This is a genomic window from Gordonia lacunae, from assembly GCF_002149015.1.
Taxonomy (GTDB): Bacteria; Actinomycetota; Actinomycetes; order Mycobacteriales; family Mycobacteriaceae; genus Gordonia; species Gordonia lacunae.
Genome location: NZ_NGFO01000034.1, coordinates 1 through 57,096 on the forward strand (window position 1 = coordinate 1; position 57,096 = coordinate 57,096).

Here is a 57,096-nt window from a genome sequence, read left to right on the forward strand (position 1 = left end):
GGTGGGGGCCGCGTCGGACTCGGGGGCGCCCTTCGTGGCTCGCTGCGCTCGCACCTCAGGGAGCGGGGGTGGAATCTCGCCGGAGCCGGGGTTGGTCTCGTCGGTGGTGGTCATTCGGCGTCGACCTCCGCAGTCGGAATCGGTTCGGTGAAGGTCAGGTCGGGCACTTCGATGGCGTGGTCGTCGCCGATGAGGGACCGGAAGCGGACGGTGGTCATCGGTACCTTCTCCCCTGCCGCTTGCTGTTTCGAGGCCCACGACCACAGGACGATGACGTGCGCGAGGTACGGCTCCTCGAGTCCGCCGATGACGTCGGCGAGGGCGACCGGCCCCGCGGCGACCGCAGCATTCACGGTGTCGGTGAGTTCGGTCGTGTCGACCTGACCGGACAGCGACGCGAACGAGGTGAGATCGGCGTCGACGGCGGCCGGGAGCGCCGGTGCGGGTGGGACGTGTTCGCGGATCTCGAAGGCGAGTCGGCCGATCGAGTTCACCGTCGGCGCGGCCAGAGGTAGCTCGTAGCCGATGCGACGGTCCGCGAGGGACGTCTTGAGTAGCTCGTTGGCGGTGGCCAGGGCGTCGTTGAGCTGTCGGGCGAGACCGCGGCTCTGCTCCAGCGTCCCGGACGCGACGAAGCGTCGGATACGGCGTGCACACCGCTGCCGGGTGCGGCCGACCTCGGCCATCTGCTGGGTCACGAGGCCGAAGAAGTTGTCCATCACCGACCGCAGGCCCGCGTCCATGGTCGGGAAGCTGGCGATGATCGTCTCGATGTCGGACTTCAGGCGGGCGCGACGCTCTGGATCCTGGATCAGGTGCGAGAACGCCTGGTACGACGCGGACTGCGGCGAGTCGAGGAGCGCCTCGTAGTCGTCGAAGAGCTGGCGCTGGCGGTCGCGGTAGGCGAGGTCGGAGTCGCCGGGGTCGTCGAGCAGCGCGGTGGTGATGCGGTCCAGCATCGTGCCGTACTGGCCGATGTCGGAGATGATCTGCTCCATCTGGTAACCGATGGTCCGGGCGGCGTCCTCGGCGACGCGCAGGTCGACCGGGGGTCGTCGGCCGGCGTCGAGGTCGGCGAGCTCGGCGTCGAGGTCGGACATCTGCGCCTCGATCTCCGAACGGATCTGGTCGGGATCGTTGCTGACCTGACCAGCGACGCGTCGGAGCTCGGCGGCGATACCGGTGATGGAGCCGCCGGTGGCGATCGAATCCTCGCGACGCTGCCGCCGCATGAAGTCCAGGACCGACCGCGCCTCGCTGGTCAGGTGGCACAGGTTGGGGGCGTGCGGGTCGGTCGTGTCGGTGACGCGGTGCAGCCAGCCCTGCCGAGCCCAGAGTTTGACCAGTTCGAGGCCGGTTGCCTGATCGGTGAGGTCGAGGTCGGCGAGGTCGCGGTCCAGGCGCACCGTCAGCTCGGTCTCGGACAGTTTGGCGCCGTAGTCGAGGTGCCGCTCCATCAAGGTGACGTAGAGAGCCGAGTTGGTGGCCGCGAAGAGTCGGCCCACCGCCGATTTCTGGATCGAGCGGTTCGATTCCCACGCGTCGGCCAGCGTGAGCTGCACGGACTCGGCGCCGCTCGATGCGCCGGGGGCCTCGACCGGAGCCGGGAAGGCTGAGAACTCCATCGCCGCCTCACGGGGATCTCGGGGACTAGAGGACCCGGGTAGTCTGCCACGCCTGGCAGCTGCCGCCCCACCCGGTGGGTCGCGTGTCCAGCCGCGTGAGACGCGCGTCGCTACCCTGAGGCGCATGGTGATGGCTGATCGTCCGGAGGTCCAGACCGCGTCGGCGCCGGTGACCGCGCTGACCGTCGTCGGACTCGCGCAGAGCATGATCAACGGGCTCGCGCGGGTGCCGTTCCGCAAGCCGTGGTCGGGTCCGTCCGGGCTGCTCGACAACCTCGGCCAGTCGGTCACCCGCCAGACCATCCGCGCGTTCATGGGCTACTCGATGGGACTGCCGATCGAGGAGTTCCGGTCGATGGAGAAAATGCTCGACGACGTGTGCCGCGTCGTGATGCCGCCCTTCGTCGAACTGACCGACGGCGTCGAACTCACCGACGACATCGTCGGCGGCGTGCCCGGACTGTGGTGTCGCGCCAAGGCCAGCTCCGACGCCTACGTTGACGACGACGAGGACAAGGAAGAAATCGGCGCGACGATCCTCTACCTGCACGGCGGCGGATACATCGGCACCTCGCCGATGATGTACTCGGCCTTCGCGTCGTCGCTCGTGCGCATCTCGGGGCACGAGGTGTTCATCGCCGACTATCGGATGGCTCCCGAATTCCCCTTCCCCGCAGGTGTTCACGACGCCGCCGATGTCTACCGCGGGTTGTTGGGACGCGGCGTCGACCCCGACCACATCATCGTCGCCGGCGACTCCGGTGGCGGTGGGCTCGCGGCGTCGCTGGTGGCCTACCTTCGCGACCACGACCTGCCGCGTCCCGGCGCGCTCGCACTGTTCTCCCCCGAGATCGACCTCGATCTCGACCACCCGTCGGTCACCGAGAACGCCCCGTACGACATCCTGCCCTGGAGCATCCCGGTGACGCCGTATCTGCACGGCGTCCAACCGAACGACGCGCGGGTGTCGCCGGTCAACGCCGAGCCCGACCCGTCCTGGTTCCCGCCGACGTTCGTGTGCTGGGGCGGCAGCGAGATGTTCCGCGACGGCATACGCGACTTCGCGGCACGGCTCGAGGCGTCGGACGTGACGACGCATGCCATCGAAGAACCCGGCATGTTCCACGTGTTCCCCATCCTCATGCCGTGGGCCGAGGCGTCGAAGCGGGTGTTCCGGGCGTTGTCCGAGTTGGCGGACGGGCACGTCGAAAGTGATCCGGAGGCTGTGCAGACGCACTGAGGGTCGTGGCGCGCCCTTCGTGGCTCGTCGCTTTCGCTCCTCGCACCTCAGGGAGCAAGGGGGGTTGCGGGGACCCTTCGTGACGGCCCTCCGCAAGCTCCGGGCCTCCTCAGGGAGCGGTGGGAGCTCGGCCTTCGCAAGCTCCGGGCCTCCTCAGGGAGCGGTGGGAGCTCGGCCTCCGCAAGCTCCGGGCCTCCTCAGGGAGCAGATGACGCGGTCAGCCGAGGACGAACGCGAGCAGGAAACCTGCTGCGGTCGCGAGGCCGACCCACCAACCGCCCTCGCGGTAGGCCTCCGGCATCAGGGAGTTGGCGAGCACGCCCAACGTCGCGCCGCCGGCGAACGCCTGGACGACGCTGATCGCGGTCGATGGGATGGCGTCGGCCATCGCGTAACCGCCCACCGTGACGGCAACCAGGACAACGGCGGTGAACGTCCACATCGCCAGCGCCGAGCGGCCCGAGGCGTCGTGCTCGCGGCGCATCAACGACGCGCCGCTCACCGCTTCCGGGACGTTGCCGACCGCGATCGCCACCACCAGCACGAGCGAACCACCCGCGGTCAGCGAGACGCCGAGCGCGGTGTTCTCCGGCACGCCGTCGAGGAAGACGCCGATCATCAGTGCGGGACCGATCGCCGACGACCCGAGCTTGGTTTCGACGAGACGATCGGCGACGACGTAGACCGCGGTCCCGGAGAACAGCGCGAGGGCCGCCACGCCGGTGCCGGCCTGGGTGAAGGCGGGTTCGAATAGTTCGGTCGACACAGCCGCGATCATCGTGCCCGCGCCGAACGCCATCAGCGTCGCCAGGATCGGATTCGGCAGGTCCCACCGCAGACCGATCGCCGCACCGACCGCGATCGGAATGGCGGTCGCGAGGCCGTACAGAACTGCAGTCAGCATGACGACAAGGTTGCCCCGTGTCGCGGGTGATGGCGAGTGCGGCGCGCACAGGTGTAGTCGCTGGTTGCGGAGACCCTTCGTGACGGCCCTCCGCAAGCTCCGGACCTCCTCAGGGAACAGGGGTGCATGGCCCTCCGCAAGCTCCGGGCCTCCTCAGGGAGCAGGGGGGTGCACGGGACTCCGCTGGCTCCGGACCTCCTCAGGGAGCAGGGGGTGCACGGCCTCCGCAAGCTCCGGACCTCCTCAGGGAGCAGGGGGGTCGCCTTCGCTCGTCGCGCCTCAGGGCTGCGAGTGGTGGTTGCTCGCACCTCACGGAGCGAGAGCCGATCAAGGATCCGCAATCCAACAGGTCACGGAATTGCGGATACCTCGATGGACCGTGCTGTGGGGTGAGGGATACACTGGACCACGTCCGACGAACCGGTCAGACCCCCGACCCGACCGGTTCGTCGGATATTTTTGTGTCCGGCTTCGCGCGTGTCGGTCGACCGACCAGGGTCGTGTTACGCGAATCCGTGGTTTCTTTATTCCGCCGGAAACCATTCGGTAATCGACGGCGAGTGAACTGTGTGTTGTAGCAAGCACTAGCTACTCGATGAAACCGGATCTCCGGTCGAACCACTCAGGGCAATGATGCCCGACCCACCCTCGCACGTCGAGCCGCCATGCGGCCGAACACTCAGAGACACCGTCTCGTCTCGCCATCCCAGGAGTTCTTGTGTCTTCTTTCGACGAAACCATCACCGAGAACATCGCCGCGTCGCTGGCGGAGATCCCGCACCCCTCACTTCCCAAGGGCTCCAACATCTATGGCGGCACCAAGATCTTCCCCGACTACCAGGCGGAGAACGGTGAATCGTACTTCACGCTCGTGCACGGCATCGCGCACGAGTCGTCGGTGTCGTTCGTCGCTGTCCTACAGGCCACCCGCGCGCTGCGCAAGGGCTTCGAGTCGGCGATGTACTTCTACGGGCCCGGAGCCATCAATTGCCTTGCCACACGGGGATTCCCGACAACCGGCGACTCCGGATTCCCGGGCGAGCAGAACATCAACAACTCGCTCGAGACCTTCATCTCCGAGGGCGGCACCGTGTTCTGCTGTCGCTTCGGTCTCGCCCTGCACGGCGGACGCGAGGAGGACCTGATCGAAGGCGTCATCCCGGCGCACCCGCTCGACGTCCAGGACGCACTCATCCACTACGCCCGCAAGGGCGCGATCATCAACTCGACCTACATGGTCTGAGTTCGCGCCAGATTTGTTGTCTGGGAGTGGTTTCGACACGGCTCGTCGCTATCGCTCCTCACCTGCTCAACCAGCAGGGGTTGATCAACCATCAAACCATCACCGACTCCGGGAAGCACATGATCACCATCGGAACCGTCGCGGCGAACTTCACCCGCGATCTCGAGCAGAACTACGCGACGATCGAACAGTACGTCGCCGAGGCACGAACGCAGGGCGTCGACTTCCTGGTGTTCCCGGAGGCGGCGATCGGCGGATACCTGTCGTCGTTGGGCAACCACGGCGACACCCAGAAGAACAGCACCCGGTCGTTGCCGCCGGCGATTTCCCTCGACGGGCCCGAGATCGCTCGGGTGCAGTCCATCGTCGGAGACCTGGTGGTGGCGATCGGATTCTGCGAACTCGGCGAGGACGGCGAGACCCGCTACAACACGGCCGCCGTCCTCGACGGGAACCGCATCTACGGCAGCTACCGCAAGGTCCATCAGCCGCTGGGCGAGAACATGTCGTACTCGTCGGGCACCGGTTACGACGTCTTCGACACTCCCGTCGGCCGGATCGGCCTCCAGATCTGTTACGACAAGGCCTTTCCCGAGGCGGCCCGGATCATGGCGCTCAAGGGCGCCGAGATCATCGCCAGTCTGTCCGCGTGGCCCGCGGCGCGCACCGCGACCGCAGAGAATCTGCAGGACGACCGTTGGACGTACCGGTTCAACCTCTTCGACACCGCGCGTGCCCTGGAGAATCAGGTGTTCTGGGTTGCGGCCAACCAGAGCGGCACTTTCGGGTCCTTGCGCTATGTAGGTAATGCCAAGATCGTCGATCCCGGTGGGAACATCCTCGACACAACGCTTCTCGGGAGCGGCATGGCCGTCGCCGAGGTGGACATCGCGGAGAGCTTCACCGCCATGCGCGCCGGCATGTTCCATCTGCGGGACCGGCGGCCCGAGGTGTACGGGATGCTCGTCGAGGCCGACACCGACCCCGACACCAGTGCTGACTTCGCCTGGCGGGACCTCGCCCATGCCTGAGATGACCGTCCAGGTGCGCTGGCCCGACGGCCTGTCGCGTCACTACTACTCCCCCAGCCTCGTGCTGCATGACCATCTCGCGCCGGGAATGTATCGCGTCGACGACTTCCGGTCGCGGGCCACCACGGCACTCGACGAGGCCAGTGCACGGGTCCGCGCCAAGTACGGATTCGCCTGCACATCGGCCGCGGCGTCGGCGGAGGAGATCGCCGTCGACGCTGCTCGACATCCCGATTCCGCTGAGGTCGAGGTGGTGTCGATGTACCCGCCGTTGCCGGTTGCGGAGGTGGCTTCGATACGGGCCGTCGCTTCGCTCCGGCCCGGATCATCCAGCAGTGAGGAGCTCTCATGAAGTCACACGTGCCGGTCGTCGTCATCGGCGGCGGACAAGCCGGGCTCTCGGTCAGCTGGTACCTCGGGCGGGCGGGCGTCGAGCACCTCGTCGTCGAAGCGGACACCGCGGTTCATGCGTGGGCCGACAAGCGCTGGGACAATTTCACTCTCGTGACGCCCAACTGGCACTGCAAGCTTCCCGGGTACACCTACGACGGCCCCGATCCGGACGGGTTCATGACGCGCGACCAGGTCGTCGAGTGGCTGCACGGGTGGCTGGAGACCTTCGAACCGCCGCTCGTCGAACACACGAAGGTCACGCGGTTGCAGCGGCTGTCCGGTGATCGGTTCGAGCTGACACTCGACGGCCCCGACGGAATGCGGTCGGTCACCTGCGATCAGGCCGTCATCGCGACCGGTGGATATCCGCTGCCGGTGGTGCCACCGTTCGCGTCGTCGCTGGATCCGGCTGTGCACCAGGTGCACTCCGAGGAGTACTTCAACCCCGAGCAACTGCCCGACGGTTCGGTGCTGGTCGTCGGGTCGGGGCAGTCGGGCACGCAGATCGCCGAGGACCTCCACCTCGCGGGCCGGCAGGTGCACCTCGCGATCGGCAACGCGCCGAGGGTCGCCCGGTTCTACCGCGGGCGCGACTGCATGACATGGCTTTCCGACATGGGTCTCTACGACACCCCGACCCAGGAGTACCCCGGCGGCCGGGCGGCGCAGGAGAAGACGAATCACTACGTCACCGGCCGCGACGGTGGTCGCGACATCGACCTCCGACGATTCGCGACCGAGGGGATGAAGCTCTACGGCGTCCTCACCGACGGGAAGGATGCGGAGCTGCGGTTCGCGCCGACACTGACCGCTGCGCTCGACCGGGCCGACGCGGTGTACAACTCCATCTGCGGTGACATCGACCGTCACATCGAGAAGCTGGGCATCGAGGCGCCGGAAGCGTCCCGGTATGAACCGGTGTGGGCGCCCGAGGTCGATCCGACCGAACTCGACCTTGCCGCCGAAGGCGTCACCTCCATCATCTGGGCGATCGGCTACCGGCCCGACTACCGGTGGATCGAGGCCAGCGCGTTCGACGGCGGTGGCCGGCCCATGCAGACGCGCGGGATCACCGAGGTGCCCGGGCTCAGCTTCATCGGGCTGCCGTGGATGCACACCTGGGGCTCCGGGCGGTTCCTCGGTATCGACCGCGACGCGCGGTATGTGGCGGAGCATGTGGTCGAGTCGGTTTGTGATGGACGCGCGCGGTTGGTTGTTGCGCAGTAGGTGTGGGACTTGTGTGAGCGCCGGGATTGCGTTGTCGAGGGTGGGTCACCAGCTGGCTTCGACTCGACGCCTCGCTTCGCTCGGAGTCGGCTCAACCAGCGGGGGTTGCGTCGGGACCCTTCGAGGCTCGTCGCTAGCGCTCCTCGCACCTCAGGGAGCAGAAAGTGGTCGTCGCTATCGCTCCTCGCACCTCAGGGAGCAAACAGATCGTCGCTAGCGCTCCTCGCACCTCAGGGAGCAGAAAGTTCATCGCTTTCGCTCGCCGCACCTCAGGGAGCAGATGGCGTCGCGCTCACCGTCGAGCAAATAGTTCATTCTTCTAAGGAGTACCCATGACGGTATCGACCCGAGTCGACCTGGCGTTGCTCGGAATTCGCGGTGATCCGCCGGTGCAGCGCAGCGGCGGTGCGGGGCCCAGCGATGACGGGCACCTGATGGTCGACGGGCTGCATGCCGCGATCCCCCGGAACCCACAGAGTCCGTTCGTCTTCGACGGCGATCGTGTGCTGTACGACGGGGTCGACATCGGCGTCGAGGTCAGCGCAATCGGCCGGCCCCGGTTCTACGACCTGCGAACCCTGGACGGGGTGAGCTACGAGAAGATCGCCCGCCTGCACGGCCGGAATGTGCTGGCGACCACCGTTCTGCAGACCTGCATCCGTTACGCCGAAGACCAGCGATGCCGATTCTGCTCGATCGAGGAGTCCCTGACGTCCGGCTCGACGATTGCGGTGAAGAAGCCCGAGCAACTCGCCGAAGTCGCCCGTGCGGCCGTCGATCTCGACGGCGTCACCAACATGGTCATGACGACCGGCACCAGCGGCGGACGCGACCGCGGGGCCCGTCATCTCGCCCGGTGCGTCCGGGCGGTCAAGGCGGCAGTGCCCGAACTGCCGATCCAGGTCCAGTGCGAGCCGCCCGCTGATCTCGCCGTCCTGACCGAGCTCCGTGACGCCGGAGCGGACGCCATCGGCATCCACGTCGAATCCCTCGACGACGACGTGCGGCGTCGCTGGATGCCCGGCAAGTCGACGGTCCCGATGTCGGAGTACCGGGCGGCCTGGGCCGAGGCGGTCCGGGTGTTCGGCCGCAATCAGGTGTCGACCTACCTGCTGGTCGGGCTCGGCGAGGACACCGACGAGATGATCGCCGGCGCCAAGGAACTGGCCGACACGGGCGTGTATCCCTTCATCGTCCCGTTCCGGCGCCACGCCGGGACTCTCGCCGTCGACGTCGACAACGCCCCCGCACCCGACCCGGCGATCGTCGAGAAGATCAGCCGCGAAGTCGCCGGTCATCTGAGCTTCATCGGGATGTCCGGGTCGGAACAGCGCGCGGGGTGCGCGGCCTGCGGTGCCTGCAGCGTGCTGCCGACGGTCGGAGGCTGACGTGTTGTCACGAGGCGAACTGTCGATTCTCTCCGGGCTGCCGCGAACGACGGCGCGGTCGGACTTCCTGATCACCGTTGCCGACAGCCCGCGGGACCACACGGCATACCGCGCGCTGCGACACCGCGAATTCGTCGAACGGCAAGCGCTGTTCGAGCACACGGATCTCGACGACACCGACGAGGACCCGCGCACCACCGTCCTCGTCGCGACCCTGCCCGACGGGACGATCGCGGGTGGAGTGCGGATCGCACCCACTCCGTGGGCGGGATCGACATACGCCGACATCGGCTGGTGGTTCGGCTCGCGGCTCGTCGTCGCCGACCCGGGGCTGGCCGCCGGGATCGGCCCGGCACTCGTGCGAGCGGCGTGCGCGCACGTCGAACAGCTGGGCGCCCTGCGGTTCGACGCGACGGTCCAGGATCGTTACGCACCGATGTTCGCCCGGCTCGGCTGGCTGGACCGCGGTCCCGGCCCGCGGATCGAAGGCCGGTCGCACCGGAAGATGCGGTACCCAGTCGACAGAATCCAACGCACGGTCGACGGGACGAAAGCGGTTCTCGCCGAGGCGCTCGCGCCGTTCGCCGACATGCCCGGTGGCCTCGGAGCCGCCGGATTCCGCGGCGACGACGGCGTTCCACTGCCCGGCACCGACGTGATCGCCGCCTGCGACGCCATCATCCCGTCGATGATCGAACGCGATCCCGAGTGGGCCGGTTGGTGTTCGGTGCTCGTCAACCTCAACGACCTCAGCGCGATGGGGGCTCGTCCGCTCGGTCTGCTCGATGCCGTCGGAGCGCCCACGACGTCGCACCTGACGCGCATCATCCGCGGGATCTCCTCGGCGGCAGGCGCGTGGCGCACCCCCGTTCTCGGTGGGCACACGCAGGTCGGCGTGCCGTCGGCGCTGGCAGTGACCGCGCTGGGGACCACGCCCAGTCCACTGCCCGCGGGCGGTGGCCGAGTCGGCGACACCGTGACCCTCCACGCCGACCTCGGCGGCTCGTGGCGACCCGGATATCACGACCGACAGTGGGACTCGACGAGTTCACGCAGCAGTGACGAACTCTGCGCCATGGCGTCCCACCTCGCGACCGTCGGTCCCGCGTCGGCCAAGGACGTCAGCATGGCCGGGATCGCCGGCACGCTGGGCATGCTCGCCGAAGCGTCCGGAACCGGCGCCGAGCTTGATGTGATGGCAGTACCGCGTCCCGGCGACGCGTCGATGGGCGCGTGGCTCACCTGTTTCCCGGGGTACGCGATGCTCAGCACCGACCGCACCGGCGCCCGACGCACAGGCCCCACACCTGCTCCGGTCACAACCGTCGACTGCGGCCGATTGATCGCGGAACCCGGCGTGCGATTGCGGTGGCCCGACGGTGAGACGACCGTCGCCGTCGCATCCACCGTCACCGGGCTGGGTGCCGCGTGAATCCCGAGCGAGCGGCCGTAGCGGCGGATCCGACCGGTACAGTTCGCCCATGAGGTCGGTCACCCTCGGGGCCCTCGCCGCGCACTTCGGGCGCGACGTGGAACGCGGTGTCGCGAAAGCGGTCGGCATCGTCGAATCCGCCGCACGCGACGGCGTCGACCTCCTCGTCTTCCCCGACGCCTCGCTCGGCGGTTATCTCGGCGATCTCCGTCAGCCTGATCCGGCCGAACTGCCACCCGCCTTGGACCCCGACGGCCCGGAACTCGCCGCGATCACCGCCGCCGCCGGCGACATGACCGTGTGCATCGGGTACACCGAAGCCGTCGGCGAGCAGCGGTTCAACACCGCGGTGTGTGTCTCGGGCGACGGCGTCCTCGGCACCCACCGCAAGGTTCATCAGCCCGCAGGCGAATCGCTCGCCTACGCGGCCGGAGATCAGTTCGGCTCGTTCGACACCCCGGTCGGCCGACTGGGCATGCTGATCGACTACGACAAGACCTTTCCGGAGTCGGCACGCACGCTCGCGCTCGACGGCGCGCGGATCATCGCGGCGTTGTCCGCGTGGCCGGCCAGCGTCACCGACCGTGCTGCCCGCCTGCCCGCCGATCGACAGTCCCGGCTGTTCGACCTCTACGACTGTGCCCGTGCCGCGGAGAACCAGGTGTTCGTCGTGTCGTCGAACCAGACCGGGGTCATGGGGTCATTGCGTTTCCTCGGACAGGCGAAGGTCGTCGGGCCGGGTGGCGACATCCTGGCGACGACTCGATCGAAAGGCGGGATGGCCACGGTGACTGCCGATGTCGACGCCGAGGTCGACCGGGCGCGGCGCGTCCTGAGTCACCTTGCCGAACTACGGCCGGACACCTACCGGTCGACGACGCCGGCGGATCAGCGGTGACCGGCACGAACACTTCGCCACTCCGGGTGGCGCTGCTCACCTACTCGACGAAACCCCGTGGCGGCGTCGTTCATACGCTGAACCTGGCCGAGGCGATGGCTCGGCACGGCGCCGACGTCACGGTGTGGTCGCTCGCCCGCGGTGGCGACGAGGGTTTCTTCCGGGACGTGGATCCGGCCGTGACAGTGCGGCTCGTACCATTCCCAGACCGGGAGAACGAGACGATCACCGAACGCATCGTGCGGTCCATCGACACCCTCCGCAGCGCCTTCGACGCCGGTGCCCATGACATCGTGCACGCCCAGGACTGCATCAGCGCCAACGCCGTCGGGACGTGCATCCGCACAATTCACCATCTCGACCAGTTCACGACCCCGATCCTCGTCGACTGCCACGAGAAGGCGGTGGTCAATCCGTATGCGCGGATCTGTGTGTCGCGCGCAGTCGCCGACGAGGTCGAGCAGGGCTGGGGACTGACCCCGACGGTGATCCCGAATGGCGTTGCGTACGAACGCTTCGCCGGCGCGGCGTCGGACTCCCCCGAGTCGGTCGAGGCGCGACGGCGCTGGTCGGACCAGTTGGGCGACTACGTGCTCGCCGTCGGCGGAATCGAGCCGCGCAAGGGCAGCATCGACCTCCTGGATGCGTATGGTGCACTGCGGGAGCGTCATCCGGAACTGCAGCTCGTCTTCGCGGGCGGCGAGACCCTCTTCGACTACCGCGACTACCGCGCCGATTTCGACCGTCGGCGTGCCGAACTCGACGTCGAACCGATCGTGCTCGGCAATGTGCCCGACGACGACCTGCCGTCGCTGGTCGCCGCCTGCCGTGTCTTCGCGTTCCCGTCGGTGAAAGAGGGCTTCGGTCTGGCGGCGATGGAGGCCCTCGCCGCGGGGCGCCCGGTCGTCGCGCGAGACCTTCCCATCCTGCGCGAGGTGTTCGGCGACACCGTCGCCTACGCCTCGACCGTCGCGGAACTGACCGATGCCCTCGACGCGTCGCTCGCGTCCGACCCGGAACGCAGTCGGTCCGGCCGTTCTCTGGCCGCTTCGCTGACGTGGGACGACGCGGCCCGTCGGCACCTCAAGTTCTATGCCCGGCACCCGTACCCGGGGCCACCGGTCGGCACCCGCGGATGAGCGAGTCCCGCCGGGCCGAGCGCGCCGGCATGCTGGCGGTGGCGCTCACCGCCATCCTGTGGGGCACGTCGGGAACTGCGGCCGCGATGGCGCCCGAATTGAGCGCCGTGACCGTCGGCGCGATCGCCATGTGCGGCGGTGGGCTTCTGCAGGCGGCGGTGAACGCCCGCGCCATCCGTGCGGCGTGGATGGCGCCGGGAGCGGAGCGAGCGGGCCGAATGACACCGTCGTTGATCGGGCAGTGGCCGGTCGCGCTATTCGGCGGTATCTGCGTGCTCATCTACCCGCTCTGCTTCTTCGGGTCGATGCGCGTCGGCGGCGTCGCGCTCGGGACCGTCGTGTCACTGGCGTCGGCGCCGCTGGTCTCCGCGGTCATCGAACGGATCGCCGACGGCCGGCGACTCACCACGCGGTGGACCGTCGCCTGTCTGCTCGGGATCGTCGGCAGTGGCGCACTGGCGCTGTCGCGGAGTGAGTCGTCGCACGGGGATGCCCTCTCCGGTAACCATTCGGCCGCTGTGGGTGTGGGGCTCGGGCTGCTGGCCGGCGTCACGTACGCCGGGCTGTCGTGGGCGATGCGTCGCCTGATGAACAGGTCCGTGCCACGCGGCGCGGCGGCCGGAACCGTCATGGGTCTGGGCGGGGTGTTCCTCCTGCCGATCGTCGCGATCGGCATACCCGCGGTCATCACGCACCCCGGGACGCTGGGCGTTCTCGCCTACCTCGTCCTCGTTCCGCAGTTCCTCGGCTACGTGCTGTTCAGTCGCGGACTCGGTCGGATCGACAGTTCGACCGCCACCACCATCACCCTGATCGAACCCGCCGTGGCGACTGCGCTGGCCGTCGGCGTGCTCGCGGAACCGATCACCGCGATCGGGTGGGTGGGCATCGCTGTGCTGGCGGCGGCCTTGCTCGTACTCCTGGCTCCTCGCCTTCCGCCATCAGCCGGATCGGCATCCACTAGCGTCGAAGCAGAATCATCGACAGGGAGGTCGACACATGAAGCAGTTCCGAGAAGCCGTCGAGGCGCGTGATGAGCAGGCGATGAGGGCGTTGCTCGCCGACGATGTGGTCTTCACCAGTCCGGTCGCATTCAAGCCGTATCCGGGCAAGGCGATCACGTCGGCCATCCTGCGTGGCGTGCTGCGGGTCTTCGAGGACTTCCGCTACATCCGCGAGATCAACGACGCCGGCGGGCACGACTCGGCGCTCGTCTTCGAAGCCGTGGTCGGCGGCAAGAAGATCACCGGTTGCGACTTCATCCACGTCAACGACGACGGCAAGATCGACGACCTCATGGTCATGGTCCGCCCGCTGTCGGGCGCACAGGCCGTCGCTGCGGCGATGGGCGCGCAGTTCGACCAGATCGCCGCCGAGGCCGCAGCGGAGTCCGAGGGGGTCAGCCAGTGAAACTCGGCCTGCAACTGGGCTACTGGGGTGCGCAACCGCCGACCCATCACGCCGAGATCGTCGCCGCGGCCGAGGCCTCCGGCTTCGACAGCATCTTCACCGCCGAGGCCTGGGGATCCGACGCCTACACCCCGCTGGCCTGGCTCGGGTCGTCGACCGAACGTGTCCGGCTCGGGACATCGGTGCTGCAACTCTCGGCCCGCACACCGACCGCGTGCGCGATGGCCGCGCTGACCCTCGACCACCTGTCCGGCGGTCGGCACATCGTCGGGCTGGGTGTCTCGGGACCGCAGGTCGTCGAAGGCTGGTACGGGCAGAAGTTCGCCAAGCCCCTGGCCCGGACCCGCGAGTACATCGACATCATGCGGCAGGTCTGGGCCCGGGAGGCTCCGGTCAGCAGCGCCGGGCCCCACTACCCGCTGCCGTTCGACGGTCCGGGTGCGTCGGGATTGGGCAAGACGCTCAAGCCGATCACTCACCCCCTGCGCAGCGACATCCCGGTGATGCTCGGTGCGGAGGGGCCGAAGAACGTCGCGCTCGCCGCCGAGATCGCCGACGGCTGGCTGCCGCTGTTCTACACGCCGCGGATGGCCGACACCTACAACGAGTGGCTCGACGAAGGATTCGCTCGGCCGGGTGCCCGGCGCAGTCGCGAGGACTTCGAGGTGTGCGCGACCGCGCAGATCGTCGTCACCGACGACCGCGAGGGCACCTACGCCGCGATCAAACCGTTCCTGGCCCTCTACATGGGCGGGATGGGCAGCGAGGACACCAACTTCCACGCCGAGGTCTACCGGCGGATGGGCTACTCCGACGTCGTCGACGAGGTGACCGCGCTCTTCCGGAACAACCGCAAAGACGAAGCGGCCCAGATCATCCCCGATGCCGTCGTGGACGACTCGGCGATCGTCGGCGATCTCGACCACGTGCGCGAACAGATCAAGGTCTGGGAAGCGTGCGGGGTGACGATGATGCTCGTATCGCCGGGAAGCGTCGCCGAGGTAGAGCAACTCGCCGAGCTGATCCGCTGATGCTCTCCCCCGCCCGCGTCACCCTCATCGACACCGTGGTGCCGTTCGATGCGCCGCTCGACGTCACCTTCGACTACCTCGCGGACCCCGCGAATCGACCGGAGTGGCAGTCGAGTCTGCGTCAGGTCGACGACCTCCGGCCGATCGGTGACCGGGCCGGTGACGTCGGCACCAGCTGGACCGACGTCACGGTCGTCCCCGGGGTGTCCCCGCGGATGGAGGTGACCGCCTGTGAATCTCGCCGCATGTGGCAGGAGATCGGACGGTGGCGGTCGGTCGACGCGGTGCTGACGCTGACGTTTTCCGACCGGGACGGGGGCGATCCGGACGGGGGCGATCGGGACGGGGGCACCGACGTCCATGCCGAGGCTGTGCTGACGGTCCCCGCCGTCAGCGGGTTCGTGCTGACCGCGACGCGATGGCCCGCCGCGCGCGCTGTGCGGGCCGATCTCGAGCGGGCTGCCCGTCTTCTGGGTCGTCGCGGCTCTCGGTGAGGGATCCCTCCTCGGGTAGCGTTCCCAGGGTGAACATCAAGAACGCGACACTCGTCCTCGGCACCGCGCTCGTCCTGGCCGTCGCCGGTTGCAGCTCCGATTCCGACTCCGGTTCGGACACAACGGAAACCACTGCGACTGCGACGACCGGCGGCGCCGAGACCCCGGCAGCGGGAGCGGAGAGCTGCCCGAGCGCACCCGCGAACGCCGACGCCACACCGCAGTGGACCGAGAAGGGCACCACCGGCGCATTGCAGATGGTCGCGTCCACCGCGACCGAGGCTCCGGACATCACCGTCGAGAACCCGTTCAGCGTCGACGCCACCCAGGTCAAGGTCCTCGTCGAGGGTGACGGCGCGGTTGTCCCGGAGACCGCGACGGTGTCGGTCTGCTACGTCGGCGTCAACGGGCGCACCGGCGAGACCTTCGACAGCGCCTACGCAAACGGCTCACCCGCAACCTTTCCCCTCAACGGCGTGATCCCCGGCTTCAGCAAGGCCATCGCGAATCAGAAGGTCGGATCCAAGGTGGGCGTCGCCATGACGTCGGCCGACGGCTACGCCTCCGGTAACCCCCAGGCGGGCATCGAGGTCGGCGACACCCTCGTCTTCGAGATCAGCATTCTCGGAGCGTCGTAGGGCGGTAGCTCCCGCAAACTGTGAGCGGGCAGCCACCCCCTGCTCCCTGAGGTGCGAGCGCAGCGAGCCACGAAGGTCCTACCGTGAGATCGGTTAGGAACCTTCGTGGTTCGTCGCTATCGCTCCTCGCACCTCAGGGAGCAGGGGGCGGCGCGTGCGGGGCTCGAACCTCAGTTTCTGCGGCCTGGCGGCCGTCGTGGACTGCGAGCGGACTCTGCTCCCTGACGTGCGAGCTTGCAAGCGTCACGAAGGGTCTCGCAACCTCGGTCGGCATACCCTTCGTGACGCGCCCTCCGCAAGCTCCGGGCGCTCCTCAGGGAGCAGGGGGTAGCGCTCAGATCTTGCGGTGCCGCAGGTTGATCGGCAGGCCGTCGGCGGGGGTCGGGCCGGTTCCGTAGGTCAATTCCGGGCGGTAGTCGGCCGGGACGTCCCACTCGAAGCGCTGCAGCATCTGGTGCAGGATCGACTTCACTTCCATCCCACCGAAATACAGGCCGATGCACTTGTGTGCGCCGCCGCCGAAGGGCGCCCATGCGAACCGGTGGACCTTGTCCTCGCGGCGTTCGGCCGAGAAGCGCTCGGGGTCGAAGTGGGTCGGGTTGGGCCACCATTCCTTGCGGAGCATCGTCGCCCACGGGTGGATGGCGAGCAGCGTGCCCTTCGGGATGTAGTGCCCGCAGATCTCGGTGTCCTCGATCGCCATCCGGAAGAGCATCCCGACGGGGGCGTTGAGGCGCAACGTCTCCTTGAAGGCCAATTCCATGCTGGGGAGCTTGTCGACGTCGTCGTAGTCGATCGTCGGCTTGTCGAGTGCAAGGGATTCCTCGCGCAGCCGCTCCTGCCACTCGGGGTGCCGGCCGAGGAAGTAGGTCAGCATCGACAACGCGATGGTGCTGGTGTCGTGCGCGGCCATCATCACGAAGATCATGTGGTTGACGATGTCCTCGTCGGAGAACGTCTCGCCTTCGTCGCTCTCGGCGTTGCAGAGAACGCTGAACAGGTCATCGGCGTCGTTCCCGCGACGCAGCGGAATCTCGGACCGGAAGTACTCCTGCAGCGCCTCGCGGCCGCGGAGTCCCTGCGCCCAGGTCCAGTTGCCGACGTCCTTGCGCACGATCGCCTGACCACCCCGGACAGCGGCCTCGAACGCGTGCTCCAGTCGGTGGGCCTCGGACTCGCTGACGTGGGCTCCCATGAAGACCTCGGTCGCCAGCGACAGCGTGAGGTCCTTGGTGCGGGAGTACATCTTGAACCCGTTGCCCACCTCCCAGTTGGCGAGGGTCTTCTCGATGTGCGGGGTCATGATGTCGAGGTAGCCGGTGAGGCGGGGCCGACTGAACGCCTGCTGCATGATGCGCCGGTGCTGCATGTGCTCGTCGAAGTCCATCAGCATGACGCCGCGGCGGAAGAACGGGCCGATCATCGGTTCCCAGCCGAGTTCGCTGGAGAACGCCTTCTTGCGGTTCATCCAGACCGCTTCGATGGCATCCGGACCGACGAGGGTGACCATGTTCATGCCCAGCGCGCCGGACCATGAGACCTGGCCGTAGCGCTCGAATCGCTCCATCGCGGACTTGAGGGGGTCGACCAGCGCCTCGAGGGTGTTGCCGAGGTACGGAATCCCGGGATCACCCATGACCGGCTTGAGATCCGACCCGGCGGGTGGCTCGGCCAGCGGGCGTTCCGAGCTCGGATACATGCTGCTCGCCTTCGCCAGCACGCCTTGGATCTGTTTCTTCCGACTCGTCATGTACCTGCCACTCCCCATTGTTCCGTTGTGCGTTACATCACTATGCACCATTGGAACGGATTTTAGCGGTTGTTTCAAGGGGGGCGTTCGCGGAGGGTGTTCATGCAGGTTGCGCGAGCGTGTCGGACGCACGTCCCGAGGCAAGCGCCCGGGGACCGGAGACCCCCAGCGAGATCAGCACGGCCAGGCCCCACAGCAGGTACGACGACCCGACGACGTGCTGCCACCAGGCCCACGACAGCTCGGCGTCGTACCGCTGAGGGATGCGCTGATGCGGCGCGGCAGCGAAGATGACCAGCCCCGAGCCGAGAAGCCACCACCAGATCGCCGACGCCGCGGGGCGCGTCGCGACGTAGGTCAGCAGGATCAGCACCGGGACCACCCAGACCCAGCTGTGATCCCACGCGACCGGCGAGCAGTACAGCGCGGCGAACGCGACGGCGATGAGGGCCGCGACGTCGCGCGGAGTCATCGTCCGTGGGTCTGCCTGCGCCGGTGACAGCAGGCGCCACGCCACCCACGCCACGAACACTCCGACAACGAGCGAGACGAGGAACCACGCCGCGTCGGACTCCACGCCCAAGCGCCCCAGCTCCCCCTTGATCGACTGGTTGTTCGCGAAGTGTGGACTCCCGATGCGGTCGGTGTCGAAGAGGGTCGAGGTCCAGTAGGTGGTCGAGTCGCTCGGTGTCAGCAGATGCCCCAGGGCGGCGTATCCGACCGCCGACACGGCGGCCACGCCCAGTGCACGCCAGTCCCGGCGGACGAAGAAGTACAACAGGAAGACCGCGGGCGTGAGCTTGATCGAGATGGCCAGGCCGACGAGGAGCCCGTTCCACCATCTGCCCCGGCCCAGCAGGACGTCGACGACGACGAGCGTCATCAGGACGATGTTGACCTGACCGAAGTTCAGCGTGTCTCGGACGGGTTCGAGCCAGAGGGCGACCGTCGTGGCAGCCGTTGCGAGCCACCACAGGTCGCAGACCGGCCGGTCGAGGAGGACGGTCAGGACGATCCGGCAGACCACGAGCAGACAGCCGATGGACATCGCGGTGAACAGGGCCTGGCCCAGGCCGAGCGGTACGACGGTGAACACCGAGAACAGAGCGGCGGCCAGCGGTGGGTAGGTGAACGGCAGGTACGAGCCCTCGGCGAGCCGCGGCAGGATGCCGTACAGGTCGCCGCCGTCGAGCAGTACCTGACCTCCCATGCGGTAGACGTCGAAGTCGATCCGGTACGGGGCGGGCGGCTGATTCGGCAGGACGACGATCGCGACCGCCGAACTGAGAACGAAGGCGGCGAGTGCCGCCCATCGGGCCCACGGCGTTCGGAGATAGCGATCCAGCGCACGTCGGATGGTTCCAGCAGCAGTCACGAGCCCTCACTTCCGAGCGGGATCGTATCGCGGGGCGCCCTCGGTGCAGCGGAGCGGAGTCCGGGACTCGTCAGGCGGCCCCGGCGCTGCGTCGACGTGCGCGCGCCGGAATAGCGGACTCGTCCGGGTAACCATCGAGCATGATCGTCGCGATCGCGCCGAGGGCACGATCCCACGCCGATGTCATGGCCGGAGTCCAGGCATCGCCGCCGATCTCGCTCATCGTGGCGATCATGCATTCCGCAACTGCCGTGTACATCGGCCTGGTGACACCGAACCGGGCGTGGCGCCGTCCCAGGGCGTGGAGTGTCGTTCGCAGCCAGTCGGCGTCGTCGACGTGGTCCACCACCGACACGATCGCGCCCCGCAACATCTCGGCCTGCACTCGGGTGTCGCGGCCGAACATCGCGCGGACCGTCGGATACCGGTCGAAGAGGATCTCGTAGAAGCGGACGGTGAGGCCCGAGTCGGGCAGGTCGACGAGAGCGAGACTGTCGTGGAGCAGTTGCTTGTCCATGGAGGGACCCTGGGGCTCGCGCATTGCGGGTGGACGCGCAGCGCGGAAGGCGGAGGTAAACGTGGCCTCACACCGACGGGCCCTACGTGTGAGGTTCGGGATGGTTCGAGTTCCTACGTCTCCCAGTCGACGGTGGCTGCCAGGTCCAGCAGCCGGCGTCGTCGGGCCTCCCCCGTCGCCCCCACCCACGCGATGAGTCCGTAGACGTGCGCGCGGAAATCTGGGTGATCGGCGCGATTCTGCGACGCCGCTCCATGGCGGCGCGCGTTGTGCAGCAGGGCCCTCAGGTTGTCGTACTCGGATCTGGCGACCTGGGGGCGGTCGTTGACGACAAGGCCGGCGAGGCGCTGGCGCTGATGGCTGTGCATGATCCGGACCTTGTCCGGGTGGACGGTGAAACGCTCCGCATCGACGATGCGGAGCACTGTCCACAGCACCCGGTCGGCATCGATCGCGTCGCCCGAGATCGCGAGGTCGTCGCCGTACCGGGTGTACCGGAGACCGTTGCGGCGGGCATAGCCGTCGAGCCGCCGATCCAACGACCGCATCACGAGGTTGGCGAGATGGGGCGACGTCGGTGCGCCCTGCGGGAGATGACGTTCGCGAAGCAGTGCGGCGTGCATGTGATCGAGGCCTCGGAGCTCATCGACAGGCGTTGCCGTGGTGCACAATTCGGCGAGCAGGCGTGCGATGTGGGGTTGGAATCCCGCGTCGCGGAACACCGCGCGAACGCGCTGGACGGTGATGGACTCGAAGCAGTGCCGGAGGTCGACACGCACGACCGCGGGCCGGTCGGTGTGCGGCCAGGCGAACGCAGCCGGCGACGACCCGGGCACGAACCCGCGCGCCGCCGAATGCGCCGGGATGCGCTCGACCAGACGCCTGAGCAGACGCCGTTGGGTCTCTCGCATCCGTGGCTTCGGCGCTTCGATGACACGGACGCCTTCGCGTTTGTCCCGTCGCCAGATGCGATAGTGCCGCAACGGCGGACGCGCCGTTCGCAACCACTGTCCGCGGTCGGCGAACCACTCGAGTTCCGGAACGGTGAAGTCGAGCCAGTGCGCGACCTGCTCAACGTCGTAGAGATCAGGCAGATCGTCGAGCACCGTTCCCGACGACTCCGGTTCATGAAGGACGAGGGGCCGGCGGGGTTGGGGCTCCGGATGGGTCCACGGCGCCAGCGCCTCCAGGACGACCGTTGCTGGATGCCTGGGTTCGTGCGGCGAGAGTTCGAAGATGCGGTCGGCCACGTCGGCGGTGACCTCCGCGGGCAGAAGCACACGAAGCGCGGTCAGCACCTCCGGCCAGGTCCAGGAGGTATATGTCCGCGAGAAGTCCGCAGCGACTTCGGCGGCCTCGTGTGCGCGGAGGAACGGGTCGGTCACTGCGTCGTCGCCTGTGTACGGGACGACTGTCGGTGATGAACGACGGGTGTGGTGACCAGAGCTGTGGTGCAACGGCGCCGGGTGGCACGTGAAGCGTGCGCGCCGGCGTCGGACGCAGGAACCAACTGTGAAGTGCACCCAGGGGTTACCCCTGAGACGGATCGCGACGATCCCCTCTCACCTCGCCCGTCGTTCATCAATCGACATGGTGCCACGAGGGTGCGACAACCGAGTGGAGGACGCCGAGGTCCGCGGGTCAGATGCGCGCGGTTGCTGGTGGCGTGCTGGTGAAAGTGGTTTGTGGGTGGGCGGTCTGCGGATCGTCGGTGTTCCGCTGCAGCTGAGGAACCCTTTCATCTGCCGGATCTCGGGGATCGTTGGTGCTCGCGCGCGTTCGCGCCGAGTCAGCCGGTGGGTGGACTCGGTGTCGACACGATCAGGTGAGTCTCGCGACAGCCTCTGCGACCGTCACCCACACTTCCAGTGGCGCCCTGTCCGGAGGGCCTCCGGATTGTCTGCTTGCCTTCCCGATCGAACTCGACGCACACCGTCTCCTCCGGGTGCGAGGTCTGGTAGACCCGGTCTCCATGGGTAGCTATGACATCCGGCCTGTCGAAGCGAGTGACATCGAGCAGATCTCGGCCGCCCACACCGCCATCTGGAAGATGACCTATCCGGGCATGGTGGACCAGGACAGACTCGATGCACTCACTTCTGCAGAAGCTGCCCTCCGCTGGCGGGAGACGGTCGGAGACTTCGCAGACCATGCTGTGCGCGGGGTCCGGCTCCGATGCGCGACCTGCACTGCCACACAGGAGATGGTCGGCTTCGCAACGAGCGGCCCGGGTCGCGATCGCGACGCGCCCGCACCGACTGAACTGTGGTCTCTGAATGTCGTTCCCCGCCATCACGGCAGCGGCGTGGCCCTGGACCTGATGATCTCCGTGCTCGGCGTCATCGGCGTCCCCGCCTACCTATGGGTCGCCCGCGACAACGCGCGTGCTGTCGCGTTCTACCGCAAACACGGGTTCGAACTCGATGGTGCCACTCGTCGCGACCCCGACTGGGACTGCCGCGAAGAGCGCATGACCGCCACACGAGCATGAACGGCAGTGGCAGCTTCCAGCGGCCGGATGGCAGGACGACGCCGCGCCATTGCCTACGATCCGTCGCCGGTCTGACCACAACTCGTGGGCGCGCCGCTCCCGGGACGGTAGTGATCGGCGATCGAACACCCGACTCGTCCGCGTCCGGCGGCCGCAGAGGCGCAAGTCGACTACGGATGCCGCACTTCCGGTTCGATTCGAAACAGCTGTGGCTGGTGTTCACTGGTGGTGACGATGAAGCGCACAGTCGACGAATTCGGCTACGGTGCAGTGATTCTCGATATCGGAGCTTGTGGAAACTCCTCGTCGTCGAACGAATGTTCCCGTACAGTGGAGTCATGCCAGAGCTCGCCACCGTCCTCGATCAGCTCATCGAGACCGCGCCGCCCGCCGATGACTTCACCGGCAGAGCAACTTTCGACGCATTGCGCATGCTGCAGTTGATCCGCAACACCGTGGATCATCAGATCGTCACCCACACAGCGCAACTCGGCGAACTCGCGGTCGCCCAGAGAACCGGCGGTAGCACCAAGGCAATGCTGATCGAGCTGGGACATGCGCCCGCAGCGGCCCATCGCGTCATGCGAAGCGTCGACGCCCTGCCCGCGCTCCCGGCCGTGGCCCATCACGCCGCCGACGGACACCTGTCCTCGGAAATCATCGACGCCATCGTCCGAGGGATGAGCTCCATCGGGAAGCGGTGTCGTGAAGGGCTTTCCGACAGAGACAAGCGTGCGCACGAGACCGAACTCCTCGCCCAGGCCTTGTCCGGTGCGACGCCGGCGCAGGTACTCGAGTACGCCCGCGGGATCGGCAACGCCCTTGCCGACGCCACGGACACCGGGATCCCCGCCGCGGACGACCCATCGCTGAACACCGTCAGCGCTCGCACCACGGACGACGGACGCGTCGACATCCGCGCCGACGTCACCCAGGTGGTCGGCGAGAAGTTCTTGTCGATGATCGACGAACGCTCCTGCCCGCGGCCCGAACCCGACGGCGCGGCGGATCGGCGTACCGCTGAACAGCGTCGCGCGGACGCCTTCGAGTTGATCCTCGATCAAGCTGCGCTGGGGGCGCGCATCGACAGCGTCGGCAGTCCGCGGACCCAGCTGGTGGTGACCATCCCCGCCGCAGGCACGGACCCGGCACACCTCCCGTGGACCGGGTCCGTCAGCCGCGCGACCGCGAAACAGGTGTCATGTGACGGGTCGTTGACCGAAATCGTCCTCGACGGCGAAGGCGTACCTCTGCAGATGGGCCAGACCCACCGACTGTTCCCATCGCATCTACGCAAAGCAGTGATCGTGCGAGATGGCTGCTGCATCAAATGCGGTGCACCACCCTCACATACGCAGGTGCATCACATCGCGCACTGGGCGGACGGCGGACCCACCGATCTCGACAACGGCTGCCTGCTCTGCCAACGCTGCCACACCCAGGTCCACCACCACGGCTGGGACGTCGTCATGGGCTTCGATCGGCATCCCTGGCTGGTCCCGCCCGCCACCATCGACCCGAACCGACGACCCTTACCTGCCTACAACCGACGCACCATGCGACTCGACGACGCCGCCTGACCGCCGCACACCTCGCGCAGCACCTTCCGCACCCGGCCGGTGACCGGGACCGCAACCGTCCTTTGACAACTCCACAGTGGGATACGACGTGGTCGAGAGTTGGGCACCGCCCCATGTGGGCGAGCTCGCGAGCCGTATAGGACTCCGACACCGGCGTCGCGGGACCCTTCGAGGCTCGTCGCTAACGCTCCTCGCACCTCAGTTTCTGCGGCCTGGCGGCCGTCGTGGACTACGAAGCAACCGTCGTGCTCGGTGCGGCGACCACATTCACTGCTCCCTGAGCCTGGATCTTTCATCTTGTGTGGGGGCGGGTGGGTTGTGGTGTGGGCGTGCGGGTTTTCCGGCGTTGTGTCGCCGGTTCTTCGGTGTCCTGGGTTGTTGGGTGTGGTTGCTGCCGGTGACCGAGTGCGTGGTGGCTGGTGGTGCTCAGGTGGTGTGCAGTGCGGTCCAGCCGGTGGTGATGGCTTCGAGGTGGGGCCAGTTGCGGGGTAGTCGTAGGAGTTGGCGGCGTCCGGATCGGATGATGCGCCCGGCCACGGCGAGGATGCGTAGGGGTAGTTGTTTGGGTTCCCACCGCCGGATTGGTGCGTGAGGGTCCCAGCACAGGGTTTGTGTCCATACCAGCAGTTCTGTTGCCAGACAGACTATTTCTAGCCAGATCTGGTTTTTGGCGAACGCCTGGAACGGCAGGTTGGCCAGTCCGGTGTCTTTGAGGTTGCGGATGCGGTCCTCGGCGCGGGCGCGTTGGCGGTGGCGTAGTTCGAGTGTGGGTAGCGTCCAGCCGGTGCCGTGGGTGTTGGTGGCGAACACGGTGTAGCGGCGGCCTTCGATATCGGTCAGTCGGAGTTGGGCGCCGGAGTGGGGGTACTCGCGGCGGGCGATGACACGCATCCCGTCCGGCCACGGTGCGTCGGTGCTGGCCAAGGCCGGGATTGCAGTGGTGAGTTCGGCGACGTGGGCGTCGAGTCGGGGTTCGCCGCTGGCGTCGACCGCTGGTTGCCAGGCCTGTTCGGGTAGTCGAGCGAGTGCGGTTTTGATGGTGTCGGAGACGATGTAGCCGATCGAGTACTGCAATCCCGCCTCGGTGATGTGGGCGAGGAACTCCTTGGAACATCCCGCGGCGTCGGTGCGCACGAGTACCTGGTCGCGTTCACCGGCCGGCAACTGAGCCAGCGCGGCGGTCAGGGTGGAGATGTGTAGGTCAGCACCTTGTGGTGAGGCACCGCCGCGGCGGAGGTCGCAGATGAGTGGTTCACCGGTGCCGTAGTGGCCGTGATCAACCAAGGCGCACATCGGGGCGTGGCCGTAGTGGCGTTTGTAGTTGATTTCGGCGTGTTCTTTGTCCGAGTGCGCGGTCACGGTGGTGGCGTCGAGATCGACGATGACCTGACCGCCGTCGAAGCTGCCCGGCTGTCCTTGCAGCGGTCGTCGACGCGTCCACACACTGTCTCGGCAGCGTGCGCGGGCCTGGCGGATGGCTGCCACCACTGCGGTGGAATCATCGGCGAGTGTGCTGATCAGGCGAGAGACCGTCGGGTCTGAGGCGACGGGGCCGAACAGGGCGGGTTGGGCGCGCACGATCGACAGATCAGACACACAATCGCCGCCCACCGCGACCGCGGTCGCGAGGTCCAACAGCACTTTGGCGGGGTCGTGAACGGTCCGTGTGGTGGTCCACGGCATCAACGCCGTGGTCAAGGCGGTATCGAGACCGGCGATCTGTATGGTCTCGCGCAGCAGGACCGCGCCGGTGGAGCTGGTCAGTGACTCGCTGCGGTCGGTATCGACAACCAGATGTGGGTAGCGGTTATGCTTCACCTGCGAAGTGCCTCTCTGCCCCGGATCTTTGTTTTGTGGTGATTCAATAATCCACTGGCAGACAGGCACTTTCGCGCATTCACACGCCGACAACCTCACAAAGACATGAAATATCCAGGCTGAGGAGCGAGCTTGCGAGCGTCACGAAGGGTCTCGCAAGCTCGTCTCGCCAAGACCCTTCGTGACGCGCCCTCCGCAAGCTCCGGGCGCTCCTCAGGGAGCAGGGGCTATACGGTTCTTTCGGATTAGGGGGCGGTGGGGGTTGCCGCTTGCGTTCCTCGCACCTCAGGGAGCGGTGGGGGCTGCCGCTTGCGTTCCTTGCACCTCAGGGCGCGGTGAGGGTCGTCGATCGGTCCAGGTCAGTGATCTCCGTTCTGCTGTCAGGCGCCGACGTACTCGGCGAGGTGCTCGCCGGTGAGGGTCGACCGGTCGGCGACGATGTCGGCGGGTGTGCCTTCGAAGACGATCCGGCCGCCGTCGTGGCCTGCACCCGGACCGAGATCGATGATCCAGTCGGCGTGCGCCATGACGGCCTGATGATGCTCGATGACGATCACCGACTTCCCGGAGTCGACGAGACGGTCGAGCAATCCGAGGAGCTGTTCCACGTCGGCGAGGTGGAGGCCGGTGGTCGGCTCGTCGAGAATGTAGACGTCACCCTTCTCCCCCATGTGGCCGGCCAGCTTCAGCCGTTGACGTTCACCACCCGACAGCGTCGTCAACGGCTGGCCGACCTTGATGTAACCGAGGCCGACGTCGACCATCCGGTGCAGGATCTTGTGCGCTGCCGGGAGTTTGGCGTCCCCATCGGCGAAGAAGGCCTCAGCCTGGGCGACCGACATCTCGAGCACTTCGCTGATGTTGCGGCCGCCGAAGGTGTAGTCGAGCACCTCGGCCTGAAACCGCTTGCCCTCGCACACCTCGCAGGGCGCGGCGACGCCGGCCATCATCGCGAGGTCGGAGTAGACGACACCCGCACCGTTGCAGTTGGGGCAGGCACCCTCGGAGTTCGCGCTGAACAGCGCCGGTTTGACGCCGTTGGCCTTGGCAAAGGCCTTGCGGATCGGTTCGAGCAGACCGGTGTAGGTCGCCGGATTGGAGCGCCTCGAACCCTTGATGGCGCTCTGATCGATGGAGACGATCCCGTCCTCCCTGGCGACCGTCGAGTTGACCAGCGAACTCTTACCGGAACCGGCGACGCCGGTGAGCACGACCAGCACGCCGAGTGGGATGTCGACGTCGACATCGCGCAGATTGTTCGCATCGGCGCCGCGGACCTCGAGATGACCACTGGGCGCACGGACCTCGTCCTTGACGGCGGCACGATCCTCCAGATGGCGGCCGGTGAGTGTGTCCGCCGCGCGCAGTTCGTCGACGGTGCCCTCGAAGACGATCTCGCCGCCGTCGGTGCCCGCGCCGGGGCCGATGTCGACGACACGGTCGGCGATCGCGATCACCTCGGGCTTGTGCTCGACCACGAGGACCGTGTTGCCCTTGTCCCGCAACGCGCGCAAGAGGTCGTTCATCCGGGTGATGTCGTGCGGGTGCAGCCCGATCGACGGCTCGTCGAAGACGTAGGTCACGTCGGTCAGCGACGACCCCAGGTGCCGGATCAGCTTGGTGCGCTGGGCCTCTCCGCCGGACAGCGTGCCGGCCGGTCGCTCCAGCGACAGGTAGCCGAGACCGATGTCGACGAACGCGTCGAGATGATCGCGCAACGCGGTGATCAGGGGCGCCACCGACGGGTCGTCGAGCTCGGCGACCCACTGGGCGAGGTCGCTGATCTGCATCGCGCATGCGTCGGCGATGCTGATGCCCTTGATCTTCGATGCGCGCGCCTCCGCCGTGAGGCGGGTGCCCTCACAGTCCGGGCACTGCGCGAAGGTGATCGCGCGGTCGACGAAGGCGCGGATGTGCGGCTGCATGGCCTCACGGTCCTTGCTGAGCATCGACTTCTGGATCTTGGGGATCAGACCCTCGAAGGTGATGTTGATGCCCTCGACCTTGATCTTCGTGGGCTCCTTGTAGAGCAGGTCGTTGAGTTGCTTCTTGGTGTACTTCGCGATCGGCTTGTCGGGGTCGAAGAAGCCGCAGCCGCGGTAGATCCGGCCGTACCAGCCGTCCATCGAATAACCGGGAACGGTCAAGGCGCCCTCGTTGAGTGACTTCGTCGAGTCGTAGAGCGCGGTGAGGTCGAAGTCGGAGACGTCCCCGCGTCCCTCACATCGCGGGCACATGCCGCCGGTGATGGAGAAGCTGCGTCGCTCCTTGACCTTCTGACCGCCCTTCTCGATCGTCACCGCCCCCGCCCCGCTGATCGAGGCGACGTTGAACGAGAAGGCCTGCGGTGAGCCGATGTGCGGGGTTCCCAGGCGACTGAACAGGATACGCAGCATCGCGTTGGCGTCGGTGGCCGTGCCCACGGTCGAGCGGACATTGGCTCCCATGCGTTCCTGGTCGACGATGATCGCGGTCGTCAGACCTTCCAGGATGTCGACGTCCGGACGCGCCATCGACGGCATGAACCCCTGGACGAACGCGCTGTAGGTCTCGTTGATGAGACGCTGGGACTCCGCGGCGATGGTGCTGAAGACCAGCGAGCTCTTCCCGGAACCCGACACGCCGGTGAACACCGTCAGCCGACGTTTGGGCAGATCGACGCTGACGTCCTTGAGGTTGTTCTCGCGTGCGCCGTGGACGCGGATGATGTCGTGCGTGTCGGCGGGGTGAACGCCGTCGGCCCGCACGGCGTCGACCTTCTTCTCGGAACGGGTCGCGGTTCGGGCAGGTGGGGCGGTGCGCGTCGCTCGGCTCATCGTCTCTCCATCAGGGCAGCGACCACCGGTTGACGGTCGTCGGGGTTCGGGGTGCTCGTGTCGTTCCGAAGGATCGGTTCCGCAGGATCGGTGCGCGGACTCCCGGTCGATCTAACCAGGGTGGAGGGCACGGTCGCGGCGGGTTCTGCGTCGACACCCGCGACAAGTGCTTCCGAAGGCGGAAATCGACCGGGTCCGCACATCTCTCAGCCGGCCTGGTCGATACGGATGAGGTTGCCTGCCGGGTCACGGACGGCCGCGTCACGCACACCGTACGGCTGGTCCATCGGCTCCTGCACGATGTCCACGCCGCTGCCCTGCAGCTTCTCGAACAGTCCGTCGAGATCGTCGGTCGCCAGCGTGAGGGCACCGTAGCTCCCCTTGGCGATCAACTCGAGAATCGTCTGGCGTTCCTCGTCGGAGATGCCGGGATCCGCAGCCGGCGGATGCAGGACGATCGACGTGCTCGGCTGACCGGGCGGGCCGACGGTCAGCCACCGCATGCCCTCGTAGCCGACGTCCTTGCGGAGTTCGAAGCCGAGGAGGTCGCGGTAGAAGCCGAGGGCGGCGTCGCCGTCGGTGTGCGGGAGGAAGGTGTACTGGATCGTGATGTTCATGGGATCAGGCTAGGCAGTCTCACCCGCGCTGTGCTTCTCGATTCCTGATCGGTCTGGTGATGTTCTTCGCCAGACAGGCCGGTATCCCGTCCGTCGCATCGGCCGACTGTTCGCGGTAGACCGTCGGCGGCACCCCGACGAGTTCGGTGAACCGGGTGCTGAACGTGCCCAACGAGGAACAACCGACCTCGAAGCACACCTCCGTCACGCTCAGGTCGCCGCGCCGGAGCAGGGTCATCGCCCGTTCGATGCGACGAGTCATCAAGTACGAGTAGGGCGATTCGCCGTATGTCTGGCGGAATTTGCGACTCAGATGCCCGGCCGACATGTTCACCCCACGGGCGAGCGCCTCGACGTCGAGCGGTTGCGCGTAGTCGCGGTCGATACGGTCGCGGACCTGACGCAGCAGGGTCAGGTCACGCAGACGCTGATCGGAATCGGTTCGCGGCACCCGTCGATCGTAGTGCGCGGGTGGTTCGGTGCGCTGGAAGTTCAGGCCTCGAGCACCGCCGCGATGTCGGCACCGAGTGCGTCGAGACGACGCGAGGCCTCGGCGTGGGGTACGACACCGTCCGAGCAGTCCAACACGACCTCGAGGTAGCACTTCAGTTTCGGTTCGGTGCCCGAGGGGCGGACGACGACGCGGTCGTCGGCCGCAGTACGCAGCAGGATGCCGTCCGTCGGTGGCAGATCGGCGGATCCGTGTGCGAGATCCCGGTTCTCCACCACCGGCGAGCCGGCCAGCCGATCGATCGTGGTGGACCGGAGGCGCTCCATCATCTCACCGATGAGCGCGGTGTCCTCGACGCGGATCGTCAACGGTGCGGTGGCATGCAGGCCGTGGTCGCGCGCCAGTCGGTCGAGCTCGTCGGTGGGCATGCGGCCGTCGCGGGCCAGTTCCTCGACCAGGGAGACCACCCGCACCATCGCGCCGATGCCGTCCTTGTCGCGGACCGTGTCCGGGTCGGTGCAGTAGCCGATCGCCTCCTCGTAGCCGAAGCGCAGACCTGGTGTGCGGGCGATCCATTTGAATCCGGTGAGCGTCGCCGCGAACCGGAGCCCGTGGTGGGCGGCGATCCGGCCCAGCAACCGGCTCGACACGATCGAACACGCCAGCGTGTCCCCGGGTCGCCCCGAGTCGCGCGCCGCCTGCTCCCCCAACAAGGCGCCGACCTCGTCGCCGGTCAGCTGCCGCCAGCGGCCATCCGGACCGGTCGTGGCGACCGAGCAGCGGTCGGCATCGGGGTCGAGTGCGATCACGACATCCGCGTCGACGTCGCGAGCGAGATCCAGGGCGAGATCGAGGGCACCGGGTTCTTCCGGGTTGGGAAACGGCACGGTCGGGAAGTCCGGATCGGGATCGGCCTGGGCCGCCACGACATGGACGTCGCCGATCCCCGCTTGTCGCAACACATCTCGGGCAACGCCACCGCCGACGCCGTGCAGGGGCGTCACGACGACGCGGACCGGCGACGGACCGGAGTCGGGTCGCGCCGCGGCGGTCCGCTGCACGTAGGTGCGGACGATCTCGTCGTCGAGATGGATCACGGCCGTGGAGTCACGCGGTACCTCATCGGCGGGCGGCGCCTGCGCGATCCGGTCCGCGATGTCGGCGTCGGCGGGCGAGATGATCTGGACTCCCCGGCCCGCATCATCGCTGGCGCGACCGCCCAGATAGACCTTGTAGCCGTTGTCGGCCGGCGGATTGTGCGAGGCGGTGATCATCACGCCGGCGTCGCAGTCCAGCGACCGTGTCGCGTGAGCCGTCACCGGGGTCGGCAGCCGCGGCGGCAATGCGAACACGGTGATCCCCTGCGCGGCAAGCACTCCGGTCGCAGCATCGAAGAACTCCGCCGAACCGTACCGGGCGTCGCAACCGACCACGACACGTGCATCGGGACCGACCGTGTCGAGCAGATACCGGGCGAGACCGGCCGTGGCGCGGGTGACGACGGCGACGTTCATCCGCGACTCGCCGGCGCCGACCTCGCCGCGCAGGCCCGCCGTTCCGAAGGTCAACGGGCCGGCGAAGCGGGCGGCGAGATCGAGAGCGGAAGCGTCGTCGCCGGTCTCGGCGGCGTCGATCAGTTCGGTGAGCACGGCTCGGGTCGACGGATCGGGATCGTGGTCCCGCCAGTGTCGTGCGGTCTCGACAGCTGTCACCGGATTCGGCGGCCCGGCTCGACGCGGTCACCGAGGGCGACGCGGGCACCGCGCAGGATCTGCGTGTCCATGCCGACGAGCGTGATCTTCTCCGTCGGTACCGGACGCGTCCGCGGGTGCCCGCCGATCACCGCGTCCGCACCGACACGGACGCGCTCGTCGAGGACCGACCACGCGACCGATGCGCCGGTGCCGATGACACAGTCGCCGAAGACGACCGAGTCGACCACGACCGCGCCCTTCTCGACGACCACCCCCGGTCCGAGTACGCTCCGCCGGACGGTTCCGAGCACGTGGGCGCCGCTGCTGACCAGGCTGTCCTCGACGACCGCCCCGGTCTCGATGCGCGCGGCCGGACGTTGCGGCTGATTGGTGAGGATCGGCCGATCGCTGCGGAAGACGTCGAGCGACCCGGAGATCAGATCGCGGTGCGCCTGCAGGTACGTCTCGGGCCGGCCGGCGTCGATCCAGTACCCCGGCATCGCGTGGGCGACGGTCTTGCCGCGGTCGACGAACCACGGCACCAGATGTTCGCCGAAGTCGCCCAGGCCGGTGTCGTCCTTCGGCGAGCCCTCGGTCGTCCGGCTCTCGAGGTATTCGAGGCCCTCGATCAGAACGGCGGGGTCGTAGACGAAGATCTCGGTGGCGATCGTGCGCGTGGTGGCACGCTCGGGCTTGTAGCGGAACTCGCGGACCGTCCCGTCGCGGCGGGCTTTCACGGTGGCGTGCTGGGTGGCCTCGTCCAGCGGACATGTCGTGGTGACGACGGTGCATTCGGCCCCGTGGCGGCGGTGGGTTTCGATGGCGTCGCGGAAGTCGAAGTCGTACACGTGGTCGGCGCTCATCACGATGACCTCGGCCGGCGCATGGGCGGCGATGCGGCCGCGGATGCGGTACAGGAGGTCGGCGTTGCCGGTGGCGAAGCCGTCCTCGGTCTCCGCAGCATCGGTCTGTTCGGGCATCACGACGCGCAGACCGCCGCTCGTGCGGTCCAGGTCCCAGGGCCGGCCGCCGGCCACGATCTGTGTGATGGTCTCGGCCTCGTACTGCACGCAGAGCCATACATCGTCGATGTGACTGTGATGCAGGTTCGACAGCGGGAAGTCGATGAGCTGATAGTTGCCCGCGAACGGCAAGGCGGGTTTCGCTCGCCGATCGGTCAGCACCTCCATCCGCGAACCTCGTCCGCCGGCCTGCACTATCGCGAGAACCTCCGAATACCGCATCACCCCAGTCTGCCGCACACCGCCGGGTGTGCCCGGATAGCGGGGCCGCGGGACTCTCCGTGGCATGCTCGACCACAGATCCGTCGGTCGGGTCTGACGAGGAGGTACACCGGTGGCGCGCATCCGCCGGGCCGAGCACGCGACGAACGAGCGTGTCGAGGTCGACTGTCTGGTCATCGGTGGCGGGATCGTGGGTTTGGCCGTGGCCCGCGCGTTCGCACTGCAGGGACGCGCGGTCGTCGTTCTGGAGGCCGCGGATTCCGTTGGCGCGCAGACGACGTCGCGGAGTTCGGAGGTCATCCACGCCGGCCTCTACTATCCCGAGGGCAGTCTGAAAGCGAGACTGTGCGTCCGCGGTCGGCAGTTGCTGACACGCTTCTGCGACGAGCACGACGTGACCTGGGCGCAACCGGGCAAACTGATCGTCGCCACCGACAGCACCCAGAGCGAGCGACTGGACGAGATCTTTCGACGCGGCCTGGCGAACGGAGTCGACGACCTGCGGCGGATCGGCGCCGACGAACTGCGCGATCGTGAACCGGAGATCGACGGCGTCGCGGCCCTGTTGTCACCGTCGACCGGAATCGTCGACGTCGACGGTGTGGTTCGTGCGCTCCGCCGCGACCTCGAGGCACTGGGCGGTGCGGTGGCGTTACGCAGCAGGGTGATCGGCGGGCGCATCGACCGCGACGGTGTCACCGTGCACACCGATGACGGTGAGTCGGCCGCCACGCGGATCCTCGTCAACTGCGCCGGGATCGGCGCGTGGCAGGTGGCCCGGAGCCTGACGGGATTCGATGGGCCGGTGCCGCCCCGGTTTCTCGCGAAGGGCAACTACTTCGGGCTGTCCGGCGTCCGCGCGCCGTTCCGGCACCTCGTGTACCCCGTTCCCGCCGACGGCGGATTGGGTGTGCACTTCACGATGGATCTCGGGGGGGCCGCGCGATTCGGGCCCGATGTGGAGTGGCTCGACGAGACTGCGGGCGAGACCGTCGCGAAAGACGAGCTCGACTACGCCGTCGACGAGGCGCGCGCCGGAGCATTCCAGCACGCGATCCGCACCTACTGGCCCGGATTGCCCACCGACGCCCTGGTTCCCGCGTACTCCGGGATCCGGCCGAAGGTCACCGGGCCGGGGGCTACTGCCGGCGATTTCGAGATCCACGGCCCGGCGACTCACGGAGTCGCCGGTGTGGTCAACCTGTTCGGCATCGAATCGCCGGGCATCACGTCGTCGCTGGCGATCGCCGAACATGTTGTCGGTCTGGTCACGCCCCCGACGACGTGACCAGACCGACCGGGGAGAGCTCAGCTCTGCTGCGACACAACCGGCTTCGGATGGTACTGGTAGGCGGCACTCGCCTTCTCGCGCACCTTCATGGCCTGGATCGCGTCGTGATGCCGCCGAGCGTGATATGCCAGCGGGAAATACGTGAGCCGCTCGGGCAGGGTGCGGTAGGCGAACCGCAGATTGCGGTGGATGCGCTCGAGGTGCCGTTGCTCGGCGTCGGTCCAGGTGAGCCCGAGGATCTCGCGGACGCGTGGATCCATGACACCGACCGTGGTCAGGTAATTGAAGTTCTGGAACGGCACCGAGGCGGTGGCGGCCGCCTTCTTGGCGGCGGGTCGCAACGGTTTGGGGACCGACTTCGGGATGACCGGCGCAGCGCGCATCTGGCCGATCAATTCCAGGGCGACCGGGTGGCGGACCAGTTTGTTCTCGATGAAGTCGTCGAAATACTCGTCGAACTCCTCCAGGGTCTCCGGATAGTTGTTCATCGGCACCTGGACGATCTTCGCGATGCGACGGTTGTCGCGTAGGAGCTCCCGGCGCTCGTCGAGGGTGAAGTGCCGGCCGAGCACCAGGGGCGCGGCGGTCTCGATGGTGGGCAACGCAGTGGCGATCACCCAGGCGTACGCCTCCGGGTTGAGCGCACTGATGTGCTTGCCGTCGGCATTGCGCATCTGCAGTGGCTGGTGCAGCTTGCGCAGCCGCTTGCCCTCTTCCAGAGCCTCCTGACCGCCGTAGGTCCAGCGCAGCACGGAGTCGGCGGACCGGATCGCACGGCCGACGGGATCGGTACGGAACACCGAATACTTGTCGACGACATCGCCGATGACCGGGTGCATCACCTGCATCACGAAGGCCGCCCCGTTGATGGGAAGGAACGTGTACATCCCCGTGAGCTCGGCGGTCAGCGAGTCCGGCGGGATCAGCTCGATCTCCTCGTCACGGTGGTTGAGCAGAGGCTCGGCCGCCACGGGGTTCCCGATTTCGGGTTCGGTCGTTGTCCGTTCGTCATGTACCGCGGTCATGGTGCCCCCAACAATGGTCTCGGAAACTGCTAATTCGACAACATTTGTAGTCAGATTAGCGCAGGTATTCACGAAAACCCACCGTTTGCCGGATTTCGGGCACCGGCCGCGAGCCGGACTCAGGCCTCGGGGCCGATGACCACGGTCCGCGTGGCGAGTTCGCGGTGACGGACCGTGAAGATCCGCGTGCCCTTCTTGCGGCCGACGCGGATCTCGCTGAGATCGAGCCCCGCTGCCGTCAGGCGCGCATGGGTGGCGTCGACGTCGGTGGAGCGCCACGCGACGCCCCAGAGTGTGACCGGCGAGGACGGCACCGGGTCGGCCGGCGGCCGCGGCGCCGCGACCACCTCGACGATCAGGTCGCCCCGCCGGAAGAACAACTGGCGGGCGTCCTGCCCGATCGGCTGATCGAGCCGGAAGTCGAGGTCGAAGGTGCCCGCGAACAGTGCGACGGCAGCATCTCGGTTGTCGCAGGTGAAGACCAGATGGTCGAGACCGATGAGGTCGCTGCCGGGGTCTGCGACGGGATCGGGGCGCGCAGCGATCCCGACCGCGGAGGTCTCGCCGAGCGCGCCGAGCGCGGAGTCGGCGAGCGGGTGACCGCGCCGATCGAGCAGGCGCCGGGTCGCCGAGACGTCGTCGACGGTGAAGTAGACGTCATGGGTGTCGGCCTCGTCCGAGCGGGCCCGCAGCGAGAGCACGACGTTGCCGACCGCGACCGCCCGGCGGCCATCGGTGCCGGCACCGACCTCGCGCCCGAGCAGCCGCTCATGGGTCGCTGCGGTCGACGACGGGTCGTCGCTCGCGAGATCGACGAGGGCGTGTGGTCCCGGCAGTATCGTCACCGCTTCTTCTTACCTTTTCGACGACGGGCCGCCGGCGGCGGCACCCGTCGATGGATCAATTGCGCGGAGCTGGTGATATGCCAAGCGCCACAAGAGCACTCGTAGTACCGCAGCTCCGGCGACGTGCCGATGAGGTGGCGGCGCAGCCGATCGATCCCCTCGCGCGCGTCGGCGGGTGAGGCGAACGGCAACTTGTCGGGCGTCGGGCAGGGCGGATAGTCGACGCCGCCGCGGCGGGCGCGACGATGTTGATCGCGAAACGCGGTGCGTGCCTCGACGTCGCGATAGAACGCCTCGAGATCGTCGTCGGAGAAGGGCACCTGTCGATTATCCCCCCGGGCGAGCGCTCGTCGCGCCAGGCGGGCCGGGTTCAGCGCAGACGGATCGAGAGCAGACGCATCAGGCGCCTACTGACCTGAACCAGCCGGGGATCAGCGAGCCATCCAGAGTCGGCGGCGGATGACCTCACGCATACGACGCAGCTCCGATGCCGTCAGCGCCGACGGCGGATCGGTGTCGACCAGACGATTGACCTCCGAGAAGAAGTCCCGATCCGTGAGACCGAACTCCTCGCCGATCTGCCGGGAGGAGCCCCCGCCCAAGGGATACCAGTTCGTCTCGAACTGGACCATCTGCTGCTGCTTGCTGTCCATGGAAGCCACCGAATCTGCGTTTTCGACCTAGAACCCGAACGTGCGTCGCCGAGCCCCGACGGCAGTTACCTCTACCTCGGGCCAGCGCGTGATGCACGTCACCGACGTCGTCATTTTTACACCTGTCGACCGACAGAAGACAGCAGGTGGCCCAGGCTGATTCCAAAGGTGCCTCAAACGTTCATCGCACGTTCGAGGAGACTGCCGGACCGACCCTCAGACGGCCAGCCGGTCGGGGTGAGTCGCGCGGGCCTCGCGCCTGTTCGCGCGAATGCTGCTCGCCAGCGACGCGCCGATGAACGCGACGCCGACGAGCCCGGTGACCACCTCGTTGATCTCCACCTCGATGCTGATGAGCAGGATCGCGGCCAGGGCCCCGATGGCCCAGTGTGCGCCGTGCTCGAGGTAGCGGTACTCCCCCAGCGTGCCCTTGCGCACGAGGTAGATCGTGATGGATCGCACGAACATCGCGCCGATGAAACCGAGACCGAGCGCGATGATGATCGGGTCCGAGGTGATGGCGAACGCACCGATCACCCCGTCGAAGGAGAACGAGGCGTCCAGCAGCTCGAGGTAGAGGAAGAGGAAGAACCCGGCTTTGCCGGTGGCCGCGGTGACCGGATGCGGGCCGGGCCGTCCCCGTCCGGCTTGCTGTGCCTCGGCCCCGTCTGTATCTGCCCCGTCTGGATCTGCCATGAACAGCGAACTCAGCCCGTCGACGGTGATGTAGGTGACCATGCCGAGGATCCCGGCGATCAGCACCGTCGCGCGGACCTCGTCGGGTGCGAGGAACTCGGCGGTCAGCACCAGCGCCAGGGAGGCGAGGACGACGGCCAGCTGGTCGAGCTTGCCGAGAGTGGCCAGGGGTCGCTCGAGCCACGTGAGCCATGTCTGCGGCCGCTCGGTGAGCACGAAGTTGAGGAACAGCAGCAGCAGGAACATCCCGCCGAACGCGGCGATCTGCGGATGCGCCTCGGTGAGGATCGTCTCGTAGCTGGGTTGACCATCGGCGAAGTGCGTCTGGCCCTCGGGCGGCGGGTTCATGGCCAGGTCGAGCGCCTCGGCCGGGTTCAGGTTGCCGGTGATCCACACGATCAGGAGCGGGAACAGCAGCCGCATACCGAACACCGCGATGAGGACGCCGACCGTGAGGAACATGCGCTGCCAGAACGCACTCATCCGTTCCAGGATGGTCGCGTTGATGACCGCGTTGTCGAAGGACAGCGAAACCTCGAGGACACCGAGGATCGCGCAGAGCGCGACTCCGGTCCAGCCGAGGTACAGATAGGCGACGACCAGCGCCACCAGGGTGACGACGAGCGACGGTGCGAAGATGCGCCCGGTCACCGCAACTTCTCGGCTTCCCGCGCGAGCTCGAGCAGAGTGTCGGTGAGGCCGGCGAGCACGTCGTGGTCGGCGCGTTCGGCGACCGCCGTGCCGAGGTCCTCGGCGGCACACCGGAGGGCGAACATCCGGTCACCGAAGTCGGCGGCCTCGGCCGAGGAGAGGATCACCGCGTCGTCGGGAATGGATGTCCCCTCGAGCAGCGTTCTCTGCTCGTAGGCACGCTGCCTGCACGAACGCTTGCAGTACTTCCGACGCCGCCCCAGCTCGGAGTCCACCATCGTGCGGCCGCACCAGGCGCACGAGTAGGGCCGCCGCCGGCGCGCGGCGCCGGTGTCCACACGGTGCGAAGTGCCTGGTTCCACACCGAGACCGTACCGCTGTAGCCAGTAGCCCCGCTCGCTGCGTTCCCGGCGGCGTCGGCCGCGCCGACCACGCCGGGCGACACGGGTCGTCGCCGATGACGAACCTGCGCGGGAATGCGCGTAGAATGTTCCTGTTGACGACCCGAAAGTCGCTCGCAGTGCTGCGCGCGAACCAGGAATGCAACAGAGATCTCCCGGCAGACCGGGAGATCCGACGAAGTTGAGAGGAACCCTTCATGGCAGATCGAGTACTTCGGGGTAGCCGCCTCGGCGCGGTGAGCTACGAGACCGATCGAGACCACGACCTCGCGCCACGACGCATCGTCCAGTACCGCACCGACAACGGCGAGATCTTCGACGTGCCGTTCGCCGACGACGCGGAGGTCCCGTCGAAGTGGCCGTGCAAGAACGGCATGGAAGGCACCATCCTCGAGGGCGCCGAACCCGAGGAGAAGAAGGGCAAGCCACCGCGCACCCACTGGGACATGCTCCTGGAACGCCGCAGCGAGGAAGAGCTCGAAGTGCTGCTCAACGAGCGCCTCGACCTCCTCAAGCAGCGCCGCAAGGGCATCACCAACTGACACCGCGGGCGCCCGACGCCCGAACCGAACAGACCCGGCAGGATCACCTGCCGGGTCTGTTCGTCTGTTCTGCGGGTCACCGCGTCCGGAGGAGCCCCCAGCGCTCGAGCCGACTCTGGACACCCCAGCGGGCGACCATCGTGAATGCCTCGGACATGACGCCGCCGCTCATCTTCGAGACGCCGATCTCACGTTCGGTGAAGGTGATCGGCACCTCCCGGACGTCGAAGCCGGCGCGTACGGTTCGCCACGCGAGATCGATCTGGAAGCAGTATCCGGCGGACTCGACGGTGTCGAGCTGGATCTTCTCCAGAACGATGCGGCGGTAGGCGCGGAAGCCTGCAGTGATGTCGTGGACACCCGCCCCGAGGGCGAGTCGCGCGTAGGTGTTGGCCCCGCGGGAGAGGAACTCCCGGCGCTTGGGCCAGTTCACGAGCTTGCCGCCGGGGACGTAGCGGGACCCGATCACGAGGTCCGCACCGTCGTTGACGGCATCGAAGAGTCGGTTCAGCTGTTCGGGCGCGTGACTGCCGTCGGCGTCCATCTCGACGATGACGGCGTAGTCGCGGTCGAGTCCCCACGCGAAACCGGCGAGATAGGCCTTGCCCAGGCCGTCCTTGTCGACGCGGTGCATCACGTGCACGCGTGCAGCATCGTCGGACCGGGCGAGTTCGTCGGCGACGTCGCCCGTGCCGTCCGGGCTCGAGTCGTCGACGACGAGAACGTGCGCCCCCGGCAGCACGTCCTGCAGCCGTCCGATGATGAGCGGCAGGTTGTCGCGTTCGTTGAACGTCGGCACGACGACCAATGCGCCGGTGCCGTCGGCACCGACCACGCGTTGCGGCGCGTCGTCGGGCCGCCGCTCCCCTGCCGTGGCGTCAATCCCCGATGCCATCGAGCTCCTTCGTGTCACCGGTCGCCCGTGCGGCGACCCTGCGTGGCCTGAGTGAGAACCTAGTACGCGAGCGCAGCGCAAACAAAAGCCCGACCACCGCGGCGATGATCGCGACGACCTCCGGCCACGGGCCCAGCCGGGTCGCCAGGGTCAGGTCGTCGTGCAGCGGAAGACGTCCGGTCAGAACATCCGAGGTGAATATGCCGGACTGCCGGCTGATGGAGCCGTCGGGCTCGATGACGGCGCTCACACCGCTGGTGGCCGCGACGACCACGGCACGTCCGTGTTCGACGGCGCGGACCTGTGACATGGCCAACTGCTGATAGGTCATCTCGGTCCGGCCGAAGGTCGCGTTGTTGGTGGGGACGAAGAGCATCTGGGCGCCCTCGCGCACGGACTGTCGCGCGGCCCGGTCAAAGGCGACCTCCCAACAGGTGGCGATCCCGACGGTCACCGTCCCGGAACGACCGGGCACCTCGACCACAGTGGGTCCGGTGCCGGGCCGGAAGTCACCGGCCATGTCGGCGTACGACGAGAACAGGCGGAAGAACGGCCGCCACGGAAGGTACTCCCCGAACGGTTGGACGATGTGCTTGTCGTACCGGGCGACCGGGCCTTTCGCACCGTCCCACACCAGGACCGAGTTGGTGGGCCGGCCATCGGGGTTGCGGATGAGGGTACCGACCAGGATCGGTGCGTCGACCGCCTCGGAGGCGGCGGTGATCTCGGCGGCGGCGTCCGCGTTGTCCAGGGGTGAGATGTCCGAGGCGTTCTCGGGCCACAGGACGAAGTCGGGTTGCTCGGTCTGCCCGGTGTCGATCGCCCGGCCGTAGGCCATCGTGGTGCGCACGTGATTGTCGAGGACGGCGCGGCGCTGGGCGTTGAAGTCCAGGCCGAGGCGCGGCACATTGCCCTGGATGGCACCGATGCGGGCCGAGGACGTGGCGATGTTCCGGTCGAGGCTGCCGGGGGTCGCCGCGATCGCGGCGATCGGGGCGAGCAGCGCGATGGCGACCGCCGCGGTGGCGATACGCACCACACCCGAGGAACGTTCGGCAGCGGGGGCCGGGGCGTCGATCACGGGTGCCGGGGCCGGCGTCGTACCGCGCCTCGGGCTGGTGCGCCGGTAGGCCCGCACGAGCACTACGAGCAGCCAGGCGACCGAGGAGCCGAACAGTGCGACACCGGCCGACAGCCCCGGTGCGCCGAGCACCGAGGCCAGTGGCAACAGCGGTCCGTCGACCTGACTGAAAGCGGTTCGACCCCAGGGGAATCCGCCGAACGGAAACGCCGAGCGCAGCGCCTCGACGAGCACCCAGGACACCGTGAACCACACCGGTGGAACGGGTAGCCGCATCGTCACGGTGGCGATCGCACCGAAGAGCGCGAGGTAGCCGGCGAGTATCGCGGCCAGGGCGAGCCACGGGAGCGGGCCGACGTAGACGCCGATCCACGGGAGCAGCGGCACGAAGAACGCCAGGCCGAAGACGAAACCGACCCAGGCGCCCGTGCGCACGCGTGGCGCCCCGACGAACAATGCGGTGAACAGGAGGCCGAGTCCGAGGACGGCGAGGAACCACCAATTGCGCGGCGGGAAGGCCGCCCACATTGCAATGCCCGCGGCCACGGCGGTCCCGGTACGTGCGAGCCAGGACGGTGAGATCCGGGATCGGGAGGCCCGCGGCGGACTCACCCGGCGTCCCGGTCGTACAGGGTCCGACCGCGGTGCACGGTGCGCACGCAGCGCGGCAGCACGGCGCCCGGCGAGACGTCCGGCAGCGCGGGCACCCGCGACCGCGGATCGGTCGACCACCGCTGGACCTTCTCATGGGACCCGGCGACGACGAGGTCGTCGACCTCCCACACCGCGTAGCTCGCGGGGGCGCCGGGTGTGAGGGTGCCGGTGACGCCGTCGTTGATTCCCCCGGCCCGCCAGCCGCCCCGGGTGGTCGCGGCGAAGGCGCCGCGAGCCGAGATCGCATTGGCCGGCTGGTGGTGGTGCACGGCGGCCCGGATCGTCGACCACGGGTCGATGGCGGTCACCGGCGCGTCCGACGAGAACGAGAGGGCGACTCCGGTTTTGGCCAGCATCGCGAAATCGTTGAGAGTTGCCGCACGGGGTGCGCCGAGGCGGGCGTCGTACAGGTCGCCCGGCCCGCCCCATTCGGCATCGAACAGCGGTTGCATGCTGGCGATGACGCCGCAGCGCGCGAGGACCTCGGCGTCGGCGGCGGTGACCATCTCGGCGTGTTCGAGCCGGTGGGCGCACCGTGCGAGCGCGGGCGTGCCGAGTTCGTCGGCGAGCTCGGCGAGTGCGCCGACGACCACGCCGGTCGCGGCGTCGCCGATGACATGGAATCCCGCCTGGATGCCGGCGAGCGTGCAGGCGCGCAGATGATCGCGGATCTGATCGGCGTCGAGGTAGCTGATCCCGTGAGTGTGCGGATCGTCGGTGTAGGGCTCGGTGAGCCACGCGGTGTGTGACCCGATGGCACCGTCGATGAACAGGTCGCCGCCCAGGGCGTCGGCCCGGGTGATCGACATCAGTTCGCGGGCGTGGTCGGCGTCGGTGACGGCCTGCCCCCAGTAGCGCCGGATCTCGACCGGGTGGTCGAGTTCGGCCAGCGCCAGGAAGTCGTCCATACCGCTGATGTCGGGTCCGCCGTTCTCGTGGACGGCGACCACACCGTGGGCCGCGGCCCCGTCCAGCGCACGACGCTGGGCCCGTTCGCGGTGTGCGGCGGTCACGAGCAGCCGGGCCGCTCCCCGGACGAGATGGTGGGCCTCGGCGACCAGCGGCTCCTCCGGGTGGTACCCGACGGCGTCGGCCAGGTCCGGGATCAGGCGTCGTAACGCCGTGGATGCCACCGCCGAGTGCTCGTCGATGCGAGCGAGGTAGACCGGTCTCGTCCCCACGACGGCGTCGAGCTCGCTGGTCGTCGGGAACCGGCCGTCGTCGGGTTCGGCGCCCGCCCAGGTCGAGTCGTCCCAGCCGAGACCCCAGATGAGGTCACCCCCGTCGTGGACGGATTCGGCGGTCACGGCCTTCTCCACGAGGCGTAGACAGTGCGTGCGGCTCGATGCCTCGTTCAGGGTCAGCCCGTCGAGCCCGAGCCCGGTGGAGGTCAGGTGCACGTGGGAATCGACGAAGCCGGGACTGACGAAGAGGCCGCCGAGGTCGACGATCTCGGCGTCGGGATGAAGCGCACGGCCGACGTCGTCGGTCCCGACCCAGACGACGATTCCGTCGGTCACGGCCATCGCGGTCGCGTCGGGGGCGGCCGACGAGTACACGGCGCCGCCGAGAAGCAGTTGGGTTGCCACGATCGTTCAGTGTGCCTTGCCGTCGGTGGAGGGTGGCGAGGGGTCCGGATGCCGGGGCGCCGGGACCGCGGGCGGTGCCGCCCCGTCCGACTCAGCTCACCGACGGGCTCAGCGGCCCTGCGGCAGACCCCGGGTTCCGAACGGTGTGCTGGCCGACCCCGGCTCGGACGTGTCGGACTCCACGACGGAACCCTCGACGACGGTTGCGCCACGTCCCGCCCCGTAGACGCCGGTGGCATACACCCCGGCCCGATCCATCGCGGTCGCGACCCGGCGTGCGCCGACCGCCACGACGACCGGACGCATCACCCGACGGGTGGGTGGGAACAGCAGCAGGGTCCCGGCCACGGTCGACACGACTCCCGGGATGACCAGGAGAAGGGTCGACACGGCGACGAGCGCGGTGTCGGCCAGCGGGGCGCGGGCGTCGACCTCGTTCCGGGACGCGCGCTGCAACTCGCCGAAGACCTTGCGTCCCTGCCAGCGCAGGACCACGACCCCGAGGACGACGGCGGCGAGACTGATCAGCACCGCCCAGCCGAACCCGAGGGTCATGACCATCGCGACGAATGCGGCGATCTCCAGTACGGCGTAGGCCGCGAACCAGCGGAGAGCCATGATGCTTCACCTGTCCTTCGGTGCCCTTCGGCACCCGTTGACGTCAGGGTCTGCATCGGTAACGAACGACGACGCGATTTTTCTCCCGGAAGTGGTTTCGACAAGCTCAACCGGCGGAGGGCGGCTCAACCAGCGGAGGGCGGCTCAGCCGGCGGAGGGCGGCTCAGCCGGCGGAGGCGTCCTCACCGCGACCTTCGATGTCGCCCTCGGTCTGCAGGTAGACGTTCCGCAGGGCGTCGAGCAGCTCGGTCGGCGGTTCGCGCCACATGTCGCGCTCGACGGCCTCGAGCAGACGTTCGGCGATCCCGTGCAGCGCCCAGGGATTGGACTGCTGCATGAATTGCTGGTTGGTCTCGTCGAGGACGTAGGATTCGGTGAGCTTCTCGTACATCCAGTCGGCGACCACGTCGGTGGTGGCGTCGTAACCGAAGAGGTAGTCGACCGTGGCGGCCATCTCGAAGGCGCCCTTGTACCCGTGGCGCTGCATCGCCGAGATCCAGCGCGGGTTGACCACGCGCGCGCGGAACACACGGCTGGTCTCCTCCGACAGCGTCCGGGTGCGGACGGAGTCGGGCCGGGTGCTGTCGCCGATGTAGGCCTCGGGCGAGGATCCGGTCAGCGCGCGGACGGTCGCCACCATGCCGCCGTGGTACTGGAAGTAGTCGTCGGAGTCGGCGATGTCGTGCTCGCGGGTGTCGGTGTTCTTCGCCGCCACGGCGATCCGCTTGTACGCGGAGCGCATGTCCTCGACGGCGGGCACACCGTCGAGGTCGCGTCCGTAGGCGTAGCCGCCCCACTCGGTGTAGACACGCGCGAGGTCCTCGTCGCTGCGCCAGTCCCGCGAGTCGATGAGTTGCAGGATCCCTGCGCCGTAGGTGCCGGGCTTGGAGCCGAAGACGCGCATGGCGGCGCGCCGCGGGTCGCCGTGTTCGGCCATCGCCGCGCGCACGTGAGCGGCGACGAAGTTCTGCTCGTCGGATTCGTCGTCGGCCGCCGCGGCGAGCGCCACCGCGTCGTCGAGCATGGTGACGACGTGTGGGAAGGCGTCCCGGAAGAACCCGGAGATGCGCACGGTGACGTCGATACGCGGACGGCCGAGTTCGGTGAGCCCGATGAGCTCCAGTGAGGAGACGCGCCGCGACATCTCGTCCCAGACGGGCATCACGCCGAGCAACGCGAGGACCTCGGCGACGTCGTCGCCCGAGGTGCGCATCGCGCTGGTCCCCCACACCGACAACCCCACCGACGCCGGGTACTCGCCGTGATCGGCCAGGTAGCGCTCGAGCAGGGAGTCGGCCATCGCCCGCCCGGTCTCCCACGCGAGCCGCGAGGGCACCGCCTTCGGGTCGACCGAGTAGAAGTTGCGTCCGGTGGGCAGCACGTTGATCAGGCCGCGCAGCGGTGAGCCGCTGGGCCCGGCCGGGATGAACCCGCCGTCCAGGGCGTGCAGCACCCGAGGGACCTCGCCGGTCGTCTGACGCAGGCGCGGGACGACCTCGGTGGCGGCGAACGTGAGCACGTCCCCGACCGCGGCGGGCAGCCCGGCGGTGGCCGCGGCGACGGCCTCGGCCGACCAGTCGTCCTTCGCGCAGGCGGCGACGAGCTCGCGGGCCTGCGCCTCCACGGCGTCGACGGAACCGCGCTCGGCCGATCCGTCCTCGACGAGTCCGAGGGCCTCGCGCAGTCCGGGCAGCGCCGACGTGCCGCCCCAGAGCTGGCGCGCGCGCAGCATGGCGAGGACCAGGTCGACCTCGGCGTCGTCGCGCGGGGGCTCGCCGAGGACATGCAACCCGTCGCGGATCTGCACGTCCTTGATCTCGCACAGCCATCCGTCGACGTGCAGCAGCATGTCGTCGAAGACCTCTTCGTCGGGCCGTTCGGTCAGACCGAGGTCGGAATCCATCTTCGCCGCGGTGAGCAGTGTCCAGATCTGCTGGCGGATCGCCGGCAATTTCGCCGGGTCGAGCGCGGAGATGTTGGCGTGCTCGTCGAGGAGCTGCTCCAGACGGGCGATGTCGCCGTAGGACTCGGCGCGTGCCATCGGCGGGATCAGATGGTCGACCAGGACGGCGTGCGCGCGTCGTTTGGCCTGCGTTCCCTCCCCCGGGTCGTTCACCAGGAACGGGTAGACGAGCGGCAGGTCGCCGAGCGCGGCGTCGGTCCCGCAGTCCGCCGACATGCCGAGGTTCTTGCCGGGCAGCCACTCCAGGTTGCCGTGCTTGCCGACGTGCACGATCGCGTCGGCGCCGAAGCCGGTGTCGTGGGCGGCGAGCCACCGGTAGGAGGCGAGGTAGTGATGCGACGGCGGCAGGTCGGGGTCGTGATAGATCGCGACCGGGTTCTCACCGAATCCGCGCGGCGGCTGCACCATGATCGCGATGTTGCCGAAGGTCAGTGCGGCGATGACGATGTCGCCGTCGCGGTTGTGCGTGCGGTCGACGAACAGGTCGCCCGGTGCGGGTCCCCAGTGCTCGGTGACCGCGGAGCGCAGGCCCTCGGGCAGGGTCTCGAACCACTCGCGGTAATCGTTCGCCGACAGGCGGATCGGGTTGGCCGCGAGGGTCTCCTCGGTGAGCCAGTCCGCATCCTGACCGCCGGTGGCGATGATCTGGTGGATCAGCGCGTCCGAATCATCCTCTGCCAGACCGGGGATCGCGTCCGGGCCGGCCTCCGGGCCGATGTCGTAGCCGGCGTCGCGCATCGCGGCGAGCAGGCGCAGCAGACTGCGGGGCGTGTCGAGGCCTACGGCGTTGCCGATCCGCGCGTGCTTGGTCGGGTACGCCGACAGCATGACCGCGATCCGCTTGTCCGCGGCCGGCTTCCGGCGCAGCCGGGCGTGCGCGGTGGCGATGCCCGCCACCCGCGCGCAACGTTCGAGATCCGGCTGGTACCACGGCAATCCGTCGTCGTCGAACTCCTTGAAGGAGAACGGCACGGTGATGATGCGGCCGTCGAACTCGGGCACCGCCACCTGAGTGGCGACGTCGAGTGGCGACAGGCCGTCATCGCTCTCCGCCCAGTCCGCGCGGGACCCCGTGAGGCAGAGACCCTGCAGGATCGGGACGTCGAGCGCGGCGAGTCGTTCGATGTTCCACGCCTCGTCGTCGCCACCCGCCGATGCGGTGGCCGGGGTCGCGCCACCGGCGGCCAGCACCGTGACCACGAGGGCGTCGGCGGTACCGAGCAGCTCGAGGAGGTCGTCGGGCGCGGTCCGCAGCGAGGCGCAGAAGATCGGCAGCGCGCGGGCCCCGCGGTCCTCGATGGCATCGCACAACGCGGCGATGTAGCGGGTGTTGCCCGCCAGGTGCTGGGCGCGGTAGTAGAGCACGGCGATCGTGGGGGCGTCGTCCGGTGGGGTTGGTTGACCCTTCGTGACGGCCCTCCGCAAGCTCCGGGCCTCCTCAGGGAGCGGAGAAGAAGCCTCGGCGTGCGCTCCTCGCTCCTCAGGGAGCGGAGAAGCCTCGGCGTGCGCTCCGCGCACCTCAGGGAGCGGAGACGGCTCAGCGACCGAAGAACGGTCCAGCACGCCCCATGCCGGAGTCTGTTGCGGGAGTTCGAAACCGTTGCCGGTGAGCAGGACGGTGTCGGACAGGAAGTGGTGCAGGTTCACGAGGTTGGCGACGCCACCGGCCGCGAGGTAGTCGTGGGCCTGCGCGGCGACACCGGACGGCACGGTGGAGTGCGCCATCAGGTCGGGGTCGGGCTGCTGCTCGCCGGAGCACACGACCAGGGGCTTGCCGGTCGCCTCGACCGCCGCGAGTCCGTCCTCCCAGGCGCGCACGCCGCCCAGGATGCGCACGACGATGAGGTCGGCGTCGGCCGCGAGTCGCGGGATGTCCTCGATCAGGATGCGCGAGGGATTGGCGCCGCGGTAGGACACCGACGCATCCGGCGGCGCGTTGCCCTCGTCGGCAGCCGAGGCCGTGAGCAGATCGGTGTCCGAGGTCGAGAGCAGCAGGATCATCGTGTCTCCTCGCCGGGTTGTCGCGCCCGGTGCGTGTCGGTGCCATGGGTGGCGGGGTGCAGTGCGAGGGACTGGTCTGGCTCCCGGATGGCCGGTCGATCCCGGCTCCCCGATCACAGTGGCGCGACCGCGCCGGAATCGCACCGGCTTCAGCCCGCTCGCGGTGCGTTCAGCCTACGGCCACCGTGCCCGCCGGTCGTAGGCTGGTGGGATGAACCAGCCAGCCCGGGCCGCCACCGACCGTTGCCCAGGGGTCTTCGACACGCATCCGGCGGCCGACGGCGCACTGGCCCGGGTCCGGCTGCCGGGCGGGCGGATCCGTCCGGACCAGCTGGAGGTCCTGGCCCGTGCGGCGGCCGACCATGCCGACGGACACCTGGAGCTGACGGTGCGCGGCAACCTCCAGATGCGCGGGATCACCGACGTCGAGGCCGTCGCCGCCGCGGTCGTCGCCGCCGGGCTCGCACCGAGCAGTACCCACGACAAGGTCCGCAACATCGAACTCAGCCCACTGACCGGTCGCATCGGCGGTATCGCCGATGCACGTCCGCTCGCCGCCGCCCTCGACGACGCCCTGCGCGCCGATCCGGCCGCCGCATCCCTGTCGGGCCGATTCCTGTTCGGCATCGACGACGGTCGCGGTGACATCGCCGCCCGGCGCCCGGATGCGTGCGCGGTGCTCCGGACCGCTACGCCTCTCGCCGCGGACATCAGCATCGGCGGGATCGCCGTGGGGTCGGCCACCGGCCCGGAATCCATCGTGAGCGCGCTGATCTCGGTGGCTGCCGGTCTGGGCGAGGTCTCGCCCGGCGCGTGGCGGGTCCGCGACCTCGACGCCGACGCCCGACGCCGGCTCACGGACCTCGTCGCGTCGGCTCTCGACCCGGTGATCGACGACGACACGATGATCGACGACGACACGGTGATCGACGACGACACGATGATCGACGACGCGGACGCCGCGCCGAGCACCCCCGGCGAGCCGATCGTCGGCTGGTTCGACCAGGACGACGGGGCGGTGCTGCTCGGTGCCGTCGTCGAACTCGGTCGGTTGCCGGCCCGACTGGCGGAGTTCATCGCCGCGGTGCAGGCCCCGGTCGTGTTCACGCCCGACCGGGAGATCCTGCTCTGCGATCTCAGCGAGGGCGTGGCCGAGACGGTCGTCCGCGTGCTCGCCCCGATGGGCCTGATCTTCGACGCCGCGTCGCCCTGGGCCTCGGTCAGCTGCTGTGTCGGAGCACCGGGGTGCGCGTCCGCCCACGCCCCGGTCCGGGACGACCTGGTGGCCCGGGTGCAGGACGGCGACCCGGTCGCCGAGCGCGAGCACTGGGTCGGTTGCGCCCGTGGCTGCGGATCGCCGGCCGAATCCCACCTCTCGGTGGAGGCCACGCCCGACGGCGGATACGAACGGCGGCGCCGTTAGGCTCGTCAGCACCATGACCGAGTACCTACGAGACGGCGCCGCGATCTATCGTCAGTCCTTCTCCACGATCCGCGCCGAGTCCGACCTCTCCGCGTTCGCGCCCGACGTCGCGACCGTGGTCGTCCGCATGATCCACGCGTGCGGCCAGACCGACCTGACGCGCGACGTGGTCGCGACACCCGGGGTCGTGGCGGCCGCGCGCGGTGCGCTGGAGGCCGGCGCCCCGATCCTCTGCGACGCCACCATGGTGGCCTCCGGCATCACGCGCAAGCGTCTGCCCCGAGACAACGAGGTGCTCTGCCACCTGTCCGAACCCACTCTCCCGACTCTCGCCGAGCAGATGGGGACCACCAGAACCGCTGCCGCACTGGAATTCTGGCTGCCCCGCCTGGAAGGTGCGGTGGTCGCGATCGGCAACGCGCCGACCGCACTGTTCGCGCTACTCGACATGATCGACGACGGCGCACCGCGACCCGCCGCCATCGTCGGGGCACCGGTCGGCTTCGTCGGCGCGGTCGAATCCTGCGCGGCCCTGGCCGAGCGCGACGACCTCGAATTCATCACGGTGAGGGGCCGGCGCGGCGGATCGGCGATCACCGCCGCCGCGGTCAACGCCCTCGCGACCCCGCAGGAATGACGGTGACCCCCATGAACTCGGACAGCACCGCGGCGGCCGGACAGAAGCCAGGTCACGGAACGCTCTACGGCATCGGGCTCGGCCCGGGCGACAGCGAACTGATGACCGTCAAGGCCGCCCGCCTCATCACCACCGCCGATGTGATCGCGTACCACTCTGCGCGCCATGGCAACAGCATCGCGAGGTCGGTCGCCGAGCCGTACCTGCGAGAGGGCCAGACCGAGGAACGTCTGATGTACCCGGTCACCACCGAGACGACCGACCATCCCGGCGGCTACCAGGGCGCACTCGACGACTTCTACACCGAGAGCGCCGAACGCCTCGCGGTGCACCTGCGGGCCGGGCGTGACGTGGTCCTCCTCGCCGAGGGCGACCCGCTGTTCTACAGCTCCTACATGCACATGCACAAGCGGCTGTCGCCGCACTTCGACGCCGAGATCGTGCCCGGTGTCACCTCGGTGAGCGCGGCGTCGGCGGCCACCGGGGTCCCGCTGGTCGAGGGCGAGGAGACCCTGACGGTCGTTCCGGGCACGGCGTCGACCTCGGAGCTGCTCTTCCGCTTCCGTTCCGGGGACGCGATCGTCGTCATGAAGCTCGGCCGGACCTTCGAGCGGGTGCGGGATGCCCTCCGCGAGGCGGGGCGTCTCGACGAGGCGTTCTACGTCGAGCGCGCTTCCACGACGGTCGAACGAGTCCTACCGGCCGCCGACGTGAATCCCGCGGAGGTGCCCTACTTCTCGATCCTCGTCGTCCCGGGACGCCGCAACAATCCGAGGTTCGAGCCGGAGCCCGTCCCCGGTGAGCTCGTCGTCGTCGGACTCGGCCCGGGCCACGACAGCTGGACGACACCGGAGGTCCGCACCGAGTTGGCCACGGCCACCGACCTCGTCGGGTACACCACCTACCTCAAGCGCGTGACCCCGCGCCCGGGCCAGCGAGTGCATGCCAGCGACAACCGGGTGGAGGCCGAACGCGCCGAATTCGCCCTCGACCTGGCTCGACGCGGCGCGCGCGTCGCCGTCGTCTCCTCCGGTGATCCCGGTGTGTTCGCGATGGCCGCCGCGGTCGCCGAGGTCGCCGCGCAGCCGCGGTGGCACGAGGTGCCCGTCCGAGTGGTGCCCGGCGTCACCGCGGCCACCGCGGTCGCCGCAGCGGTCGGGGCGCCCCTCGGGCACGACTTCGCGGTCATCTCGCTCTCCGACCGGCTCAAGCCGTGGTCGGTGATCGAACGTCGCATCCGTGCCGCGCTCGGCGCCGATCTGGTCATCGCCATCTACAACCCGGGGTCGGCGAGCCGCACCTGGCAGGTCGGCGCCCTCCAACACACGCTCGCCCAGACGGTGTCGCCCGATCGCGTCGTGGTGCTCGGGCGAGATGTCGGCGGCCCGGAAGAGCAGCTCACGACCACCACCGTCGCGGACTTCGATCCCGCCGTCGTGGACATGCGCACCATGATCATCATCGGATCGTCGGCGACCCGGGTCGTGCAGCGCGCGGCGGGCCCGCTGGTGTTCACGCCACGCAGTCACCGTCCGGTGGACAGCGCCGATCAGACCGCCGACCAGTCAGCCGAGCAGCGCCTGGAGCCAGTCCCGGGCGGCACCGACCTCTGAGACGACCGGCGAGTCGGGCTCGGCGGGCCGGTCGACCATGATGACCTCGATCCCGCGCTCGGCGGCGGCCACCAGCTTCGCGGAGGTCAGCGAGCCACCGCTGTTCTTGGTGACCAGCAGGTCGATGTCGTTGTCGCGCAGCAGCCTCGACTCCGAGGCGTGGTCGTAGGGTCCGCGCGAGCGCACCACCCGGTGGTGTGGCGGAAGCGGCCCGGTCGGGGCGTCGACGACCCGGATCAGGAACCACGCCGATTCGATCCCCGCGAAGACACCCACGTCCTGGCGCCCCGTGGTCAGGAAGACACGGCCGCCCCGAGCGGCCACTTCTCGCGCGGCAGAGGGCAGGTCGGGCACCCGGATCCAGGTGTCGGTGTCGCCGGGCACCCACGGATCGCGGCGCAGGCGCAGCAGCGGTAGTCCCGCGTCGGCGGCGGCGCACGCCGCGTTGCGGGTGATCGACGCGGCGAATGGGTGGGTGGCGTCGACCACGGCCTGAATCCGATTGCTCTGCAACCAGTCCCGGAGGCCGTCGGACCCGCCGAAGCCACCGATGCGCACCGGACCGACCGGCAGACGGGGGTCGTTCACCCGACCCGCCAGGGAGCTGATGAACGCGATGCCGGACTCGCTCAGGGTCGAGGCCAGCGCCCGCGCCTCCCCGGTCCCGCCGAGGATCAGGATGCGCGGGACAGCCTCCGGCAGTGCTAACTCCGTCACGACGACGAGCCCCGGTCGTTGCGCAGCTTGGTCATCCGCGCATGTGAGTACAGGTAGCTGTCGGTGGCCGCGGACCCCGCCGGGTCGAGCACACGGCCGACGAAGATGACCGCGGTTCTGCGGATGTCGGCGGCGTCCAGCGCCTCGGGCAGTCGGTGCAGCGGGCAGCGGACGATCTGCTCGTTCGCACGACTCGCGAAAGCGACTGTCGCGGTAGGACAGTCACGGCCGTAGTGCGGGGTGAGCGCCGCCACGATCTCCTCGGCGCGGTGTGCCGCGAGATGGAGGGCGAGGGTCACCCCGGTCGCGGCGAGGGTTGCGAGATCTTCACCGGGCGGCATGTCGGTCGACAGTGTCGACACCCGCGTGATCAGCAGGCTCTGTCCGACACCCGGGACGGTCAGTTCGGTGTCGAGTGCGGCTGCGGCCGCCGCGAACGCCGGGACACCCGGCACGATCTGGTGATCGATACCGCGTGCGGTCAGTTCGCGCTGCTGCTCGGACAACGCCGAGTAGATCGCGAGGTCGCCGGAGTGCAGGCGCGCGACGTCGTGTCCCCGTGCATGGGCGGCCACGATGACGTCGATGATGTCCGGCAGCGGCATCCGGGCGGTGTCGACGAGTTCGGCTTCCGCCGGACACAGATCGAGGAGCTCCGCGGGGACCAGCGACCCGGCATAGAGACAGGTCTGGCACTCGGCCAGCACGTGGGCTCCGCGCACGGTGATGAGATCGGGCGCCCCGGGTCCCGCGCCGATGAAGTAGACGGTCACCGGCCCGCCTCCGCAGGATCGCCACCGGGTTCGGGCATCGACTGCGCCGGTTTGTCGACCGACCACTGCACGATCGGCAGCGCCGGACGCCACGTGGTCATCGTGCCGAGGGGCGCCACGGTCTCCACCGACAGTCGACGCAACGTACCGCCGAGTGCGCCGTGCCGTCGGGTCACGAGGGTCTGGTTCTCCACGGTCACCGCGTTGACGACGAGACGGCCCCGGGCGGCAAGCGCTGCCCAGGCGAGCGCCAGGATCTCCTCGTCGAGCCCGCCGCCGATGAAGACCGCGTCGGGTCGCGGTGCATCGGCGAGTTCGTCGGGAGCCGGACCCCGCACCGTGAGCCGGTGCGCCACCCCGTGACGGGCGGCGTTGCGGCGCAGCCGATCAGCCCGCTCGGGGTCGCGCTCGAACGCGACCGCCGTCCCGCGGTGGTCGGCACGCAACCACTCGATCGCCACACTGCCCGAACCGGACCCGATGTCCCACAGGGTCTGCGCCCCGGCCGGGCCGAGCGTGCACACCGTCAGGGCGCGGATCGTCGACTTCGTGATCTGGCCGTCGTGCTCGTAGGTATCGTCCGGCCGGCCGGGTAGCCGGGACCGGCGAGGCCCGACGCAGTCCACCGCGACGATGTTCAGGGGGTCCCCCGCCCGGCGACGCCAGGACTCCGCGGTGTCGGCGGCGATCTGTTCGGCTGGACCGCCGAGCTGCTCCAGAACGGTCAGCGTCGACGCGCCGAAACCGGCATCGACGAGGAGTTCGGCGACGGCGGCGGGGGTGGTCTCGTCGCGGCTGAGGACCAGCACACGTGCCCCGTCGGTGACCTCACTCAGCACCACACCCGGATCGGCGCGCACCGCGCTGACGATCCGGGCCGTCGCCAGGTCCCAGCCCAGACGCGCGCAGGCGAGACTCGCGCTCGACACCGCCGGGTACACCCGCACCCGGCCGGCGCCGACGCGGGCGATGATGCTCGCGCCGACCCCGTGGAACATCGGGTCGCCGCTGGCCAGGATGTGGACGGTCTCCGGGTGCGCGGCGTCCGGATGCCCGTCGTTGATCATTCCTTCTGCGACGACACCGTTCCCGATCACTTCGGCCAGATGTTTCGACATCGGCGAACGCCACGGTCGCAGTTGCGCACCGAGCTCCGGTGCCGCACCGTCAAGGAGCGCCAATTGCCGTGCGGCGCCGTAGATCACCCGTGCCCGGCGCAGCTCGTCCCGCGCCGTCTCACCGAGACCGGGCCAGCCATCCGCACCGATGCCGACCACCACGAACTCGTCGATCGATGACAAGACGGTCGTATCCGGGGTCGTCATCGGGGAAGTCTCCGCCACACGGCTCGCGGTAGCAGCCGCATACCGAAGAACACCGGCCGCAGCGCTCCCGGAATCCAGACCTCGCCGCGCCCCTTGCGGTAGGCGCGCGCCACCGCATCGGCCACCTGCTCCGGATCTCGCGACAGCGGCGCCGGTTTCACCCCGGACTCCATCAGGTCGCGGGTCATCGCGCCGACCACGAACCCGGGGCGGGCCAGCAGCAGGCGAACGCCGCTGCCGTGCAACGCATCTGCGAGTCCGCTCGCGAATCCGTCGAGTCCGGCCTTGGTCGAGCCGTAGACGTAGTTGGCGCGACGAACGCGGATGCCGGCGACCGAGGAGAAGACGATGATGGTCCCGGAGGCCTGGGCACGGAGCACCGACGCGAGCGGTGTGAGCACGCTGATGTGGGCGTAGTAGTCGGTGTGGGCGATCTGAAGTGCATGCGCCACATCGGTTTCGGCGCGGGTCTGGTCGCCGAGGATGCCGAACGCCACGATCGCGATCCCGATGGGACCGTACCGCTGAGCCAGTGATTCGACGAGTGCGGGGTGGGAGTCGGTGTCGTTCGCGTCGAACGCGACGGTGTGCACCGCCACTGCCCCGGCATCGAGCAGGCGTGCCGTCTCGACGGCCAGATCGTCGGGACGACGAGCCGCCAGTACGACCGTCCGCCCGGACGCGAGACGCGCGGCGGTGGCGACGCCGATCTCGCTGCGGCCACCGAACAGGACGAGGGCACCGACCGGGTCGGAGTCCGGACTCGCCGATTCCCCTCTGCTGCGTGACGCCATGGCTAGCAGTATCGCATCGGCCCCCGGGCACACCTCTATCGTGGGGTCATGCCTCGCACTGCTGCCGACCTCGGATCCGATGCGCTCGCGTTCCTCACCGAACGCCACCTCGGGACCCTCACCACCTTGCGCGCCGACGGCACGCCGCACGCCGTAGCCGTCGGATTCACCTGGGATCCCGAGGCCGGTCTGGCACGGGTCATCACCTCCGACGGCAATCAGAAGGTACGTAACGCCGAACGCGGCGGCTATGCAGCCGTCACCAATGTCGACGGGCCGCGGTGGTTGACCCTCGAGGGGCCCGCGACGGTTCGCCGCGAACCCGGCCCCGTCCGCGAGGCCGAGCAGCGCTATGCGCAGCGCTACCGGGAGCCCCGACCCAACCCGCGTCGCGTGGTGATCGAGATCAGCGTGAGCCGGGTGCTCGGCTCCGCATCGCTGTTCAGTTAGGCCGCGCGTCTGACGTCGGCGGTCCGGATCGGTTCATCGCAAAGTCATTCAGACCACCGGCATCGGATTCCCGCCTCCTATCACAAGACACCGACAACTCCACTGCGCTACTCATCTGTCAGATCAACAGTCAGACAACACTTTTCGCCCGTCCAATCCATAGATCTCGTGTACACTCGAACGTACATTCGCAGCAACGGATCTCGGGGGGAGGCGACCGGCTTGTCTGTCACCACACACGTCGATGACGAATCGGCGGTGCCGCAACCGCGAGCCGTCGAGCTGGTGGCCGACCTGCATGCGATCCTCGACGAACTGCAGACCGTGGACCTGGCGCCGTGTTCGGACGAAGACTTGATCGAGGTTGCATCTGCGACCGAACGGGCCATCGCACGACTGACCGTCGCCGGGGACCGGCAGATCGATCAGGTCGAGGCCCGCGACCTCCCCCGCAAAGCAGGCTGCCGAACCCTCATGCAGTTCATGACCCACCGGCTGCGGGTCTCCAACCCTGTCCGGCGTCGTAAGCAGATGGACGCCACCGCCACCCGCACCAGCTTGGGTGGTGAACGCCTCGAACCCGAACACCCCACCCTGGCCGGAGCATTCGCTGCAGGAACAGTCGGCTCTGCTCACGTCCAGGCTGCCCTCGATGTCCTCGACCAGATCCCGAACGCTGTCGAGCATGATGTGAAAGTCGCTGCCGAGCGGCAGATGGCCGAGATCGCCATCGATCACACACCGGCCGACATCACCCAGCTCGGCGCGCGGTTGCTTGCTCATCTCGACCCCGACGGCACCCTCACGGACGACACCGACCAGAAACGGCGCCGCAACCTTTGGATCGGCCGCCAACGCGCCGACGGCACCGCCAAAATCTCCGGCACCCTCACCCCCGAACTCGCCGCCCGGCTTACGATGATGTTCGCCGTCTGGGGCAAACCCGGACTCAACAACCCCGACGACCCCAACTCACCCAGCGGCCCGGCCGGCACCGCAGACCCCGACGCCGTGGCCGCCGCCGCCGAGCGTGACGGTCGTACCCTCGCCCAGACAAATCACGACGCACTCGACGCCGCATTGGCCGCCGGTTTCGCCGACGGGACGCTCGGCAGGTCGCACCGCGGCCTACCCGTGCAACTGCTCATCAAAGCCGACCTCAACGACCTCATTCGCGAAGCCGGACTGGCCACGACCGCGACCGGCACACTGCTGCCCATCCCCGACCTGCTCGCGATGGCCGCGGATGTGCAGCCGTGGTTGGCGATCTTCAAGAACGCCACCGCCGTAGCGCTGTACTTCGGACGCGGCAAGCGTCTGGCCACCCGCGAACAACGCCTCGTCTCCTTCGCCCGCCCCGACGGCGAAGTGTGCTCCGCACCCGGGTGCGACCAACCCGCCACCCACGTCGAACTCCACCATGCTCACAAGGATTGGGCCCAGGGTGGACTCACCGACATCGACGACCTCGCCCCCGCCTGCCCCCGACACAACCGGATGGTCGGTGACCAGCCCGGCCAGTACACCACCCACATCGAACGGTCGGGACCCGACGAAGGCCGCTGCATCTGGCGACTCAACGCCGAACCCGGAGCACCACCCAACCCCGAACACATCAACCGCCGACCCGACATACCCCGGCGACTCGTACACCATCTGAACACCGTGCGCGACGAGATCCACGGACCACCAACCCGAGGGTTTCGCAGGCTCGGTCGCCGGACCCTAATGGGGGTGGATCGGCTCTCTTTTGGGGGATGCTGGTCGTGTGAGCCTTCCCGGTCGGTGACCACTGCCGGACCCTGAAACGGTGTGTTGGATTTCTAGACGAAGACCGTGGCCCGGCCGGGTGAGGATCACCCGCTAGAACGCTTCTGGGATGTCGTGCCCCCTGAAGGTGTGGGTGAGCACTGATCCATTAGGCCGCGTCAGGGTGATCTCCCGAAGGTTCACATCGAGATCGTCGAGACGACCGAAGACGAGGTGAACGAGTGTCATGATCTTTGTGGGCAA

At 68.5% G+C, this 57,096-nt stretch carries 50 protein-coding genes and 1 riboswitch; of the genes, 23 read left to right on the top strand and 27 right to left on the bottom strand.

The features are described from left to right. Window positions 1-110 precede the first annotated feature (110 nt). The gene (locus tag CA982_RS22135) at window positions 111-1,625 is read right to left on the bottom strand and encodes a DUF3375 domain-containing protein (protein ID WP_086537337.1); all 1,515 of its coding nucleotides are present in this window, start codon (window positions 1,623-1,625) and stop codon (window positions 111-113) included. A 124-nt stretch (window positions 1,626-1,749) separates the two neighbouring features. On the opposite strand from CA982_RS22135, the gene CA982_RS22140 reads away from it, so the two are divergent. Beyond that, a complete protein-coding gene (locus CA982_RS22140) occupies window positions 1,750-2,865 on the top strand; it encodes an alpha/beta hydrolase (protein WP_086537338.1) in 1,116 nt (371 codons plus the stop codon). Between the two features lie 217 nt (window positions 2,866-3,082). Here the strand turns inward: CA982_RS22140 and CA982_RS22145 are convergent, their stop codons facing one another. Next, window positions 3,083-3,769 (bottom strand): ZIP family metal transporter, encoded by a 687-nt coding sequence (locus tag CA982_RS22145; RefSeq protein WP_086537339.1) that lies wholly within the window; start codon window positions 3,767-3,769, stop codon window positions 3,083-3,085. 718 nt (window positions 3,770-4,487) lie between these two features. On the opposite strand from CA982_RS22145, the gene CA982_RS22150 reads away from it, so the two are divergent. From CA982_RS22150 to CA982_RS22210, 13 genes are all read left to right on the top strand, one after another. Next, entirely contained in the window at window positions 4,488-5,012 is a 525-nt protein-coding gene (locus CA982_RS22150) for an MSMEG_0572/Sll0783 family nitrogen starvation response protein (protein WP_086537340.1), read from the top strand. A gap of 119 nt (window positions 5,013-5,131) precedes the next feature. Continuing rightward, entirely contained in the window at window positions 5,132-6,043 is a 912-nt protein-coding gene (locus CA982_RS22155; RefSeq protein WP_086537372.1) for a carbon-nitrogen hydrolase family protein, read from the top strand. Then, window positions 6,036-6,395: an MSMEG_0570 family nitrogen starvation response protein gene (locus tag CA982_RS22160; protein WP_086537341.1), complete on the top strand. Its 360-nt coding sequence runs from the start codon at window positions 6,036-6,038 to the stop codon at window positions 6,393-6,395. Before CA982_RS22155 ends, CA982_RS22160 begins: the two co-directional genes overlap by 8 nt. Continuing rightward, entirely contained in the window at window positions 6,392-7,663 is a 1,272-nt protein-coding gene (locus CA982_RS22165) for an MSMEG_0569 family flavin-dependent oxidoreductase (RefSeq protein WP_086537342.1), read from the top strand. The genes CA982_RS22160 and CA982_RS22165 overlap by 4 nt, the downstream gene beginning before the upstream one ends. 332 nt (window positions 7,664-7,995) lie before the next feature. Further along, window positions 7,996-9,051 (top strand): MSMEG_0568 family radical SAM protein, encoded by a 1,056-nt coding sequence (locus tag CA982_RS22170; RefSeq protein WP_086537343.1) that lies wholly within the window; start codon window positions 7,996-7,998, stop codon window positions 9,049-9,051. 1 nt (window position 9,052) lies between these two features. After that, window positions 9,053-10,483, top strand: coding sequence for an MSMEG_0567/sll0787 family protein (locus CA982_RS22175; protein WP_086537344.1), 1,431 nt, complete (start codon window positions 9,053-9,055; stop codon window positions 10,481-10,483). 49 nt (window positions 10,484-10,532) lie between these two features. Then, complete coding sequence (locus CA982_RS22180; protein WP_086537345.1) at window positions 10,533-11,381, top strand: carbon-nitrogen hydrolase family protein; 849 nt, start codon at window positions 10,533-10,535, stop codon at window positions 11,379-11,381. Window positions 11,382-11,407: 26 nt separating this feature from the next. Beyond that, the gene (locus tag CA982_RS22185) at window positions 11,408-12,520 is read left to right on the top strand and encodes an MSMEG_0565 family glycosyltransferase (RefSeq protein ID WP_086537373.1); all 1,113 of its coding nucleotides are present in this window, start codon (window positions 11,408-11,410) and stop codon (window positions 12,518-12,520) included. After that, entirely contained in the window at window positions 12,517-13,554 is a 1,038-nt protein-coding gene (locus CA982_RS22190; protein ID WP_086537346.1) for a DMT family transporter, read from the top strand. The genes CA982_RS22185 and CA982_RS22190 overlap by 4 nt, the downstream gene beginning before the upstream one ends. After that, the gene (locus tag CA982_RS22195) at window positions 13,520-13,930 is read left to right on the top strand and encodes a nuclear transport factor 2 family protein (protein ID WP_086537347.1); all 411 of its coding nucleotides are present in this window, start codon (window positions 13,520-13,522) and stop codon (window positions 13,928-13,930) included. The genes CA982_RS22190 and CA982_RS22195 overlap by 35 nt, the downstream gene beginning before the upstream one ends. Further along, a complete protein-coding gene (locus tag CA982_RS22200; RefSeq protein ID WP_086537348.1) occupies window positions 13,927-14,961 on the top strand; it encodes an LLM class F420-dependent oxidoreductase in 1,035 nt (344 codons plus the stop codon). The genes CA982_RS22195 and CA982_RS22200 overlap by 4 nt, the downstream gene beginning before the upstream one ends. After that, complete coding sequence (locus tag CA982_RS22205; protein ID WP_208618062.1) at window positions 14,961-15,455, top strand: SRPBCC family protein; 495 nt, start codon at window positions 14,961-14,963, stop codon at window positions 15,453-15,455. Before CA982_RS22200 ends, CA982_RS22205 begins: the two co-directional genes overlap by 1 nt. A gap of 29 nt (window positions 15,456-15,484) precedes the next feature. Continuing rightward, window positions 15,485-16,093, top strand: a complete 609-nt coding sequence (locus CA982_RS22210; RefSeq protein WP_086537349.1) for an FKBP-type peptidyl-prolyl cis-trans isomerase — start codon at window positions 15,485-15,487, stop codon at window positions 16,091-16,093. A gap of 334 nt (window positions 16,094-16,427) precedes the next feature. On the opposite strand, the gene CA982_RS22215 is transcribed toward CA982_RS22210, so the two are convergent. The 4 genes from CA982_RS22215 to CA982_RS22230 form a co-directional block, all read right to left on the bottom strand. Beyond that, window positions 16,428-17,843 carry a cytochrome P450 gene (locus tag CA982_RS22215; protein WP_208618063.1) on the bottom strand — a complete coding sequence of 472 codons (1,416 nt, stop codon included), beginning with the start codon at window positions 17,841-17,843 and terminating at the stop codon, window positions 16,428-16,430. Between the two features lie 100 nt (window positions 17,844-17,943). Further along, window positions 17,944-19,218 carry a glycosyltransferase 87 family protein gene (locus CA982_RS22220; RefSeq protein WP_086537350.1) on the bottom strand — a complete coding sequence of 425 codons (1,275 nt, stop codon included), beginning with the start codon at window positions 19,216-19,218 and terminating at the stop codon, window positions 17,944-17,946. A gap of 70 nt (window positions 19,219-19,288) precedes the next feature. Continuing rightward, entirely contained in the window at window positions 19,289-19,735 is a 447-nt protein-coding gene (locus tag CA982_RS22225; protein ID WP_086537376.1) for a globin domain-containing protein, read from the bottom strand. A gap of 113 nt (window positions 19,736-19,848) precedes the next feature. After that, a complete protein-coding gene (locus CA982_RS22230) occupies window positions 19,849-21,120 on the bottom strand; it encodes a reverse transcriptase family protein (RefSeq protein WP_086537351.1) in 1,272 nt (423 codons plus the stop codon). A gap of 587 nt (window positions 21,121-21,707) precedes the next feature. On the opposite strand from CA982_RS22230, the gene CA982_RS22235 reads away from it, so the two are divergent. After that, the gene (locus CA982_RS22235; protein WP_086537377.1) at window positions 21,708-22,226 is read left to right on the top strand and encodes a GNAT family N-acetyltransferase; all 519 of its coding nucleotides are present in this window, start codon (window positions 21,708-21,710) and stop codon (window positions 22,224-22,226) included. A gap of 317 nt (window positions 22,227-22,543) precedes the next feature. Beyond that, window positions 22,544-23,806, top strand: a complete 1,263-nt coding sequence (locus CA982_RS22240; protein ID WP_086537378.1) for an HNH endonuclease signature motif containing protein — start codon at window positions 22,544-22,546, stop codon at window positions 23,804-23,806. A gap of 426 nt (window positions 23,807-24,232) precedes the next feature. Here the strand turns inward: CA982_RS22240 and CA982_RS22245 are convergent, their stop codons facing one another. The 6 genes from CA982_RS22245 to CA982_RS22270 form a co-directional block, all read right to left on the bottom strand. Then, a complete protein-coding gene (locus tag CA982_RS22245) occupies window positions 24,233-25,624 on the bottom strand; it encodes an IS1380 family transposase (protein WP_279627982.1) in 1,392 nt (463 codons plus the stop codon). Between the two features lie 380 nt (window positions 25,625-26,004). Further along, on the bottom strand, window positions 26,005-28,440 hold the full coding sequence (locus tag CA982_RS22250) for an ATP-binding cassette domain-containing protein (RefSeq protein WP_208618066.1): 2,436 nt from the start codon (window positions 28,438-28,440) through the stop codon (window positions 26,005-26,007). Between the two features lie 206 nt (window positions 28,441-28,646). After that, on the bottom strand, window positions 28,647-29,057 hold the full coding sequence (locus CA982_RS22255) for a VOC family protein (protein ID WP_086537352.1): 411 nt from the start codon (window positions 29,055-29,057) through the stop codon (window positions 28,647-28,649). A 19-nt stretch (window positions 29,058-29,076) separates the two neighbouring features. Beyond that, window positions 29,077-29,508, bottom strand: coding sequence for a helix-turn-helix transcriptional regulator (locus CA982_RS22260; RefSeq protein WP_086537353.1), 432 nt, complete (start codon window positions 29,506-29,508; stop codon window positions 29,077-29,079). A 41-nt stretch (window positions 29,509-29,549) separates the two neighbouring features. Next, entirely contained in the window at window positions 29,550-31,220 is a 1,671-nt protein-coding gene (locus tag CA982_RS22265) for a phospho-sugar mutase (RefSeq protein ID WP_086537354.1), read from the bottom strand. Then, window positions 31,217-32,446 (bottom strand): glucose-1-phosphate adenylyltransferase family protein, encoded by a 1,230-nt coding sequence (locus tag CA982_RS22270; RefSeq protein WP_086537381.1) that lies wholly within the window; start codon window positions 32,444-32,446, stop codon window positions 31,217-31,219. The genes CA982_RS22265 and CA982_RS22270 overlap by 4 nt, the downstream gene beginning before the upstream one ends. 112 nt (window positions 32,447-32,558) lie before the next feature. Between CA982_RS22270 and CA982_RS22275 the strand changes: the two genes are divergently transcribed. Continuing rightward, window positions 32,559-33,734 (top strand): NAD(P)/FAD-dependent oxidoreductase, encoded by a 1,176-nt coding sequence (locus CA982_RS22275; protein ID WP_086537355.1) that lies wholly within the window; start codon window positions 32,559-32,561, stop codon window positions 33,732-33,734. 20 nt (window positions 33,735-33,754) lie between these two features. On the opposite strand, the gene CA982_RS22280 is transcribed toward CA982_RS22275, so the two are convergent. The 6 genes from CA982_RS22280 to CA982_RS22305 all read right to left on the bottom strand — a co-directional run bounded on the left by CA982_RS22280 (window position 33,755) and on the right by CA982_RS22305 (window position 37,969). After that, window positions 33,755-34,762, bottom strand: a complete 1,008-nt coding sequence (locus CA982_RS22280) for an oxygenase MpaB family protein (protein WP_086537356.1) — start codon at window positions 34,760-34,762, stop codon at window positions 33,755-33,757. A 119-nt stretch (window positions 34,763-34,881) separates the two neighbouring features. Beyond that, window positions 34,882-35,607 carry a VOC family protein gene (locus CA982_RS22285; protein WP_086537357.1) on the bottom strand — a complete coding sequence of 242 codons (726 nt, stop codon included), beginning with the start codon at window positions 35,605-35,607 and terminating at the stop codon, window positions 34,882-34,884. Continuing rightward, a complete protein-coding gene (locus tag CA982_RS22290) occupies window positions 35,604-35,927 on the bottom strand; it encodes a hypothetical protein (protein ID WP_086537358.1) in 324 nt (107 codons plus the stop codon). The genes CA982_RS22285 and CA982_RS22290 overlap by 4 nt, the downstream gene beginning before the upstream one ends. Window positions 35,928-36,038: 111 nt before the next feature. Beyond that, window positions 36,039-36,260: a DUF3263 domain-containing protein gene (locus CA982_RS22295; RefSeq protein WP_086537359.1), complete on the bottom strand. Its 222-nt coding sequence runs from the start codon at window positions 36,258-36,260 to the stop codon at window positions 36,039-36,041. A 216-nt stretch (window positions 36,261-36,476) separates the two neighbouring features. Beyond that, window positions 36,477-37,607, bottom strand: coding sequence for a DUF475 domain-containing protein (locus tag CA982_RS22300; protein ID WP_086537360.1), 1,131 nt, complete (start codon window positions 37,605-37,607; stop codon window positions 36,477-36,479). Then, window positions 37,604-37,969 (bottom strand): hypothetical protein, encoded by a 366-nt coding sequence (locus CA982_RS22305; RefSeq protein ID WP_425269099.1) that lies wholly within the window; start codon window positions 37,967-37,969, stop codon window positions 37,604-37,606. Before CA982_RS22305 ends, CA982_RS22300 begins: the two co-directional genes overlap by 4 nt. Before the next feature lie 236 nt (window positions 37,970-38,205). Here CA982_RS22305 and CA982_RS22310 point away from each other — a divergent pair, with 236 nt between their 5' ends. After that, window positions 38,206-38,550: an RNA polymerase-binding protein RbpA gene (locus tag CA982_RS22310; protein ID WP_004019027.1), complete on the top strand. Its 345-nt coding sequence runs from the start codon at window positions 38,206-38,208 to the stop codon at window positions 38,548-38,550. Between the two features lie 76 nt (window positions 38,551-38,626). On the opposite strand, the gene CA982_RS22315 is transcribed toward CA982_RS22310, so the two are convergent. From CA982_RS22315 to cobN, 5 genes are all read right to left on the bottom strand, one after another. Then, complete coding sequence (locus CA982_RS22315; protein ID WP_086537361.1) at window positions 38,627-39,445, bottom strand: polyprenol monophosphomannose synthase; 819 nt, start codon at window positions 39,443-39,445, stop codon at window positions 38,627-38,629. After that, window positions 39,429-41,054: an apolipoprotein N-acyltransferase gene (gene lnt, locus CA982_RS22320; protein ID WP_244176437.1), complete on the bottom strand. Its 1,626-nt coding sequence runs from the start codon at window positions 41,052-41,054 to the stop codon at window positions 39,429-39,431. The genes CA982_RS22315 and lnt overlap by 17 nt, the downstream gene beginning before the upstream one ends. 80 nt (window positions 41,055-41,134) lie before the next feature. Further along, on the bottom strand, window positions 41,135-42,769 hold the full coding sequence (locus tag CA982_RS22325; RefSeq protein ID WP_086537362.1) for an amidohydrolase: 1,635 nt from the start codon (window positions 42,767-42,769) through the stop codon (window positions 41,135-41,137). 108 nt (window positions 42,770-42,877) lie between these two features. Continuing rightward, a complete protein-coding gene (locus CA982_RS22330) occupies window positions 42,878-43,387 on the bottom strand; it encodes an FxsA family protein (RefSeq protein ID WP_086537363.1) in 510 nt (169 codons plus the stop codon). Between the two features lie 163 nt (window positions 43,388-43,550). Further along, complete coding sequence (gene cobN / locus CA982_RS22335) at window positions 43,551-47,351, bottom strand: cobaltochelatase subunit CobN (protein ID WP_086537364.1); 3,801 nt, start codon at window positions 47,349-47,351, stop codon at window positions 43,551-43,553. A gap of 79 nt (window positions 47,352-47,430) precedes the next feature. Continuing rightward, window positions 47,431-47,502: riboswitch (cobalamin riboswitch) on the bottom strand. A 60-nt stretch (window positions 47,503-47,562) separates the two neighbouring features. On the opposite strand from cobN, the gene cobG reads away from it, so the two are divergent. Genes cobG through cobJ form a run of 3 tightly spaced genes read left to right on the top strand, consistent with a single transcriptional unit; the run spans window position 47,563 to window position 51,024 of the window. After that, a complete protein-coding gene (gene cobG, locus CA982_RS22340) occupies window positions 47,563-48,774 on the top strand; it encodes a precorrin-3B synthase (RefSeq protein ID WP_086537365.1) in 1,212 nt (403 codons plus the stop codon). 13 nt (window positions 48,775-48,787) lie between these two features. Further along, a complete protein-coding gene (locus CA982_RS22345; protein WP_086537366.1) occupies window positions 48,788-49,411 on the top strand; it encodes a precorrin-8X methylmutase in 624 nt (207 codons plus the stop codon). 11 nt (window positions 49,412-49,422) lie between these two features. Beyond that, window positions 49,423-51,024, top strand: coding sequence for a precorrin-3B C(17)-methyltransferase (gene cobJ, locus CA982_RS22350; protein ID WP_086537367.1), 1,602 nt, complete (start codon window positions 49,423-49,425; stop codon window positions 51,022-51,024). On the opposite strand, the gene CA982_RS22355 is transcribed toward cobJ, so the two are convergent. Genes CA982_RS22355 through dprE2 form a run of 4 tightly spaced genes read right to left on the bottom strand, consistent with a single transcriptional unit; the run spans window position 50,977 to window position 54,633 of the window. Further along, complete coding sequence (locus CA982_RS22355) at window positions 50,977-51,741, bottom strand: cobalt-precorrin-6A reductase (protein WP_244176431.1); 765 nt, start codon at window positions 51,739-51,741, stop codon at window positions 50,977-50,979. The genes cobJ and CA982_RS22355 overlap by 48 nt on opposite strands. After that, window positions 51,738-52,514 carry a precorrin-4 C(11)-methyltransferase gene (cobM, locus tag CA982_RS22360; protein ID WP_086537368.1) on the bottom strand — a complete coding sequence of 259 codons (777 nt, stop codon included), beginning with the start codon at window positions 52,512-52,514 and terminating at the stop codon, window positions 51,738-51,740. The genes CA982_RS22355 and cobM overlap by 4 nt, the downstream gene beginning before the upstream one ends. Then, the gene (gene cbiE / locus CA982_RS22365; RefSeq protein ID WP_086537369.1) at window positions 52,511-53,839 is read right to left on the bottom strand and encodes a precorrin-6y C5,15-methyltransferase (decarboxylating) subunit CbiE; all 1,329 of its coding nucleotides are present in this window, start codon (window positions 53,837-53,839) and stop codon (window positions 52,511-52,513) included. The genes cobM and cbiE overlap by 4 nt, the downstream gene beginning before the upstream one ends. Further along, window positions 53,836-54,633: a decaprenylphospho-beta-D-erythro-pentofuranosid-2-ulose 2-reductase gene (gene dprE2, locus CA982_RS22370; RefSeq protein ID WP_086537370.1), complete on the bottom strand. Its 798-nt coding sequence runs from the start codon at window positions 54,631-54,633 to the stop codon at window positions 53,836-53,838. The genes cbiE and dprE2 overlap by 4 nt, the downstream gene beginning before the upstream one ends. Before the next feature lie 48 nt (window positions 54,634-54,681). Here dprE2 and CA982_RS22375 point away from each other — a divergent pair, with 48 nt between their 5' ends. Both CA982_RS22375 and CA982_RS22380 read left to right on the top strand, forming a co-directional pair. Next, window positions 54,682-55,083, top strand: a complete 402-nt coding sequence (locus CA982_RS22375) for a PPOX class F420-dependent oxidoreductase (protein ID WP_086537371.1) — start codon at window positions 54,682-54,684, stop codon at window positions 55,081-55,083. A gap of 222 nt (window positions 55,084-55,305) precedes the next feature. Next, window positions 55,306-56,889 carry an HNH endonuclease signature motif containing protein gene (locus CA982_RS22380; RefSeq protein WP_244176433.1) on the top strand — a complete coding sequence of 528 codons (1,584 nt, stop codon included), beginning with the start codon at window positions 55,306-55,308 and terminating at the stop codon, window positions 56,887-56,889. The last annotated feature ends 207 nt before the right edge of the window (window positions 56,890-57,096 follow it).

Bases quoted from the DNA above. Each gene is read 5' to 3' on its own strand.
- CA982_RS22135 (WP_086537337.1), bottom strand. From the start codon at position 1,625: ATGGAGTTCTCAGCCTTCCCGGCTCCGGTCGAGGCCCCCGGCGCATCG.
- CA982_RS22140 (WP_086537338.1), top strand. From the start codon at position 1,750: ATGGTGATGGCTGATCGTCCGGAGGTCCAGACCGCGTCGGCGCCGGTG.
- CA982_RS22145 (WP_086537339.1), bottom strand. From the start codon at position 3,769: ATGCTGACTGCAGTTCTGTACGGCCTCGCGACCGCCATTCCGATCGCG.
- CA982_RS22155 (WP_086537372.1), top strand. From the start codon at position 5,132: ATGATCACCATCGGAACCGTCGCGGCGAACTTCACCCGCGATCTCGAG.
- CA982_RS22160 (WP_086537341.1), top strand. From the start codon at position 6,036: ATGCCTGAGATGACCGTCCAGGTGCGCTGGCCCGACGGCCTGTCGCGT.
- CA982_RS22165 (WP_086537342.1), top strand. From the start codon at position 6,392: ATGAAGTCACACGTGCCGGTCGTCGTCATCGGCGGCGGACAAGCCGGG.
- CA982_RS22170 (WP_086537343.1), top strand. From the start codon at position 7,996: ATGACGGTATCGACCCGAGTCGACCTGGCGTTGCTCGGAATTCGCGGT.
- CA982_RS22180 (WP_086537345.1), top strand. From the start codon at position 10,533: ATGAGGTCGGTCACCCTCGGGGCCCTCGCCGCGCACTTCGGGCGCGAC.
- CA982_RS22190 (WP_086537346.1), top strand. From the start codon at position 12,517: ATGAGCGAGTCCCGCCGGGCCGAGCGCGCCGGCATGCTGGCGGTGGCG.
- CA982_RS22195 (WP_086537347.1), top strand. From the start codon at position 13,520: ATGAAGCAGTTCCGAGAAGCCGTCGAGGCGCGTGATGAGCAGGCGATG.
- CA982_RS22205 (WP_208618062.1), top strand. From the start codon at position 14,961: ATGCTCTCCCCCGCCCGCGTCACCCTCATCGACACCGTGGTGCCGTTC.
- CA982_RS22215 (WP_208618063.1), bottom strand. From the start codon at position 17,843: ATGACGAGTCGGAAGAAACAGATCCAAGGCGTGCTGGCGAAGGCGAGC.
- CA982_RS22225 (WP_086537376.1), bottom strand. From the start codon at position 19,735: ATGGACAAGCAACTGCTCCACGACAGTCTCGCTCTCGTCGACCTGCCC.
- CA982_RS22235 (WP_086537377.1), top strand. From the start codon at position 21,708: ATGGGTAGCTATGACATCCGGCCTGTCGAAGCGAGTGACATCGAGCAG.
- CA982_RS22240 (WP_086537378.1), top strand. From the start codon at position 22,544: ATGTTCCCGTACAGTGGAGTCATGCCAGAGCTCGCCACCGTCCTCGAT.
- CA982_RS22250 (WP_208618066.1), bottom strand. From the start codon at position 28,440: ATGAGCCGAGCGACGCGCACCGCCCCACCTGCCCGAACCGCGACCCGT.
- CA982_RS22255 (WP_086537352.1), bottom strand. From the start codon at position 29,057: ATGAACATCACGATCCAGTACACCTTCCTCCCGCACACCGACGGCGAC.
- CA982_RS22270 (WP_086537381.1), bottom strand. From the start codon at position 32,446: ATGCGGTATTCGGAGGTTCTCGCGATAGTGCAGGCCGGCGGACGAGGT.
- CA982_RS22280 (WP_086537356.1), bottom strand. From the start codon at position 34,762: ATGACCGCGGTACATGACGAACGGACAACGACCGAACCCGAAATCGGG.
- CA982_RS22295 (WP_086537359.1), bottom strand. From the start codon at position 36,260: ATGGACAGCAAGCAGCAGCAGATGGTCCAGTTCGAGACGAACTGGTAT.
- CA982_RS22310 (WP_004019027.1), top strand. From the start codon at position 38,206: ATGGCAGATCGAGTACTTCGGGGTAGCCGCCTCGGCGCGGTGAGCTAC.
- CA982_RS22315 (WP_086537361.1), bottom strand. From the start codon at position 39,445: ATGGCATCGGGGATTGACGCCACGGCAGGGGAGCGGCGGCCCGACGAC.
- lnt (WP_244176437.1), bottom strand. From the start codon at position 41,054: ATGTGGGCGGCCTTCCCGCCGCGCAATTGGTGGTTCCTCGCCGTCCTC.
- CA982_RS22330 (WP_086537363.1), bottom strand. From the start codon at position 43,387: ATGGCTCTCCGCTGGTTCGCGGCCTACGCCGTACTGGAGATCGCCGCA.
- cobN (WP_086537364.1), bottom strand. From the start codon at position 47,351: ATGATCCTGCTGCTCTCGACCTCGGACACCGATCTGCTCACGGCCTCG.
- cobG (WP_086537365.1), top strand. From the start codon at position 47,563: ATGAACCAGCCAGCCCGGGCCGCCACCGACCGTTGCCCAGGGGTCTTC.
- CA982_RS22345 (WP_086537366.1), top strand. From the start codon at position 48,788: ATGACCGAGTACCTACGAGACGGCGCCGCGATCTATCGTCAGTCCTTC.
- cobJ (WP_086537367.1), top strand. From the start codon at position 49,423: ATGAACTCGGACAGCACCGCGGCGGCCGGACAGAAGCCAGGTCACGGA.
- cbiE (WP_086537369.1), bottom strand. From the start codon at position 53,839: ATGACGACCCCGGATACGACCGTCTTGTCATCGATCGACGAGTTCGTG.
- dprE2 (WP_086537370.1), bottom strand. From the start codon at position 54,633: ATGGCGTCACGCAGCAGAGGGGAATCGGCGAGTCCGGACTCCGACCCG.
- CA982_RS22375 (WP_086537371.1), top strand. From the start codon at position 54,682: ATGCCTCGCACTGCTGCCGACCTCGGATCCGATGCGCTCGCGTTCCTC.